This window comes from Gordonia malaquae (assembly GCF_037148075.1).
Classification (GTDB): Bacteria; Actinomycetota; Actinomycetes; order Mycobacteriales; family Mycobacteriaceae; genus Gordonia; species Gordonia malaquae.
Map to the genome: position 1 here is coordinate 458,199 of NZ_JBBCUB010000003.1, position 56,714 is coordinate 514,912.

Here is a 56,714-nt window from a genome sequence, read left to right on the forward strand (position 1 = left end):
TCCCACCCGGTGAAGCAAGGTCTCGTGCAGACTCTCGGCGTCTACTTCGACACCCTGATCGTCTGCTCGGCCACGGCGTTCATCATTCTGCTGTCCAACCCGGACTACGGAAGCGACCTCGAAGGTGTGCAGCTGACGCAGACGGCGCTCGCGCAGCACATCGGATCCTGGGCGGGCCCGCTCCTGGCGGTGATCCTGTTCTTCCTCGCATTCAGCTCCGTGATCGGCAATTACTACTACGGCGAGACGAACATCGCGTTCTTCACGCGGCGCCGGTGGGTGCTCAACGTGTTCCGACTGATCGTGGTCGGGTTCGTCTTCTTCGGTGCGATCGCCAAGGTGTCCCTGGTCTGGAACCTCGCGGACCTGTTCTCGTCGGTGATGGCGACGGTGAACATCGTCGGCCTCTTCGCGATCGGCGGCGTCGCGGTGCTGCTGCTGCGCAATTACTCGGAACAGCGGTCGCGCGGCCTGGACCCGGTGTTCCACCGCGACGACATCCCCGGACTCACCGGAGTCGAATGCTGGGACGGCACAGATCCGGAGACGATCAGGGAACCGGCTTCCGCCGCAAAAGTCACATAAGGGCGGTGTACGAATCGCGCCCCGGTGTTACTTTCGTGCCAGGTCGTGAGTTTCGTGATCCCCGGGAGTCCAAGGCGGGGTGCGTCTCCTCCAGGTGCCCGGAGTCACTGGGCGGGCGGCGGTGCTATCCAGGGGAGGGCTTCGGCGAGTTGACGTTCGAGTTCGGGGATCAGTGTCCGCACGTACGTCTGCGTCAGATGATGTGGATCGCGGTACACCATGATGTTGCCGACGATCGCCGGGCAGAAGTCCGCGGTGCAGACGCCGTCGGACAAGTCGAGGGCGTGGAACAGCGGATCGCGCGCGGCGAGCGCGCGGGCCGGATCGACTGGGCTCAGTGCGCTCGCCCGATCGGTTCCGCACGAGGTGGCGGTGCCGCCGCCGGACAGGCAGTTGGGCGTGTCGATTGGCCCTTGATCATTGTGCGGCCATGGTGTGTCGCGGATGCCGATCACCGGGATGCCCGCGGACGTCAGCTCCTGGAACGCTGTGATGTAGCCCTGAGGGAGAAAATCGCCCGGGCCGGACTCTGCGGGGCGGGTCGAGTTCGTGATGACGGCGTCCGGCTTGGTCCTGAGGAGATCGTCCATCACCGCGAGGTTCCACTCGTAACACTCGGGGTACGGCACACGTTCGAGGTAGGCGGGGTTCTCGTCGACGGTGATCGGGCAGCCGCGTTTGACGTACGTGACGATCTTGACGCCGTTGGCCTTGGCGATGGGATTGACAGCACCCAGCCACATCTCGGTGTGCGAGCCGCCCACCAGGGCGATCGTCTTCGAACCGTTCACGTCGCCGTAGACGCCGACACCGGGAGCGGTCACGTCCATCTCGACCATCACGCCGTCGAAGAACGTCTGCGGCAGGTCGGCCGCGGCGGCCAGTGGTGTCGGCTGCGGGTCGACGGCGGGTACCGGAACGCCGTCGAGGAGTGCTCGCGCTCCCGGGTAGAGGGCCGGATCGAGGTTGGCGGTGTCGACGTGGACACCTGCGATGTGGCGGTCCCACGCGGTGATCGCGCCCGCGGTGCCAGCAGAGGCCGCGACCAGGATCGCCGTGAGGATCGCCGGGTAGGTGACGCGCGGATGCGACGGCCACCGCACATGTGTGATGGACGATCGTCCGCCGCCCCGCATGGGATCTTCCACGTAGCGCTTCATCAGCCAAGCGAGACCGAGGGAGACGGCGAGGATGGCGGTGCCCTCGACGAACGTCGCGTGGTCCGTTCCATGCCACGTCAAGTAGAAGATCAGCAGCGGCCAGTGGATCAGATACAGCGAGTACGACAGTCCACCCAGCCAGACGGCGCGGTGACTCGCGAGCAGGCCGTTCCCCGCGGGTCGGTCTTGACCGGGGGAGACCTGGCCCGACCAGATGATGAGCAGCGTCGCACCGACCGGGACCCAAGCCAGCGCGGCGGGATACTCGGCGACGCCGTCGATCCACCACCCGCAGGTGGCGATGACGATCAGGGCGGCGACGGTCACGGCGCTGCGGATCCGGGTGGACACCCGCCAGGTCGGCATCCATATCGCGAGGAGGCCGCCGACCAGCGGTTCCCACAGTCGCGACAGGGTGTCGTAGTAGTTGTACGGCTGATCGATGTGCAGCCGGTGCTGCGCCCAGGCGAACGATGCGGCCGCCACCGCACCGACGAACACGGCGAAGATCGCCCGGACCACCGCTGCGCGGGTGAACACCTCAAAACGTGAACCGAGGATCTTGATGATGCCCGCAACGGTCAGCAGGATCAGTAAGGCGCCGACGAAGAACTGCCCCTGCATCGACATCGACCACAGGTGCTGCAGCGGGCTGTTGGCTGAACTCGCGGCCAGGTAGTCCTGCGAGTTCTTCGCCAGGTGATAGTTCTGGAAGTACAGCGCGCTTGCGATCACTTCGCGCCCGACGTTCAGCCAGCGGGTCTGCGCGATGACGGCGATCGTCAGCAGCGCGACCACGATGAGGACTGTGTAGAGCGCCGGCAGCAGTCGCCGCAGCAGCCGCTTGAGTCGCGGCCATGGGCTGATCGTCTCGCCGAAACCGATCAAACTCGATTGGCTGTGGATGGTGTGCCGGACGAGCGATCCGATGAAGAAGTACCCGGACAGGGTGAGGAACACGTCGACGCCGCCGGACACCCGACCGAACCACACGTGGAAGCAGGCGACGAGTGCGATGGCGATACCGCGGAGTCCGTCGAGGTCGGTGCGATAGGCGGGGGCTGCGGCTTTTCCGGACGACTCCGACTTCCCGGCCCCGCTCACCGCCGGATTCGCCATCGTCGTCTCCCGTTCCTGCTCCGACCCCGCAGTCGAGGTGGACGCCGCGTTTCCCCTGGCAGGTGCCGGGTTCGCAGCTTGTGATTCTAGCAGCCGCGACGAACCGGACTCGTCCACGGCCGCTCCCGAGCACCCTCACTGTGACGTGCATCGAACGGATGACGAACACCTGTCGTCCGATCGGTTGTGGTCGATCTGCTCCGTTATGCTGGGCCGCGTGCTCTGCGTTGACGCCGTCGACAAACAGGCGCGGCAGGAGTGCATCCGATGACGGGAACGATCACGGAGCGCCCACGCGTCCACACTGTCGCCATCCGTAAACCGCGGCTCGTCGAAGAGACCGTGGACGTCGCGCTGCCTGAAGCAGATGACGTCGTCAACGTTGTCGAAGAGTCTCTGCCAGACGCCCCGCCTGCACCGGAGCCCGTCATCGAGCCCGCCGAGCCGGTTGTCGAGGAGGCCGTCGACCTCACTGTCTCGGTTGTGGAACCGGTCGTGGAGCCGGAAGCCGCCGCGTCGGAACCAGAGACCAAGGCGGAGCAAGAGGCTGATCCGGAGCCCGCGCCGCAGCCGCAGCCCAAGCCCGGTGGAATCCGTCGGGCACCGGCGCTGGACGGTCTGCGCGGCATCGCGGTGCTCTCCGTCGTCGTTTATCACCTGTTCGGCGATGCGATGCGCGGCGGATACCTCGGCGTCGACATCTTCTTCGTCCTCTCCGGCTTCCTGATCACGTCCCTCCTCGTCCGCGAGTTCGGTGCAGGCGGACGGGTGTCGCTCGACGGGTTCTGGACGCGTCGAGCGCGCCGGATTCTGCCCGCATCCGTCGCCGTACTGGTGGTCTCGAGTGCGGTCGCCGGACTCATCGGCGGCGACGTCGCGGTGAAACTGAAGGAGCAGTTCTTCAGCTCACTGCTGTTCGTGAACAACTGGGTGCAGATCGCGCAGTCGCAGAGCTACTTCGCCGAGACCACACCGCGCATCTTCATGCACTACTGGTCGTTGGCGATCGAAGAGCAGTTCTACGTGATCTGGCCGCTGATGTTCCTCGGCGTCATGGCGCTCACACGCAAGCTGGACGTCCGGCGTCGGCTGCTCGTCGCGGCGGTGATCGCCACCGTCCTCGGCCTCGCCTCAGCGGCCGCGATGGCCCTGCTGCACGATCCGGCCGCCGACCCGAGTCGGGTGTACTTCGGGACCGACACACACCTGTTCGGGCTGCTCGCCGGTGCCGCGCTCGCCCTGGTCATCACCGCCCCCGCGTCCGACGCCGTCGACTCCTGGCCGCTTCGGCGCAGCCCAGTCGTCGCGAAGTGGCTCGGACTGATCGCTGCGCCGGTCGCCTTCGTCGGTCTCATCGTGATGCTGTTCGTCCTCCCAGACACGGCATCTGCCACGTACCGAGGCGGGCTGTTGGTGGCCTGTCTGCTGACGACGATCCTCGTGCACAACGCGGTCCGCGAGGAGGGGCCGATCCCCACGATATTGAGCAACCGCGCACTGCGGTGGTTCGGCGCACGTTCCTTCAGCCTCTACCTGTGGCACTGGCCGGCGTTCATCTTCACGCGTGAACTGATCAACGGCAGTGGAATCGACGCGACCCACACGGCGCCCGGGTGGATGATCGGGGTGATCGCGGCCGCGGTCAGCGTCGGGCTGTCCGAACTCTCGTACCGCTGGATCGAGACGCCGTTCCGCCGCCTCGGCTTCCGAGGTGTGCTGACCGCCGTCGGCGCCAGTGCTCGACGAGTCGCGCCGCTCGCGGGTGTCGCAGCGGTCCTGGCCGTCGTGATGCTCGCCGGATCGGCACTCGGATCGAGCCCGTCGAAGTCGGCTCTGGAACAGCAACTCGACGATTTGGCCGAGATCCAGCGGCAGGCCAACGAGGCGCCCGCCGTCGTGCTACCGCCGAAACCGTCGCGTGAGCTCCCGACCGGGCCCGAGGTCACCGCGGTCGGCGACTCGGTGATGCTCGCGTCGTCGCAAGCGCTGCGGCGGCGTCTACCGGGCATCTACATCGACGCCGAGGTGTCGCGGCACTATTCCGGCGGCGAAGGTGTGCTCGCCGATCTGCTGGCCAATGACAAGATGCGCGAGTTCGTCGTCCTCGGTTTCGGAACGAACGGTCAGGCGTTCCCCGGCCAGCTCAACCGCATCATGCGCATGCTCGGCCCGGACCGAAAAGTGGTGCTTGTCGTCCCCTTCGGACCCGTCGACGGCATTCCGCAGGCGGCGAACCAGGTGCTCCGGTACGTCAAACGCAAGCCGAACGTGTTCCTTGCGCCGTGGTGCTCGATCGCTGCGGCCAACCCCGGCGACCTCGGCGCTGACGGTGTCCACCCGGTGGGCCCCGGCCTGCGGCTGTACGCGGACGCAGTGGAGCAAGGTCTCCGTCAGGCCGTGCGTGGGGAGCGGGACCCGAACATCACCTGTCCGCTCTAGTGTCGCGTGTTGAAAGTTCCTTAATGGTTGGCGGCGCCCCGCTGCGCACCTGGCGGCGTTGTCGTCGGTCGCGATACCTGCCGGTATCCCTCCCTCCTCCGCCTTGCCAGCTGCACAGCGGAGCACCACCAACCGTCTAGGAACTTTCAACACACGACACTTAGGTGTCTCAGCCGGCGATCCAGGGCCTGGTCGGCGTCGCGCCGCCGCCCGTCGGATAGGCGACCGCCAGCGCATCGGCGAACCGGCGATTGCGGTCCGCGTAGGCAGCCGGCGTGTAGTGGATGCCGTCGGTGAACATCTCCGGGCGAGCCGTGGCGGCCCAGTCGTAGACGGCCAGGTTGGGGTAGCGGGTGGTCGCACGGCGGAGGGCGTCGTTGAACGCCGTCATCGACGACGCGCCGAACGCTGGGTTCGACGGGTTGGACGACGCGATAGTCGGCCACAGCACGGCCCGCCCGGTCAACTGCTTCATGACGCGGTCGATGCGCTCGTCTGCACCGACAGAACTTCCGCCGTTGATCGCGCCTGCGTCGTTGACGCCCATCGCGATCACCCAGCACGCGTCGCCCGCGGCGGCAGAACGCGAGGTCACAGCATGTTCGGCGTCTACTCCGGGGCCGCCGACGATCGCCCGGCCCGACAGCGCGTCGACCGTCACCGAACCGACGCCGACCCTGCCGTACTGCGCGGTGGCGGTGTCGTCCGCGCTGGGGAGCGCGGTCGCGGAGTCCGCGGAGACGGAAGTCGAGTCGCCGATCTGCACGACCTTCGTGCAGTGGGTGCGCCCGTCCGGCTTCGGGATAGGGGCCCGGTCGAGGAGTCCCGGAAGCATCTCGAGGATGGACGGGAGGCCTGCCGACGAGTTCGACAGCGACGACAGGTCGGGCAGCGTCGGCAGCGCCGAAGCGGGCGCGGGAGCACTCAACGCCATGGCGGCGCCTATGCCGACCGCGCCGAGAGTGGCCGTGCGAAAGTGGGTACGCAGAAGTTTCGTCACAATAATCCCACTGAACTACATTTGTCACTTCAGTAACAAGCGCGGTCTGGTCACGACTTGGGAACGGGTCGTCCGTCACACCTTGACCTCGCGATTCGACTACCGTCGCGCAACCAGAATATTTTCATTGGGTGCACTCCGACGACGACTCCGCCACCACCGCATTTCGCGAGCCCGGTGAACTGCCCATTCCGTTCACCGAGGCGCTCGCCGAGTGGGCTCCCGTCGCGAGGGACCTCCTGATCGAGACGGCGAAGGTCTTCGGCTCCCTCATCACGCAGGCGGAGGTCGCGTCGAAGGTGCAGAGCGAGACCGGCATCCGTGCCGGTCGTCCCGTCCGTCTGTGGATCAACGATCTCCTTGCTGCGGTGACCCGCCTGCGGGGCGAGGGCGAACCGCTCCTGGCGTCGCTCTGCGTCCGCCTGGACGAGAGTGTCGGCGACGCCTACCTGCACGTCGTCGAGGTGGCGGGCCGGGAGAAGCCGGAAGATCCGGATCGCGACGCCGCCGTCGCACGGTTCGACTGCTACGTGTTCGCGGGAGCCGCGATGCCGCCCGGCGCACGTCCGATCCTCGCGCCGCGCGTCGCCGAGCGCCGGGCCGTCGCCGCTCGAGCGCAGGCGCCGCGCAAGACGGCCAAGGCCAAGGCCGCTCCCAAGGCGAAGGCCGAACCCCGAGCGAAGGCGGAACCGAAACCGCGCGCTGCCGCCAAACCCAAGGCCGCCAAGGCTGCGGACAAGGAAGTGCCCAAGCCTCGCCTGTGTCCGACCTGCTTCACCGCATTGCCAGCCACCGGGCACTGCGGATACTGCGACTGACGGCGTTCGGGCCCGAGTCGGCGGGTTGCGCCTGTCGGCCGAACAGTTGACGTTATTGTCAACGGAATGAATCGCAGGCGAATCATCATCGCGTCGATGGTCGGCACCACCATCGAGTTCTTCGACTTCTACATCTACGCGACCGCGGCAGTCCTGGTCTTCCCGACGTTGTTCTTCCCCAAGGGCGACGACACTGCGGCACTCCTCGCGTCGTTCGCGACTTTTGGTCTTGCGTTCGCTGCCCGTCCGATCGGTTCGATCCTGTTCGGGCACTTCGGGGACCGGGTGGGACGCAAGGCGACGCTTGTCGGGTCGCTTGTCACGATGGGCGTCGCGACGTTCCTCATCGGCGTGCTGCCTACCTTCGATCAGGCGGGCTACCTGGCGCCCGCGTTGCTGGCACTGATGCGGTTCGCGCAGGGTCTCGGACTCGGCGGTGAGTGGTCGGGTGCGGCGCTTCTCGCGACGGAGACCGCGGAGAAGGGGAAACGCGCATGGGCGGCGATGTGGCCCCAGCTCGGTGCGCCGTTCGGGTTCTTTCTGGCCAACGGCACCTTCCTGGTGATCATGTCGGTGATGGACTACGACTCCAAGACCTCCGGGGCGGACCACCCGTTCATGACGTGGGGTTGGCGCATCCCCTTCCTGCTGTCGGCGTTCATGGTGATCCTCGGCCTCTACGTCCGACTGAAGCTGACGGAGACGCCGGTGTTCGCGAAGGCCGTCGAAGAGGGTAAGAAGGTCAAGGCCCCGCTGGGCGAAGTGGTCCGCACCGCGTGGCGTCCGTTGATCATCGGCACGTTCGTCATGGTCGCCACGTACACGCTGTTCTACCTGGTCACCACCTGGGTCGTGTCGTACGGAACCGGCAAGGTGGTCGACAAGTCGGGCGTGAAACTCGGCATCTCCTACATCGACTTCCTGCAGATGCAGCTGATCGCCGTTGTGTTCTTCGCTGTGTTCGTCGCGGTCTCCGGGCAGCTCGCGGACCGTTTCGGCCGCCGACTCGTCCTGATCATCGCGACGGTGCTGATCATCGTCTACGGTCTGTCATTCCAATGGATCCTCGATCCCGCGCACGTCACGCAGGGGTCGATGCTCGCGGTCCTCATCGTCGGCCTCACGCTGATGGGGTTCACGTTCGGCCCGATGAGCGCTGTCCTGCCAGAGTTGTTCGCGACCAACGTGCGCTATACGGGCAGCGGCATCTCGTACAACTTTGCGTCGATCATCGGCGCCGCGATCGCACCGTTCATCGCTACGTGGCTCGTCGCCGACTTCGGGGTCGGGTGGGTGGGCGTCTACCTCGCGATCGCGGGCGTCGCGACACTCATCGCGTTGATCGTCATGAAGGAGACACGAGACGTCGACCTCGACCGCGTCTGATCGATGGGCGCGATCGACGGACCGGCTGCTGCAGCATCACGAGCCCGATGACGGCGACCGCACCGCCGGCGATCGCCAGGGGCGGCACGGTGGCGCCGGTCAGGAGGTAGTCGAGACCCGCGGCGCACGACGGAACCACGAGGAACAGGCCGCTGACCACTACGGCGCCGCGCTCGCGTGTGATCCGGTAGAGGAGTGCCGTGGCGATCACGCTGACCACAATCGTCACCCACGCGGCGGCCACCACCGACGACGCAGTCAGGTGGACCTCGCCCGGACCGACGGCCGCGACGACGCTGCCGAACACCGTTGCGCTGACTGTCGATTGAACGGCAACGCACGACCAGCCCGTCGTCGACGTGACCTTGGCCTGCACGAGTGTGCCGGCGGTGATCGCGAGCAGTGCAACCGCTGCGAAGGCGAACGCCACGACGGAGGCGCCGGTGCTCGAGGTGTCGGCGATCACGGCGACCCCGACGCCGACCACTCCCAGAGCCGCGCCGGTGGCCGTCCGGCGCGATAAGGCACCCGCGGCCACGACGGTGAGCAGTGGCTGCGCGGACATGATCAGCGAGATCATCCCGGCGCTGATGTGATGGGCGATCGCGAGGAAGTAGGCGCCCTGGTAGGTCACCTGCAGGAGGAGTCCTGCGCCGACGACGATCGCCAGGTCTCGGCCGGTCGGAAGCGCAGACCGGGCAGCGAGCACGATGGCCCAGGCGCAGGCGGCGGCGCCGATGGCTCGGACGGTCAGGAACAACTGGGGTGACATGCCGTCGAGTCCGATGCCGATCGCGACGGCACCGCTCGACCAGAGAAGTACGAGGAGTGTGGGTTCGCCGCCGAGCCGCAGAGATGTGGTCACCGGTGAGACGGTAGGCCCGTGGTGTGGGATGTCGGGAGTGCCACGATCGCAATACCCATACAGTTGACGTATGGCTGAAATCGAGAGGCTGCGGTACGTCGTGACCGTGGCCCGCGCGGGTGGAATCTCGGCGGCCGCACGAGCCCTCGGGGTGTCGCAGCCGACGGTCAGCCGTGCCGTGGCCGACGTGGAACGGGCCCTCGGGGCGCCGCTGTTCGACCGCCGGTCGACGGGTGCTCGACTCGTGCCGGGCGCAGCCGAACTCTTGGTCGGGATAGGGCGGATCGTCGACGGGTACGACGAATTGTTCGGGACCGGCGGTTCGGACGGCCCTCTGACCATCGGATACGCGTGGGGTGGTCTGACGCCGAAACTCGAACGGGCGCTCGACGCGGGGCCGTCGTACGAACTGCGGCATGCGGTGGATCCGGTCGGTGAACTGGTCCACGGCAGAGTCGACCGTGCCCTGATCCGGATTCCGTCGCCCGACGTGCCGGTGCCGGCGCACACGACGCTGCTCGTGGAGGAGTCGGAGCGTCGGGTTGTCCTGGTGAACGCCCGTCATCGTCTAGCCGACCGGGAGTCGGTGGCATTGGCCGAGCTGTGCGCGGACTCGACACCGGTTCTGAGCGAAGGGTCGGGGACCGTCCCGCATGATCTGTGGGGTGCGTTCGATGGTGAGCCCGTTGTGGTGCCCGATCCGCTGACCTGGCTGAATGCGATCGCGGCGGCATCGGACAGGTTCGGCGTCACGTCGGTCAGCACCGCCGAGTTCCACATTCATCCGCGAACCGTCTATCTGCAGTGTCCGGATCTTCCGCCAGTCACAGTTCGACTGTTGGGGCCGGCGCCCCGGCTCCGATGACCCATCACTCGTGGATGCGGGCGCCGGGTCCCGGTTCGGCGTGAATGTCACGCCGGTTCTCGATCTGATGACCTGCTGCGCACCGCAGTTCAAGCGTGACGGGCGCACCACAGTCGTCGTGGACCATGGTCAGCGCTGGTCCTGTCGGATCGGCGCGATGCGCGTCGCCCCAACTCAGCAGCGAGAGCAGGACCGGTTGAAGGTCGAATCCGGCCGGCGTCAGTCGGTACTCCTTGCGTCGCCGCGCACCTGTCTCCTGGTACTCGACTGCGTGGAGAACGTCGTTGTCGACGAGACGTCGGAGGCGGTCGGAGAGCACGGAGTCGGAGATGCCGGTGTGTGACTTGATCTGATCGAAGCGTCGCACACCGTTGAACACCTCGCGGAGGACGAGGACGCTCCACCGGTCACCGATCACGTCGAGGGTCCGCTGCACTGAGCAGTTCCCCGGGTCGATGTCGAGCCACTTCATCTGTCCAGCCTAGCTGACTTCGCTATTGACAGTCAGAGTTCTCTCGATCTAGCTTCGTAATCAGAAGTCAGATGTGAAGGAGAACCCAATGACTGACAATGCGATGCCAGACGTCGGCCTCGACGGTGCGAGCGAGTTCCTCCGTACCGCGGGTCTGATACCGACGCTGGTGACGGGAACTCGTGTGGAGGGATACGTCGATCTCGACGAACGTCACCACACGCCGTGGGGAGTGGTGCATGGCGGCGTGTACGCCACCTTCGTCGAAAGCGCGGGCAGTATCGGTGCGAGCGCCGCCGTCGCCGACCGTGGTCAGTTCGCCGTAGGCGTCCACAACGCCACCGACTTCCTCCGCCCGTCGACGGGAGGTCGCGCGACGGTGACCGCCGAGCCGATCCAACAGGGCCGGACCCAGCAACTGTGGCTCGTCGAAGTGGCGGATGAGGCGACGGGCAAGACTCTCGCCCGCGGGCAACTGCGGCTGCAGAACGTTCCTCTGCCCTCCTGACATGAGCCATGATCGGGGTATGTATCTCGATCCCGATTGGGCGACCTCCGCCCTGCTGATCATCGATGTCCAGAACGACTTCGCAAGCGGGCCGAGTGCGGTCGCAGGGACGGCTGATCGAATTCCAGGACTCGCTCGCCTCGCGACTTCGTTCCGAGAAGTGGGCAGGCCGATCGTGCACGTGGTCCGGTCATACCGGGCGGGGGAATCGGATGTCGACCTCGTGCGACGAGCGGCGATAGAGTCGGGCGACGCGGTCGTCCAGCCCGGGACGACGGGCGCGGACATCCCTGCCGCGCTGCTGCCTCACGATCTGACGCTCGATTGGAATCTGCTGCGGAGCGGCGAAATCCAGCAGATCGCCCCCGACGAGTCGGTGATGTACAAACCGCGCTGGTCGGCGTTTCACCGGACGCCGCTGGACCGCAGGCTTCGCGACCTGGGGATCGACACCGTCGTCGTGGCCGGGTGCAATCTCCCGAACTGTCCGCGCGCGACGCTGTTCGACGCTTCGGAACGTGACTACCGGACCGTTCTAGTCGTTGACGCGACGTCGCAGACTACGCCGGAACGACTCGCCGATCTGGAGTTGATCGGTGTTCGTCTTTGGACGGTCGACGACGCCGTCGCCGAGTTGAGCGTGATCCCACCTGCTCCGGGCGCTCATCGATGTGAAGAGGAGTGATACAGATGAACGCATGAGCTCATTGCGCGTCGCCGTCGAACCGGAACACGACCCTCACCTAGTGGGAGCGGTCCGCGACGCGGGAGCGGAACTCGTCCCGCTGGACCACGCTCAGATCCTGGTGTGGCTGGGAGGGCCAGACGGCTTTCCCGAACTGCCGGACTCCGTCGAGTGGGTCGCACTCAGTACCGCCGGCATCGAACGGTTCGTCGACGCAGGCGTGCTCGACGATCGTCGCGTGTGGACCAATGCGTCCGGTTTCTACGCACAGGGATGCGCCGAACACGCGCTTGCGCTCCTGCTTGCGGGAACGCGCCAGGTAGTCGCATCTGCGCGGAGCCGCTGGGCGAAGGACACCGTCGATCCCGCCGTGCGCACGCTGCGCGGTGCGACGGTCGTGATCCTCGGTGCGGGCGGGATCGGCCGCGCGCTCACTCCGATGCTGGCTGCGTGCGGGGCCTCGGTGATCGCCGTCAACAGATCGGGCCGACAAGTCGACGGGGCCGACCTCACGCTGCCTGCATCGAAGACCGATGAGGCGTTGACGCTCGCCGACCACGTGGTGTTGGCGGCACCCGACACCGCGGAGACGCGACACGTGATCAACGACCGGACTCTTGCCCTCCTCAAGCCCCATTCGTGGGTGGTGAACGTCGCCCGCGGGCCGTTGATCGACCAGGAAGCGCTGCACCGGGCGCTGGTCGGCGGCGTGATCGCAGGCGCGGGCCTCGACGTCACAGACCCGGAACCGCCGTCGCTCGACGATCCGCTGTTCAGCTTGGACAACGTGGTGATCACGCCGCACGTCGCGAACCCGGCCGGGCGTCTGACAACCGAGATGGCGCCGTTTCTGGCCGAGAACCTCCGACGCTTCGCCGCGGGGGACGGCCTGATCTCACAAATCGAGGTCGGACGCGGCTACTGAGCGGTCATGCGGGTGAGAGTGTCGTTGCCGATGGCCACTCCGTCGCTGTATCCCTCAAACGGGTCGAGACGTGTCTCCCAGCGAACCACACCGCGTCGGACGTCGAATGCACGCAGGGTGTCCTGCTTCTCTGAGGATGCGCGCAGCAGAATGGTGCTGTCTCCGTCGTTGGCGACTTCACCTGTCGGAAACTTGCCCTTGGCCGTCCACAACACCTGTCCGGATCGCACGTCCATGGCACCGTAGTAGTTGTACGTGAGTCCGGTTCGCTCGTGCCCCGAGGTGTTGACGAACACGAGAACGCCTCCGACCGCGGTTCCGGGCTGCGACGGCGAGGTGCTCGGGTAGGCACTCATCGTCATCGGGACGGCGGGCAGGCGATCGCCTGTTTCCAGGTCGAACGCTTCGTCATGGGTGCCGTCACGACCGGTGACGCCTCGGTAGACGAATGTGGGCGGTGCGGCGGACACCGTGGAACGCATGGAGCTTCTGGGCAGTCCGCTGACCATTGTCCGGGGCAGCTCTCGAATCTTCCGACCGTCGGAGTCGTGGACCGCGGTCGTGTTCGCGTCGTACACGGCCACCTGCCGGTGGGGAAGGGCCGTGGCGGCGAGGTAGGGGCCGGTATTGGATGCGTCGACCACACGTCGTCCGGTCTCGGCGTCGAGAACTGCGCCCACCATGTCGGAGTCGCCCCACGCCGACAAGAATCCCCTAGCTCCTGCGACAGGGAGAAGGTGGATGCCGTCCGCCGCCACCTCGCGCTTCTGAGGCCGCCGCGCCACCGTCGATTCCCATCCGTGCGAGTACGGTGTGGCGCGGCGCTGCACGACGATGGTGTTCTTGTCGACCGAGGACGCGGTGACGAGCGTGTTCCGATCGACGGTTGCGGCGTCGACTCCCTGCGGTTCCTCCGTTCGCGTATGCCCGCTGTCGAGCCGCACGTACTGGATTGAGACACCAGTCCGCCCGCCGACTCCAGGAGCCACTCCCTCGTCGCAGGGGCTGAGCGGACGGTCTTCCTCGAGTCCGACGTAGGCGCAGTACGTGTCGTTGGTGGAGCGGCGGTCGACTATGCAGACAGCCTCGCCGCGGACGGGTTCTCGGGCGCACACGGCGCCGCGCAACAGCGGCCGAGTCCACTTGACCTCACCAGATGTCGCATCGACCCCGACGAGAGTCGCCTCGCCGTCGACGAAACGGCGATGGGTGGTGTCGTTCTTCGGGACTCCACGAATCGCCATCGCGACGACAGTTCCGCACATGTGAGCCGGCATGAACTGCTCCGGGTCCCACCGCGCGCCCGGGACGGCGTCGTCCACCGACAGGGTCCACCGTGCTTTGAGCTCGGTGTCGAAGGCCGACGGCGGATTGGAATCTGGACGACCGTCGGCGCACACGCTGTTCGGAAGCGGTGACGTGGACTCCGTGTCGGATTCCTCCGGTGAACTGCAGCCGGCGATGAGCACAGCGATCAACCCCAACAGAAAGACCCGCTCGGTCCACGTACGCATCCCGATCCCCCCGATCGTCTCTACCGTTTCGATCGTCCCGAAGCGCGCGAGACGTTACCGGTCACCGACCGTCCGAACGCTCGGCGGTACATCGCCGGCGGCATCCCGGTGTCACGACGCAGGTGGACGCGGAGGCTCGACGAGCTGCCGAGCCCCGATCGTTCGGCGACTGCGTCGATCGAGAGGTCGCTGCGTTCGAGCAACTCGCGCGCGTGGTCGAGTCGCAGTCGTTGCACCCAGACTCCCGGCGTCTGGCCGGTCTCTTCGCGGAACCGCCGATTGAACGTGCGAACGCTCATCTCCGATTGCCGCGCCAGACGGTCGACAGACAAGTTCTCCGCCGGATTCTCGGTCGCCCACCGTCTCGCCGCGGCGGTGCTTCCTTCGCCCCGTGCGGGCACGGGGCGGTCGACGAACTGCGGATGAGTCCCTTCGCGGGCGGGCGGCAGAACGCAGTACCTGGCGACGCGGGCCGCGGCGGCGGTGCCGTGGTCACCACGGATGATGTGCAGGCACAGGTCGATACCCGATGCGACTCCGGCCGAGGTGAGGATGTCGCCGTCGTCGACGTACAGGACGTGATCTATCAGTGTGACCGTCGGATGCAGCCGATGTAGATCGGCGCCTGCCTGCCAATGTGTGGTGACGGGACGGCCGTCGAGCAGTCCTGCGGCCGCGAGGATGAAGGCACCGGTGCAGATCGACACCAGTCGGGTGCCCGGCCGTATCAGGGTGAGGGCCTCGCGCAGATCGTCTGGCAGTTCACCTGACGCACGTGCGGGTGGGCACTTCGTCCCGGGGATCACCACTGTGTCGGCGCGGGCGAGAACCGACGCGTCCGACTCCGGTGCGATCGCGTAGCCGTTCGTCGACTGGACCGGATCTCCGCTGACACTGCAGGTGACAACCTCGTACAGGGGATTCCCGTCCTCGTCGTCGGCCTTGCCGAAACAGGTGGGTGCGATGGTCGCGTCGAATCCGATGACGGGTTCGACGAGCAGAACGGCGACGGTGTGCATGGCATTATTCTGACATTCATTGGCATTCATGCCACTGGTTCTGCGCCTGGACGCCGGGCATTCTGATTCACGTGAAACTTCGCATCCACTACGCCTGGGTGATCGCGGGCGTGGCTTTCCTGACGATTCTCGGGGCGGCAGGCTTCCGGTCGGTCCCCGGTGTCCTGATGGATCCGCTGCACCACGAGTTCGGGTGGTCGCACGGCACCATCGGTGCTGCGATGAGCGTCAACATGGCGCTCTACGGGCTCACCGCACCGTTCGCCGCGGCGCTCATGGACAAGTTCGGAATCCGACCGGTGGTGACGGCGGCGCTGGCTCTGATCGCTGCGGGCACGGGACTCGCGGTTGTCATGACGGCCAGTTGGCAGCTCGTGCTGCTGTGGGGTGTGCTCGTCGGGCTGGGCACCGGCGCGCTCTCGACTGCGTTCGTCGCGACGATCGCCACCCGCTGGTTCGTCCAGCGGCGAGGGCTCGTGACCGGAGTGTTGACCGCGGCCTCGGCCACCGGACAGCTGATCTTCCTGCCGATCGTTGCGGCGCTGGCCGACGCGCACGGCTGGCGCACGTCGGTTCTGGTTGTCACCGCCGTCGCTCTCGCGGTGGTGCCGGTCGCCGGTCTGCTGCTGCGGTCGTGGCCGTCGGACATGGGGATGGCTGCGTTCGGGTCGACGGAGGTCACGGCACCGGTTCGGGAAGACCGCGGGATGGCGCGTGCGGCACTCGGCGGACTCGCGCTCGGCGCACGACGACCCGTGTTCTGGCTGCTCGCGGCCAGCTTCGCGATCTGCGGAGCGACGACCAACGGACTCCTGCAGACGCACTTCATCCCGGCGGCAGGCGACCACGGCATGCCCGCGACGACGGCGGCGTCGCTGCTGGCGCTCGTCGGAGTCTTCGACGTGGTCGGAACCATCGCGTCGGGATGGCTCACCGATCGTGTCGACCCACGGATCCTGCTGGTGATCTACTACCTCGGACGGGGTGTCGCGCTGGCCGGACTTCCATCGATCCTCGGGGCGACGGCCACTCCGAGCGTCTGGGTGTTCATTCTGTTCTACGGGCTGGACTGGGTGGCGACCGTGCCGCCGACGATGGCGTTGGCTCGCGAGCAGTTCGGCGACGCGACCCCTGTCGTCTTCGGGTGGATCTTCGCTGCTCATCAGCTCGGAGCGGCCGTCGCGGCGTTCGGCGCCGGAGCGATCCGTGATGCGTCCGGCGGCTACGATCCGGCGTTCTACACCGCGGCGGTCCTGTGTGTCGTCGCCGGATTCTTGTGCTGGGCGGTGCCGCGTCAGCGCGTGATGCGGGAAGAGAGCTCGGCCCGGACTCCGTCGCCGATCGGCTGACCCAGCGGCGTCCGCCAACACGCGCCCAACACGTCGTAGCCGGCGGCTGCGATCCGCGTGTGCTCGGGCCATTGCTCACGAGCCCACGCGGGCTCGTCACATGCGCTGTCGGTGGCGGCGAGTTCAGCCTCGACGAGCTGCCACTGCAGGTCGCGGCGGTTCTGTCGCATGCCGTCTGCGTCGACGGGCGACGTCGCGCCGTCGGTGAGCACCCGGGTGCCCGCGCGTAGAACGGCTGAGTCGGCACTGTGCAGTGTCCGCCGGTGGATGCGGGGCAACAGCAGCCAGACGGCGGCGATCGCCACGGCCACGCCGAGAACGGTCTCGCCGATCCGCTCGCCTATCTGGACGGGCAGGGGCGTGCTCGGACCGCCCATGAGCAGCGCCAACGGGGTGATGAACAGGACGGCGACAGCGTAATTCGTAGCGACAGTCAACTCGATCAGCACGTTGAGGATCGCGAGGACGACGATCAGCGGACCGACGTGCAGGTCGAGTACGTGGAGGATCGCGTACAGGCCGACGCCCGCCACTGTGCCGAGCACACGCTGAGCGCCGCGGATGGAACCGTGCACGCGATCGGGGCCGAGTTGCAGAACGAGCACGGCGCCGAGGATCGCCCAATCGGGACGGCCGAGTCCGGAGAGCACGGCGATCGACCCCGCGAGTGCTGCGGCTACTGCCGCACGGAACGCCGACACCGCGGCGTGGCTGTCGAGTCGCGCGGCGAACGCCAGGCGGCGGGCGACGCTCGGCCGGGGGAGCGGGGCGACAAAGCTGCTGACCTGCGCGTCGTGGACCTTCTGATGCGCCGCCCACAAGCGCTGCGCGAGCTCGCTGTCGGTGGCGGCCGCATCGTGCAGGACCGTCCACGCGTTCAAAGTCGAGAGTGCAACGCCGTGTCGCGCCGCGGGATCAGCGCCCGAGTTAGACGCGAGGTACCTTTCGGCCGCCTCCAGCGCCGCAGTCGTCGCGGCCGTCTCCGGTCCACGCGGGTGCCACAGCACGGGTGCCATTCCCACGACCAGCGAGGCCAGGGCCCCCGCCGCACTGAACATCACCAGATGACCGACGTCGACGCCGTGACGAGTGACGAGTTGGGAGACCCCCGCGACGAGGACGAAGAAGAACGGTCCGGGAGGACCGAGGCGCAGCGCGTTTCCTGCGAACACACTGATGCCCGCGCACGCGGCGAGGGCGCCGACAACACCCAGGTCCACCACGGTCGAGGCGTCCGGGCCTGCGAGCGAACCGAGAGCGCCGAAGAGCGCGGCCATCGCCGTCAGCAGCACCCCGGCGGTCAGGATCACTCGCCATCGGATCAGATACGCGCGCCGCTCCCCATACAGGACGGCGAACGCGCCCATGGCGGCGAGGAGCGAGCCTGTGCCGAAACCGCAGAGGGCGAGGATCGTTGCGGGCAGCGCGAGCGACAGGCCGGCCCGAGCGGCGGGCGCCCATCGTCCGCGTGCAGACGGGCGGCGCAGGAGCACACCTCGAATCTCGGGCCGCTGTGGCGGGAGCGGATCCGAAGTCTGCCCGGTGGTCACTCGGCCGAATCTGCCTCGACGTCGGATTCGGCGGCTGCCTCCGCCTCGGCCTGCTCCCGAGCTCGACGGCGATCGCCGTGCAGCGACCGCACACGGCGCTCCTCGCGCAATACCTCGACGTGCAGGGCGCGTTCTGCGGCCAGCCACTCCGGCATCTCTTCGAGCAAGGCGTTGATCTGCTCAGTCGTGAGTGCTTCGGTGATCTCGCCGCGGACGAGTGCCGAATTCGAGATGCCGAGCTTGCCCGCCACCAGGTTCTTCGGATGCGGTCCATTGGCCCGCAGGTCACGGAGCCACTGCGGCGGATCGGCCTGCAGGGCTTCGAGTGCGGTGCGGGTGATCAGGCCTTCGCGGAACTCTGCGGGGGTCGCCGGCAGGTAGACGTCCAACTTCTTGGCGGCGGTGGCCGGTTTCATCGACTGCGAGCTCATGAGTCCAGGGTATCGGGCGGTAGCCTCGAACCGTGACCTCGCCCGACACGCCGCGCCGCTTCGCTCTCGGGTACGTGCCCGGCGTCACCCCGGCCAAGTGGGTGAGGATCTGGAAAGAGCGGCTTCCGCATATGCCTCTCGACCTCGTCGCCCTCGACGTCGCCGACACCGCTGGAGCGGTCGCCACCGACACCGCGGACGTCACGATCACACGCTTGCCCGATGCTCTCGCACACGGCGATCCCGGCCCCCACCACACGATCTCGCTGTACGAGGAGACGACTGTCGTGGTGCTGCCGAGGGACCACGGCCTCACCGCGGGTGACGAGTTGACGTTCGCGGACGTCGCGGACGAGCCGTTCCTGTGGCCGCTCGATGAGCCGCTTGCGGTGCCCGACCGTCCGGGTACGGCTGTCGAACATCGACCGGACACCGTTGCCGACGCGATCGAGCTCGTCGCCGCCGGGATCGGGCTCCTGTTGGTTCCGCAGTCGTTGGCGCGACTGCATCACCGCAAAGACCTCGTCTACCGGCCGGTGACGGATGCGCCGACGAGCACTGTCGGTCTCCTCTGGTCGGCACCGACGTCTGAGCTGTGTGACGAGTTCATCGGCATCGTCCGGGGCCGCAAGGCCACGTCGTCGCGTGGGGGCTCCGAACCCGCTCCGAAACGGTCGGCCAAGGAGAAGGCCGCAGCCAAGCGCGCAAACCGTGAAGCCGCGGGGAAGATCCCGGGCAAGGGGAAGAGCGCAGGCCGCCGTCGGCGGCCGTCACGCTGATCACCGGAGTCTCCTCGCACACAGATGGAACTCGGGGAAACGGTGGAATCCTTCCGCCGGTCGGCTCACCGTCCGCCACAGTTCAGTGAAACCGGCATCTGTGACGGCTTCGGCGATCGAGTCGGGATGCCATCGCCAGGCGGGGGCGACTGCGTGGTCGAACTCGGCGACGCCGGGTTCATCGCTCGACTGTCCGGCCAGGAGGACGCAGGCCCCGGACGGCAGACGGGACGCCCAGTCGGCCAGAGCTTCGCGCACACCGATCGGCGGTACGTGGATGAGGCTGAACCGGGCGACGACCCCGGCCACCGCCGACAGGTCGACGGTGCTCAGCGATGCGTCGTCGGCGGAGAACTCCAGGTCGGGATGCGCGAGTTCGGCCTGTTCACGCATGCCGGTGCTCGGGTCGACCGCCAGCACGGTGAAGCCGGTGTCGGTGAGATACGCCGCGACATGTCCGATGCCGCAGCCGACGTCGACGATCGTCGAGCCGAGGTCCGAGCCGCGTGCCTCCGAAGCGAACGCGTCCACCGCGGCCTGTTCGAGCGACGATCCGAACGTGTCGGGAATCAGGTCGGCATACGTCTGCGCCATCTTGTCGTAGCCGAGTTGTTCGGCGGTCATGTGTTGCTCCCTCGGGCGATGCGGACGAGTTCGGCTGCGGGGCCCCGCAGTTCACGTGGAGGTCGCCACACGGCGCGGAGCGCACGGGACAGGTCGAGGACGTCCACCTCGACCGGCCGGACCGCACCGGAGCGTGCGTCGTCGGCGATCGCGAGGCTGCTCAGCACGGCGGGCCCGACTCCGGCGGCGACCGACGTTCGGATCGCGGCGCTGCTCCCCAGTTCGAGGATCGGCTCGGCGCGCGGGAACGCTGACAGCGCGTCGTCGAGTGTGGTGCGGGTGCCCGACCCGGGCTCTCTGACCAGGAGTGGAGTCGCAGCAAGCTCTACTGCGCTGACCTTCCGTCGGCGCCGCGTCCACGGATGATCGGGTGGAACCACGAGCACGAGCCGGTCGCGGGCGACGACGGTGCTGCACAGCTTCGACGGCACAGACGGAGACTCGACAAAACCGAGGTCGCAGGCGTCGTTCGCCAACGACACGAATACGGTCGACGAGTTCTGCACACGTAGATGGACGGTCACCTCGGGAAACTTGGCGCGGAATGTGCCGAGCCAGCGGGGCAGCAGGTGCTCGGCGACGGTCATCGACGCACCGACGGTCAGTTCCGCCGTGTGATCGGACTTGAGGCCCTCTGCGACGTCCAGGAGTTCGGTGGCGCCGTCGACGATCTGGCGGGCCCAGTGGACCAAGACGGTTCCCTGGGGAGTGAGCGTGGAGCCTGCGGTCGCCCGTTTGATCAAGGGCACACCCAGCTGACGTTCCAGGCGTGAGATCGACCGGCTCGCGTTCGGCTGGGCGACGCCCGTCATCCGGGCCGCTGCGCTCAGGCTGCCGTGGCCGTCGACGCCGACGAGCAGCTCCAGCGCACCCAGGTCGAGTGATCGCACATCCATGCCATGACCATAACCTGCGGAGATGTCGTTCAGATATGGATCACCCATATCAAGTAGATATGAATCCATGCTCGGGATCGGGGTACCGGGTGCACCGATCCGCGGCCACAGTGGACGTATGACGATCCTCAAGCCGCAGACCGCCGGAGTCCTCCCCGGCCTCGCACTCGCAGGTCTCGGGGCGGCCGTGGCGGTCAGTCTGGCGGCCGTGCTCCCAGCGATGAGCCCGTTGCTCATCGCGATCCTGCTCGGCGCCGTGTGCGCGAACATGATCACCCTGCCGGCCACACTTCGTCCGGGTCTGACGTTCGCGTCCAAGACGCTGCTGCGCATCGGCGTTGCGCTCCTCGGCCTGCAACTCGTCGTCGGCGACATCCTCGGCCTCGGCGTCGGTGTCATCGCGGTGGTCGTGGCGATAGTGGGCGGCGGCATCCTCGGCACCCTCTACATCGGCAAACTGCTCGGTGTGCCCTTCGCCCAGCGGCTCCTGATCGCGTGTGGCATGTCGATCTGCGGTGCAGCGGCGGTCGCCGCCGTCGACGGAGTGATCGACGCCAAAGAAGAGGACGTCGCGGCCGCGGTCGGATGTGTTGTCGTCTTCGGCACTCTCATGATTCCGGCAGTGCCGTTCCTGTCGAGCGTGATGGGTCTGTCGGATTCGACCGCGGGCATGTGGGCCGGCGGCTCGATCCACGAGGTCGCACAGGTCGTCGCGGCCGGTGGAATGATCAGCGGCAGCGCGTTGGCCGTGGCGGTGGTCGTCAAACTCGCACGCGTCGTGATGCTCGCGCCGGTGCTCGCCGTGATCAGCGTGCGGCAGCGCAAGGAGATCGGTGACGGCGGAAAGCGTCCTCCGCTGGTCCCGCTGTTCGTGCTCGGGTTCCTCGGCTTCGTCGCGTTGCGGTCGTCCGGTGTGCTGCCGGACGTGGCGCTCTCGATCGGTGGTGACCTTCAGAAGATCGCCCTCACCACGGCGATGTTCGCTCTCGGCGCCGGAATCCGGATCGACGTCATGCGTCGTGTTGGACTTCGCCCCCTCGTCCTCGCCGCGTCGGGCACGGTCCTCGTGGCCGCGATCGCGCTGGTCGGTGTACTGCTCGCCGCCTGACAACCATTGCCGTGACCGCCAGTAACGCTTACTCTGAGGTCGAAACGGCTCAGGGAGGCACACATGAGTTGGTCTGCGGATCACATCGGGAATCAGGCCGGGCGACGTTTCATCATCACGGGAGCCAACGGCGGCCTCGGCTCGGTGACGGCGAAGCGGCTGGCCGACAAGGGCGGCGCCGTTGTCCTGGCGTGCCGGGACGTCGCCAAAGCGGAGAGGGTCGCAGGTGAGATCGGCGGTGATGTGACCGTCGCTCGGCTCGACCTCGCCGACCTGTCGTCGGTGCGATCCTTCGCCGCAGGGCAGGGGGAGTTCGACGTCCTCATCAACAACGCCGGGTTGATGAACATCCCGTTCCGCCGCACCGTGGACGGGTTCGAGATGCAGTTCGGTGTGAACCATCTCGGGCACTTCGCGCTGACCGGGCTGCTGCTCGACAGGATCACCGACCGAGTGGTCACCCTGTCGAGCATCGCCCACAGTCAGACGCCCAAGCTGTGGATCGACGACCTCGACTATCGACACCGCAGGTACCAGCGGAACCTCGCATACGCGCAGTCGAAGCTCGCGAACTTGATGTTCGCTCGCGAGTTGGAACGACGGCTCCGCGACGCCGGGAGCTCGGTCCGCTCGTACGGAGTCCATCCGGGCGTGTCGGGGACCGATCTGTTCGCTCGGACGGAGACCGTCTTCGATCGCGTTGGCGTGCTGGGCGCGAGCCTGGTGGGACATCCGCCGGAGAAGGCGGCCGAGTCGACTCTGTTCGCGGCGACCGAAACGGCCGATCCCGGCGTGTTCTGGGGGCCGACGGGGCTGCTCATCGGGTCCCGCGGGCCGGTGCGGCCATCACGCTCGACGCGCCTCTCGCGGAACTCCCGCCTCGCTGCACGGCTGTGGACGGAGTCGGAGAAGATGACCGGCGTCGAATTCGCCTTCGACGGCGCGGTGCGCGACGGAGTCCAGTCATGAGCGCGGGACCGTTGGACAGGCTGTGGGGAGCGCGGCGCGGGATCGAGCGCTATGTCGTCAAGAACGCTGCGTCGGCCATGCGTTTGGGCGCTCTCGACCTGGTCGGGCGTGTGGTGGTCGTGACCGGTGGAAGCTCTGGGATCGGCCTCGCGACGGCACGTCGGTGCCTCGGCGAGGGCGCTCGCGTGGTCATCGTCGCCCGGCGACTGGACGAACTCGAGCAGGCGCGCGCCGAGCTCTCCCGATCGGGTGAGATCCACGTGCGCCAGTGCGATGTGACCGACGAGCACGCGGTCAGGTCGATGATGGCCGACATCGAAGAGTCTGTCGGTCCGATCGATGTGCTCGTCAACAACGCGGGTCGATCGATTCGTCGGTCGACGGTGAATGCGGCCGATCGCATGCACGACTACCGGCGGACCATGGACGTGAACTATTTCGGCGCCGTCGCCTGCACGCTGGCAGTGCTGCCGGGCATGATCGAGCGCCGCCGCGGACGGATCGTGAACGTGTCGAGCATCGCGACTCAGGCCCTCGGTCCGCGCTTCGGCGCGTATGCCGCGAGCAAAGCCGCGCTCGACGCGTTCGGCGAGGTGTTGGCCGGCGAAGTCGCGGGTCGTGGCGTGACCGTCACGTCGGTCAAGATGCCGCTGACGCGGACTCCGATGATCGAACCGACGGGCGCGTACCGGAAGGCGTCGAGCATCAGCGCCGGTCAGGCTGCCACGTTGGTCATGCGAGGGATCAAGTACGGCCGTCCGCGGGTGTCGACGCTCGTCGGTGAAGCCGCAACGGTCGGGACGACTGTCGTGCCGGGGTCGATGGCGCTCTGGCGGCAGGTCGACTACTTGGCGGTCCCGGAGTCGGCTGCGGCACGCGGCGGACGGGGACCGTCTGAGCGGTCGTGATCAGACCGCAGGCGTATAGGTCGACGAATCGCTCGTGAACTCGGGCTTGCCGTACGTGACGAGGCGTCGGTCGAGCAGGCGGACGAGATAGTGATCCACCGGGTCACGGAGAACGGGTACCCGGACCGCGGTGCGGACCGCGGCGATGCGACCCACGATGAACGGCGCGGTCGCGGCGATGCGGGCGTAGTCGGCGACGCCGATGTCGACTCCCATGCGCGCCGCCGCTCGACTGTCGCCCCCGCAGAACGCGATCATGAAACCCACTGCGCTGTAACTGCGCTCGACGGCGTCGGCGATCCGGTCGAACCACGACTCGGTGGGTCGTAGATAGGCGCTCATGGTGGAATTCACCAGGCGTCGGCATGTCTCGTCGAACCCGTGACGCAGCACCGCGGCCCGGCCGTGGAACTGACGAATGATGTCGTCGGGCTCCGACGGCACCAACTCCTCGGGCAGGCCGAGGAGGAAACATCGGTATCGAGAGAACTCGACGAGCGCACGTTCGCCCGGCGTGAACGACGACCGGCCGGCCCGGATCACCCGCTGGGACAGCAGGTACATCCCGATGAGCCCGGCGGGCATCTGGTCGACCTGCGGAACTGGCAGTCCGTACACCGAGGTGTCCCACACCTCCGACTTCGTGAGGGCGTGGAAACGGACCATCGAGTGCATCAGACGCACCATCGCCGCCGCCTCGAAACCCGGGCCGGAGCGGTCGAGGGCACCCGGCATCGTGGTGACCGCGAAGAAGCTCGTCGTCTCGTTGACGCGGTGCGCCGCTCGCTTGCCCGACAACGCGCCGGTCAGAGCCATCGGGAGGGCGGCGTACGTGTTGGTGAACGTTGCGATGAACGCACCGCGGGTGATGAAGGGCGCCAACAGTGCTGCGTCCACTCGGGCGCGGCGTGCACCCTCGGCTACCAGCGACATGTCGATCCAGTCGGGCGTGTCCTCGAGGGCACGGATGAACGACGAGAGCTCTGGCGGAGCGTCGGGCACCGCGTCCAATCCCTGCTGGCACGCGGTACGCAGCATCGCGATCAGGTGCGACACGCTGTGCGACGCCGACAGCGCCGCGTAGCTGTCGGCCGGGATGTCGCCGAGAAATGTGGCGATGCTCATCAGCTCGACGGTCTCCGGGTCGTCGAGCAGCGATTGCCGGTCGCCGACGCGGGCCGGAAGGGCCGAGGCGTCAGACGGATCAGTCGTGAGCCGGTACGGGACTGCGTCGAAGTCGAAGTCGCCGTACAGACTGGGGAGTCGGTGTTGCTGGCTGTGGACCGTCTCCGCGAGTCGGGGGAAATGCGTGGTCACGACATCCTCATTTCTCACAATGTGTGAGTTGATGCTCACAGACTGTGAGTTATGATGTCAAGGGTGACCACGGGACGACGACGAATGAGCGCGGCGCAACGCCGTGAACAGATTCTCGACGTCACCAGGTCGATCGTGCTGGACGAGGGATTTCACGAAGTGACGCCCGGCCGGATCGCGGCAGGGGCAGGCGTCGACCGGTCGCTCGTCTACCAGCAGTTCGGTGATCTCGCAGGCCTCTTCGTCGCGCTCATCGACCGTGAGATCACCATCGCGGGCGAGGGGTTCGCTGCAGCGGTCGCCGCGGCCGCAGACCAGCCGGAGCGCCCGACGTTCGACACGGTCTTCGACGGTGTTCTCGCCGCGATCGACGAGAATCCGTCTGCGTGGCGACTGTTCTTGTCTCCGCCGCAAGGCGCTCCGCCGGAACTGCACGCGCGTCTCGCGGAGTCGACGAAGCTGGTCCGGGGCTTTCTGCAGGACGAACTCGAGCGTTTGAATCCCGACTTGGAAGACCCAGAGCTGACGGCGCTCGCACTGCACGCGGCAGGCAGTGAACTACTCCACCAGCACGTCGTGAATCCAACGGCCGTCACCGCCGATCGGCTCCGTGCGTTCATTCCCGCTGCGATCGCTCGCCGCTCCGGACGGTGAGGCTCGCTCGTCGACGTGTCAGTCGAAGTCCGCTCCGACCTTCGGCGGTGACGCCTCCAGCAGGTTGTTCTCGTCGTCGGTGAAAGCGCGGGCGCGGGACAGGAAACGCACACCTTCGGGCGCTTCGAGGGAGAAGCCCGCACCGCGACCGGGGACGACGTCGATGATCAACTGCGTGTGTTTCCACGCCTCGAACTGGTCACCCCCTATCCAGACCCGCACCGCGGGGAGCGGATCGGGCAGGTCGATCTCGCCGACCAGCACGTCGCGCTGGCCTATGCGGAACTCTCCGACCGGGTAACACATCGGTGCCGACCCGTCACAGCAGCCGCCGGACTGGTGGATCATCAGTACGCCGTGCAGCTCCGACAGTTTGGTGAGAAGGTCGACGCCCGCTTGGGTCGCGACCACACGGTCGGGTGCGGTGGTGGTCATGGGTTGATCCTTTCACCTGGGGCCGGTGGAGAGATGAGACTCGCCCGGACCGGGAACGCCGGTCCGGGCGAGGGTCTATCGGCGGTACTCGGTGGAACTTCTCAGAAGAAGCCCTTGGCGTTCTGCGAGTAGCCGACGAGGAGGTTCTTCGTCTGCTGGTAGTGGCCGAGCATCATCAGGTGGTTCTCGCGTCCGATGCCGGACTGCTTGTAGCCGCCGAACGCCGCGTGTGCCGGGTAGTCGTGGTAGGTGTTCGTCCACACGCGGCCGGCCTGGATGTCACGTCCGGCGCGGTAGGCGACGGCGCCGTTGCGGCTCCACACGCCCGCACCGAGGCCGTACAGGGTGTCGTTTGCGATGGAGATTGCGTCGTCGTAGTCGGTGAACGACGCGACGGCCAGAACCGGGCCGAAGATCTCCTCCTGGAAGATGCGCATCTTGTTGTCGCCTGCGAACACGGTCGGCTGGATGTAGTAGCCGCCGGACAGGTCGCCGCCGAGGTCGGCGGGTTCGCCGCCGGTGAGCACCTTGGCGCCCTCGTCCCGGCCGATGGCCAGGTACGACTTGATCTTCTCCCACTGGTCGCTGCTGGCCTGTGCGCCCATCATGGTGTCGGTGTCGAGCGGGTTGCCCTGCTTGATGGCCTTGACGCGGGCGACGGCCTTCTCCAGGAAGTCGTCGTAGATGCCGCCCTGGACGAGGGCGCGGCTCGGGCAGGTGCAGACCTCACCCTGGTTGAGCGCAAACATCGAGAAGCCCTCGAGAGCGCGGTCGAGGTAGCCGTCGTCGGCCGACATGACGTCGTCGAAGAACAGGTTGGGGCTCTTGCCGCCGAGTTCCAGGGTCACGGGGATTAGGTTCTCGGTCGCGTACTGCATGATCAGGCGGCCGGTGGTCGTCTCGCCGGTGAATGCGATCTTGCGGATGCGGTTGCTCGACGCCAGCGGCTTGCCCGCTTCGACGCCGAAGCCGTTCACGATGTTCACGACGCCGTCGGGCAGCAGGTCGCCGATGATGCTCATCAGGTACAGGATCGACGACGGAGTCTGTTCGGCGGGCTTGAGGACCACGGCGTTGCCCGCCGCGAGTGCCGGCGCGAGCTTCCAAGTGGCCATCAGGATGGGGAAGTTCCACGGGATGATCTGACCGACGACGCCGAGTGGCTCGTGGAAGTGGTAGGCGACCGTGTCCTGGTCGATCTCCGAGATGCCGCCCTCCTGGGCGCGGATGGCGCCTGCGAAGTAGCGGAAGTGGTCGATGGCGAGCGGGATGTCGGCGGCGAGCGTCTCGCGGACGGCCTTGCCGTTCTCCCAGCACTCGGCGACGGCGATCTTCTCCAGGTTCGCCTCCATACGGTCGGCGATCTGATTGAGGATCACCGCGCGTTCGGCCACCGAGGTCTTGCCCCAAGCAGGTGCGGCGGCGTGTGCGGCGTCGAGTGCGAGGTCGATGTCCTCGGCAGTCGAACGCGCGACCTCGCAGAAGGTCTTGCCGTCGACGGGAGACGGATTCTCGAAGTACTGGCCCTTGACCGGGGGAACCCACTTGCCGCCGATCCAGTTGTCGTAACGCGACTCGAAGCTCATGACGGAACCCTCGGTTCCGGGCTTGGCGTAAACGGCCATTGTGGTGACTCCTTCGCACAGCTCAAACGGTGATCATTGGTGATGTGAGACACACCGTAGGCCGGTGATGGTTGCAACAACGTTGCAGAACGATCGCCGCTGCTGCGAGGTCTCGTCTGCCTCGTTTCGATCCGACTGTCGGTCTCGATTGGGGCACTGTCGGCGCGTTCGCCGGTGCCCTTCAGGTTTTACTTAGCGCGACGGCTTAGCATCACCTCGATGTCTACTCGGCCTGCAGCACCCTCACGGACGTACGCGATCATCGCGGCCGTCGCCGGATCGATCGCGATCGCGGCGGCGGTGTTGACGCCTTTCCTCCCTGTTCAGGAGCGGTCTGCGACCATCGACTGGCCCAGTGGGCAGGCGCTGAACTCGGCGGACGGATCGGTCGTCGCGCCGCTCGTGACCCAGACACCTGCGTCACTCGACGTGAGCATTCCGTGCACAGTGCTGCGCCAGGTCGACGCCGACACGCCGAAGACGATCGTGGCGTCCATGCCGACGAAGGCCGAAGGGTTTCGTGAGAACGCACTGTTGGTCTCGGGATCCCAAGCGGGTGTGACGGTCGCCGTTCGCGGTGTGGAGTTGGTCTCGGCGTCTCGTGCCGACCTCGCGAAGTGCCGCAGCGTCCACGTCTGGTCGGACGGACCGACGATGTTCGCGCAAGTTGTGGGCGTCGGACCGGCCGTGACCGATCCGGACGCCGAGAAGCCTCAGGTCACCGGAGTGTTCACCGATCTCGACGGCGCGCAGGTCAAGGCCGCGCAGGCGGCGGGCCTCGCCGTGACGATCGACGTCGACAACCGGTTCGACGTGACCCCGACGATCCTCAAGTGGCTGGTCATCATCGTCGGCGTGATCGCCGTGGTCCTCGCCCTGTTCGCCGCGTGGAAGCTCGACTCCGCGAACGGCCACCGCCACCGCTTCTCGCCGGTCGGACGCTGGAAGATCCTGATCCCGAGCGTTGTGGATCTGCTGGTCACCGCGTCGCTCGTGGTCTGGCACTTCCTCGGCGCCGGATCCTCGGACGACGGTTACATCCTCACGATGGGACGCAACGCGTCCGACGCGGGCTACCTCGGCGACTACTACCGCTGGTTCAACGTCCCCGAGGCGCCGTTCGACTGGTACTACTCCTTCCTCGGACACTGGGCCGAGATCTCCACCGCCGCGATCTGGATGCGGCTGCCCGCTCTGCTCGCGGGACTGGCGTCGTGGTTCATCCTCAGCCGTGTGCTGCTGCCACGCCTCGGCGTGGCGATCCGCGGATCGCAGTGGGCGGCGCTGACCGCCGCCGCCGTGTTCGTGGCCTACTGGATGCCGTTCGCATCGGGCATGCGCAGTGAGGCGATCATCGTCCTCGGCTCGCTGCTGACCTGGTGGATGACCGAGCGCGCCGTCGCCACCCGCCGCATCCTGCCCGCGGCGCTCGCCGCACTCTTCGCAGGCATGACCCTGGCGACCGCCCCGCACGGCATCATCGCCGTCGCAGTACTGATCGCCGGTTCTCGACCGATGCTGCGCGTGATCCGCGCCCGCCATCGTGAAGCCGGACTGCTCCCGCTCATCGCGCCGATCGGCGCGGCCTTCGCATTCGTCGTGCTGGTGGTGTTCCGCCAGCAGACCATCGCCACGATCGGCGAAGCGATCCGCGTGCGCTACGAAGTGGGTCCGACCGCGGCCTGGTACCAGGAACTCCTGCGCTTCTACTTCCTGACCCTCTCGCACGACGACGGCGCCCTCGCCCGTCGTCTGCCGGTCCTCGTCCTGGTCCTCTCATTGCTGGCGACGCTCGCGGTCCTGTTGCGCCGCAAGCACATTCCCGGCATCGCCCGGGGCCCGGTGTGGCGTCTGGTCGCTGCGACCCTCCTGACGATCCTGCTGCTGTCGTTCACGCCCACCAAGTGGACGGTGCAGTTCGGCGTGTACGCGGGTCTCGGAGCGGCACTGGCCGCTGTCGTCACCGTCGTGATGGCACAGCAGGCCCGCCGCTCTGCCCGCGACCTCTGGATCTATCTCGCAGCGCTGATGCTCGCGTGTGCAGGCGCCACAGCGGGCTCCAACGCGTGGGGCTGGAGCTACGACTTCGGCATCTCGTGGTCGGACAAGATCCCCGGCCTCAAGGGCATACCGGCCCCGACGCTGTTCCTCGGCCTCACCGGCGTCGCGTTCCTCGCTGCCATCTGGTGCCACGTCCGGCCGCCGACGTCGAAGGTGATCGATCACGACACCCGGTGGCGGACGGTCGCCCGGTCGGCGCCCATGCTGGTGCTGGTGGTCGCGGTGCTGCTCGCCGAAGGCGCGCTCTTCGCCCGCGCGGCCGTCCAACGATCCGACAGTTACACCAACCTGAGCGCAGGTCTGCGCGCCGTCACGGGCGACACCTGCGGCATGGCCGACGACGTGCTCGTCGAATCGGACTCCAACGCCGGGATGCTCACGCCGATCGGGACGTCCGACGTGTCGAAAGCCCTCTCCGGTGACTCCGTCGGTTTCACACCCGACGGTGTGGCCGCCGATCTGACGCCGGAGAACATCGTCATCGGGGCAGGCACCATCCACACCGGCCGCAAGGTGTCCGCGCCGTTCGTCGTCACCCCCGGAACTCCGGGAACCCTCGGCGGACGCGGAGCGACCACGGTCAACGGATCGGTCGCTGCCCTCCCGTTCGGTCTTGATCCCGCCCGGACGCCGGTCCTGGGCAGTTACGGCTACGACGACGGCACGGCCCACCTCACGTCGTCTTGGTACTCGCTGCCGTCACACGACGCGTCGCCACTGCTGGTGATCTCCGCCGCCGGTTCGATCTTCTCGATCGACCAGGACGCGGCGGCACGGCCCGGGCGCTCGCTTGTCGTCGAATTCGGGCGCGGTCAGAGAACCGAGTTCACGTCGATCGGCACCTACGTGCCGATCGACCCCGACTGGGGCTCCAACCGGCCGTGGCGCAACCTGCGCATCCCGATGGCCGCAGTGCCCCGCGACGCGACAGCCATGCGGATCGTCGCCGAAGACTCCAACGTGAACCCGGACGAGTGGCTGGCGTTCACCCCGCCGCGCGCCCCCGTCCTCAAGACTCTGAACGACGTCATCGGGCACGACACCCCGGTGATGTTCGACCTGTCTGTCGGCGCGCAGTTCCCGTGCCAGCGGCCGATGACGGCCCGCGACGGCGTGTTCGAGCAGCCGAAGTGGCGCATCATGCCCGATCAGGTGACCGCGGGGTCGAAGTCGACGTCCTGGCAGGACCGGTCCGGTGGCGGCATCCTCGGTGTTACCGACGGCATCGCATCCGAGTCGACGGTGTCGACGTACCTGAAGAACGACTGGTACCGGGACTGGGGAGCACTGCTGAAACTGACGCCGCTCGCTCCCGACGCGGCGACGGCGCAGGTCTCGACATCGACGGAGACGGCGTGGGGATGGAAGCGATCGGGTCCGATCCGGGCGGTGTCGCCCAATGAGTAGGGGTCGCCCAGTGAGTGAAGAGAAGAACGTGGAATCCACAGCCGTCGAACCGTCACGCGGACCGAGTGAACGCACAGTTCGGATCGCGAAGATCGTCGCCGTGGTCGCCGGTCTGCTCGGTGTGCTGCTGGCTGTCGTCTCGCCGGTGCTGCCCGTCTCGTACACGAAGACCGAGCTCAACTGGCCGCAGGCCGCTGCGCAGGACGCGACGCCGGTGGTGCAGAACGTCGCGGCGCCGAACGTGTCGTACGTCCCCGTTTCGATGGACATCGCCGTGCCGTGTCGGCTCGCCGCCGACCTTCCGGCGAGCGGCGGAGTCCTCGTGTCGACGGTGCCCGCCGCAGGCGCCGAGGCCGGCAAGGTCGGACTCTTCGTCCGTGCCACCGCGGATCGCATCCTGGTGACGCAGCGGAGTTCGGTCGTCCTCAACGTTCCGCGCGCGCAGGCGCAGCGCGCGTCCGACTGCCGGATCGTCGTGCACGCCGACTCCGAGGGAACCAGAGGTGCGGTCGAAGGATTCACCGGCGAAGGCCAGACCACCTTCGACGTCCCCGACCCGAACTCGCGCCCGCAGATCCTCGGCGTCTACACCGATCTGCCGAAGACGACGCCGCCGGATGGCCTGACCTTCCGCTCGACGGTCGACACCCGTTTCATCTCCAGTCCGACGTCGCTCAAGGGCGCGCTGCTGATCATCGGCGTCCTCGCGACATTGTTGTCGATCGCGGCGCTCGCCGTGCTCGACGCACGCGACGGCAAGAAACTGCGTCGTCTGTTGCCGAAGCGCTGGTGGCGGCCCACCGTTCCCGACGTCCTCGTGACCGCTGTGCTCGGGGTGTGGCTGTTCATCGGCGGCAACACCGCCGACGACGGCTACCAGGTGACCGTCGGGCGAGTCGCGCCCGGAGCCGGCTATCTGGACAACTACTACCGGTACTTCGGTGTCCCCCAAGATCCGTTCGGCTGGCACTACCAGTACCTGTCGCTGTGGATGCAGGTCAGCACATCCGTGCCGTGGCTGCGCCTGCTGCCGCTGCTGTTCGGCCTCGCCGGATGGTTCCTGATCAGTCGGTTCGCACTGCCCCGCCTGGGCCGCGCGGTCCGGACGTCGAAGTCGGCGTACTGGGCCGCGGCCCTCGGGTTCCTCGCCGTGTGGCTGCCGTTCAACAACGGACTCCGTGTGGAACCGGCCATCACCGTCGGTGTCCTCGCGACGTGGGTTCTGGTTGAACGTGCCATCGCGTCCGGTCGCCTGGTCCCGTGGGCGCTGGCGATCATCACCGCCGCGTTCACGTTGACGATTCACCCGGTCGGCGCGATCGCAGCCGTCGCCCTTCTGGCCGGGTTGCGCCCACTGCTGGCTCGGCTCCGCGCCCGACGTGCCCGGGACGGTTGGCTCCCGATGTTGATGCCGCTCCTCGCCTCCGGCGTCGCCGTGCTGTACGAGATCTTCTCCGATCAGACCATCGCGTCGATCATGGAAGGCGTCCGAGTCCAGGGCGTCGTCGGCCCCACCAACAAGTGGTGGAACGAAGGCATGCGCTACTACGTGCTGCTGAACCCGACTCCCGACGGTTCCATTGCGCGCCGCATCGGCATCTTCGTGACGATCTTGTCAGTCCTGCTTGTCGTTCTGCTACTGCTCAGTCGACGCCGGATCACCGGCATGCCGACCGGACCGTTGTGGCGTCTCGTGTCGGTGACGGCGGGCGCGGTTGTGGTGTTGGCGTTCGTCCCGACGAAGGCGACCCACCAGATGGGCGCCATCGCCTGTCTGACCGGTGTCCTCGCCGCAGCCGCGACCACGATGATCCGCCCCGAAGTACTGCATCGGCGGTGCAACCGGACGTTCTTCGCCGCAGCCGCGACCTACGCGCTCGCGGTGGCGTTCGCCGGCCGCAACCAGTGGTGGTACGTCGGCAGCTACGGCATTCCGTGGGCCGACGACACGCCGCACTTCGGTCCGTTCGCCCTGTACATGCCGATCTTCGCGGCCGCCGTCGCCCTCACCGGGCTCGGCATCTGGCAGTACTACCGCGACGACGCGTTGAGCGATGGACCTTCCCTGCCCGCCGAGCGCAGTCGAGGCGATCTCGGACTCATCGGCAGGCTTCCCCGCTACGCACTGTCCATCGTGTGCGCGATCGTCCTGCTGTTCACGTTCGCTTCGGTCGGCAAGGCCGCGATGGGCGACTCGTGGACGTGGGCGCGGTCGAACGTCGACTCGCTGCGCGGACAGTCGTGCGCGTTGGCCGAAGACGTCCTCGTCGAGGCCGACCCCAACAAGGGCTTGCTCGCTCCCGCGGACGTCGCCGGTCAGAAGGGCATGAGCGTCGCCGATGCACTGGCAGGCGGCAAGGGCAAGGCCGACGGCTTCACGCCGAACGGCGTCCCGACTCATCTCGAGAGTGAAGACGACTCCGACAGCGACTCCAGCGGAGCCGTTCAGCAGACGTCTGACGCAACGGACTCGTCGTCGACTTCCGGCGGGTCGGCGGACACCGATGGCGGCACGGTCGGCACCGAAGGCGTCAACGGGTCGTCGGTGAAACTGCCGTTCGGTCTGGACCAGAAGCGGGTTCCGATCCTCGGCACCTACGGATCGCCGAACGGGCGCGGGAAGCTCACTTCGTCGTGGTACGGCATGCCGGCGCGCAGTGCTGACGCGCCGCTGGTCACCATGTCGGTCGCCGGTTCGGTCGAGTACCTCGACGATCTCGCAGTGCTCAACAGCGGGCAGTCGCTGCGGCTGGAGTTCGGCCGTGTCGAGAAGGACGGCCGAGTCACAACGGTCGCCTCGATGGTCCCGTTGGACGCAGGTGGAACGCCGCAATGGCGCAACCTGCGGTTCCCGCTGGCATCGGCGCCGCCCCGTGCGACGGTCGTCCGGATCGTGGCGTCCGACGTCTCCGCGGCACCCGCGCAGTGGCTCGCCGTCACACCGCCTCGCGTCACGAAGCTCGTGACGCTGAACGAACTCGTCGGTTCGCAGGCGCCGGTCCTGCTCGACTGGGAGGTCGCCCTGGCGTTCCCGTGTCAGCGTCCCGCGGCCGCGATCAACGGTGTGCTCGAGGTTCCCGAATGGCGGATCACGCCCGACGCCGAAGGTGAGCGCGTGAACTCGCAGCGCTGGATGGCCGGCGACTACGGCGGCCCGCTCGGCATCACCGAGAACATGCTGCGGTCGGTCACCAAACCCGGCTACCTGCGGAACTCGTGGGCCAAGGACTGGGGCACGCTCCGCCGACTCGAACCCCTCGCCCCGCAAGTCACCGCACGCCTCGACGTCTCGACGATGCAGCACAACGGTCTCTGGACCCCGGGCCCGATGCGGCCATACAAGAACTGACGACGCGGCTGGATCTCAGGCACCGAAGCGGCGGTTGAGGAGTCGGACGCGGCTGAACAGGAGCGCGCCGCGGAGGAACACCTGGCTCATCTTGGCGACGCTGGACGCGTCGGCGACGAGGCGGCAATTGGCGGGGCACAACATGTTCCATCGGTTGTCGCGAATCTTCTATCGGGTATAATAATCTTCTGGTTTTGGAATGGATCTTGTCACGCGCTGAGCGCTCTCAGCTACTCCTGCGAATTCACGAGGCATCCTAGATGCTGACTCCTCGCCGCTATTGAGATGTCCTAAATTGAAGTTCCAACAACGCCGAAGGCCGCCCAGTCGTAGAAGCGAAAGGCGTTCTCTGACGGCGCACCATTGATTCGATCGACTTGGTGCTCGGCGAGTAGACAATTCAGCTCCTCGCAAGTTACGGAGCGCATCCAACGGATGACATCAGCGAAAGAATTCAAGACCGAACGGGCTTTCCATTCAGAGGTTAGAACCCGGCGGGATATCATGGACGAGTACAGTTTAACGCTGAAAGCAAAAGCAACGTAGTCGCGGACTGGCCAGGCAGTGCCGATACAAAGTTCTCCACCCGCATAGAATATGGCTGACTGGATGCTTAGATGCTCATCTTGTCGCATGTAGTTCATAGCGAGTCCCGACTGGCATGATCCAAGAATTGTAAGGCGATTGCGAATTCTCATGCCAAGCAGGTCGCGGACGGTCGTGGGGTCGCCGTACGTGACTAGCGCTGAATCGTACGGGTCTGGCTTCGCGTGTGAATGTCCGGTGAAATGGGTAATCGAGTCGTTGGAAAGTGACTCTGCGAGAGACTCCCTGGTTGCGGAAGTAGTCGTCACGGGCGTGCCTGATCCAACGATTGACGATATCGATCGCGGTTCGTGGAAGGACCAGGGAAGTGTATCGTAACCAGCGACGGAGCTTGCTTCTTCGATTTGAATAGAGGGCGAGGATGGGTTGTCTTGATCTCTCTCACGGGCGTTCTTGTACGCGAGCATCCTTGAAGGACAAACGTAGACGGTTCTCTCGCCGCTGGGCACCGCGGAGCCTAGCATTCCGGCGGTCCACACCGGGAATGACTGATAGTATCCGCCCGGCATAATTACTATGTCTCGGCCGGACACGCTATAAATCCAGTCTCCTATGGGTGCGATCGCTTTGGCGATCTCTTCGGCTGAACTTGCTGCTGTGCTCGAAGCGCCCGAAATCTGTGAGGGCAGTAGGCCGTTGATCATTCCTGAAAACATTGCAGCGAGAGTTGATCCGCTCAGCGAATCGAACTCGCGCCCGCCGAATACGCCGTCTCGAAGATATACAGCGAAACTGCCCGTAGGGCTGTTTGTGACGTGTACCCAGGTTGTTGAATCTCGAATGCTGGTGAACTCGCAGGCATCGTCGTTTAGGGTGCGGGATGACGTGAGGCCTCGGGATGACTCCAGTAGAATAAAAGCGTCCCGCCATTCGGTCATCCTTGCGAGTTCACAAGCAAGGAACCGGAAGCTAAGCGGATTTCTCTGGAGAAGGCGCTCGATGTCGTTTGTAGACCACGTGCTCTTTAGGTGTAGAACGCACTCCGTCGACCGTCTTATGAGAGCGCGGTAGCGGGAGTCTGATTGAGGGTCACTTGTATCCTGCCAGTTCATGCACTTGATCGCCCAGACTAGGTACTTCTCCATTTGGCGTGTGGACCAGAGTGCGTCCATTGAGTCGTAGGGAAACTCGGAGTCGAGGTTAGCTGTTCTGCGAAGGCTGTACAGTTTGAGGTGAAGTTGCGGATGTGGTGACTCAGAGGCCGCGAGGTACCTTTCGGCGCGCTCGATGCAGTCCTTCAACATCGGAACTCGCGATATCGCGGTGGTGACGATCTCCTCATTGCTCGGAATCCATTCTGGCAAAGAACGAAGGCCCACCGCCGCAAAATTGGACACCGCCGCGGAGACGAACTGACTCTTCGAAAGGCCAAGAAGATCAATATCTTGGTCGTCTGGAACAGCCTTTGAGTAGAGATCCTCTTTCGTCAAGGATATCTCGTGGGATAGCCATGACTCTAGGTTTCCTAGAACCGTATCGTGGAATGCGGACCTGGGTGCCTTTTCGTTGTTCTTCGTAAATATTCGTCGAGCCATATTCAGCTTCTTTAGGGTACTCTTGTAGGCGGACGACCGCTCTGAAATGGGGAGTCCTCCTGCGATTTGGGATTCCATGACGGCAAGGTTTGTTAGTCCATACGCAAAGTCTGCCGAGCCTCTAGGCCTCAATCTAAGCGCGTGCTGTAGCGTCTCTAACGCGAGCTTCTGTTGCTCCGGAGTGGGATTGTTCATCTCCGATATCGCTAGCGCACCGTTTGTGAGCTGCATCGCGCCTAGATTCTGCTCACCCATGCTGAGGAATTTCTCGCCGAGCCGGTACATTAGTTCCGATGCGCGAAGACGTGCTTCATCTCGATTTGGAACGACTACCCATGCAAGCAGCATTGCGAGACGCGCTTCGCAGTCATCCTCTTCCCCCAGGTTGTTTGCTTTCGATACTCCAGCTGCTTCGCCGTACAGTCTCGAGGCAGTGACGGCGTCTGAAAACGAGCATTCTCGGTAGGTTAGGCCAACAGCAGCGTCATACCTTGCCTTTCCTAATTGGTGTGCGGTCTGCGGTACGGCGTAAACTGCTCTGTTTGCGTTGAAGCCAGCGGCGAAAGCATCTTCAATTTCGGCAATCAGCACTGCGGATGTCGTAGGCATGGGGGAAAGAGTATTTCACCTGCGCGCTACACGAGTGGCATTGACCGAATTGCGCAGTCTGCGCGTAGTTCCTAAGCTCTTGTGAATAGCGGCGGATATGCTCCCTGCTGCCATCGATTCTTGGGCGTGACCATCGGAGTCGAGTCGGGTCTGGATGCGGCCCGCAAAACGGCTGAAGTCGCTTGCGTACGTTCGCTGCGGAGTACGAAGCCCGTTGCTGCAGACGATGGGTCGTGTGTCCGGGAGGGAGAGTTTCCCTTAGCGTCCAATCTCGATGCTGGATAGTATCCGAGGTTTCCCAAGCGTGCGGGCACGCGCTGGTCGGCATGTACGTTGCCAGACTTGGGAATGAGCCTCACTCGAATGTTCGAAGTGTTTTAACTGCAGGGTGCCCGCCTAGGCGCCGAAGCGGCGGTTGAGGAGTCGGACGCGGCTGGCGGCGATCGCGGCGTCTGGGTGACCCGACGGGAGGTTGTTCCTGAGGATCGTCCACGCCTGGAAGTCGTCGCGGCCGTGCGGCGACGACGCCCACGCCTGCAGCGCCGTCACATCGCCGCTGGCGAAGACAGCTGACCGCAGGTCTTCGCGTAGTTCGTCGAACAGGTCGACGATGCCGGGGGCCGCGGAGTCGGCGATCAAGCCGCCGCGGCCGAACAGGGCGAGGGCGCCGCGGAGGTCGCCGGTGAGGATCGCCTGGCGCATCTCGGCGACGTCGGAGGTGACGTCGCCGGACAGACGGTAGGGGCGCGACGCGACGACGTCTCCGATGTCCCGGCGGAGTCGGGAGATCTCGGCGCGGACCGTGACAGACCCGAGTTCGCCGTCGGACAGCAGTCCGGCGAGCTGATCGGTGCTCAGACCGTCCGGATGCAGATGGAGGAGCAGCAGGATCTCGGCGTGACGGGGTGACAGCAGTTTGGCGGGCCGACCCGGTGCGCGCCAGCCGGGTTCGTTCGTCAGCACCGACAACCGAGACTGCAGGCTCGCGGTCAACACCCGCTCGGCAGACAGGTCGACGGCCGTCGACTGCAGTTCACGTTCCACTGCTGCGACCACGGATCGGACCGCGGCCAGCGCGAACGGTGCGGCGGCAGCTGCTCCGCCGGTCACGTCGATCGCGCCGATCACCTCACCCGTCACCGGGTCGTGGACGGGCGCGGCCGTGCAGTTCCACTTCTGGACCGGGCTCGCGTAGTGCTCGGGGCCGATGATCTGGATGCTGCGGTCCAGACTCAGAGCCAGCCCCGGGGCGTTGGTCCCGACCGAGTCCTCACTCCACACGGTGCCCTCGACGAAATTGATCTTCGCCGCCGCACCACGCGTCGAGCGGTCGCCGTCCACCCAGAGCAGGCGCCCGTTCCTGTCGGTCAGGGCCACCACGACCCCGGCGTCGGCGATGTCGTCGAGCATCAACGACTTGATCAGCGGCCGAACCGACGCGAGCCGGTGAGCTGCACGGTAGGCGGAGAAGTCGGTGTCGGACATGCCGTCCGGCGACGCTTCCGGGGTCGCCGTGACACCCTGCCGGAGTGACCGCGCCCACGAGTCCCGAACCAGCGAACGCACCGCGCCGTCGGGTGGAGTGACCCCGGACAGGAACTGTTCGTACGCACGCCGAACTCGCGTGGTCGCAGACTTCCCGTTCGACATGGCTTCCTCCGGTGGCACTCGTACCTTGATTGTGCCAAATCAGGGTGACGCCGGTCACGGTCGGTGCGTTTGTCCGGTGCGGCGCTTCGACTCGCTTCGCTCGCTCAACGAGCAGTTAGGTGCGGCCGCGCGGTAGACGGTGGCCTGTCCCCCCGCTCGTTGAGCGAGCGAAGCGAGTCGAAGCGCCGTGACAAGAACGCCTAGCTCGCTCAACGGGCAGGGGCATGACACCTGTCATGGGAAGGACGTGACATCTGCGCTGGGTGCAGGCTCGGCAGAAGCGGGAACGTAGATGGCATGAACAGCGCACTCGCCATCTCAGCAACACAGTTGACCAAGAGCTTCGCGGGGCCCAAAGGCGCCGTCGTCGAAGCGGTGAAAGGCGTCGAGCTCGCCGTACAGCCGGGGGAGGTCGTCGCCTTCCTCGGACCGAACGGTGCAGGTAAGACGACAACCCTCGACATGATCCTCGGCCTGTCCTCGCCGGACGCGGGAGAGGTCCGCGTCTTCGGTCAGGAACCGCGGAAGGCGGCTCGTGACGGGCGGATCGCCGCCGTGATGCAGACCGGCGGGCTGATGGACGACTTCACCGTCGTCGAGACGGTCGGCATCGTCGCGTCCCTGCACAACCGGAACTCCGACGTCGAGGCGGTCATGGCCCGCGCCGACATCGCCGAGATCGCCGACCGCAAGGTGTCCCGCTGCTCGGGCGGCGAACAGCAGCGCCTCAAGTTCGCGCTGGCGCTGTTGCCCGACCCCGATCTCATCGTCCTCGATGAGCCGACCGCCGGGATGGACGTCGAATCGCGCCGCACCTTCTGGGCTGCGATGCGAGCGGACGCACGTCACGGTCGCACGGTCTTGTTCGCCACGCACTACCTGGAGGAAGCCGACGCGTTTGCCGACCGGATCGTGATGATCGCAGGCGGACGTGTCGTAGCCGACGGATCCACCGCCGCAATCCGCAGCCAGGCGAGTCGGCGTGTGGTCTCCGCGCAACTCGACGAGGCCGCCGTTCCTGCCCTGCATCGAGTGTTCCCCGACCTGGAAGTCGTCGAACGGCGTGGCGGTCGGATCTACCTGTCGCTGCCCGATTCGGACGCCCTCGCGCGACACCTCCTCACCAGCACACGGGCTCGAGACGTCGAGATCGCTGCCCACAATCTCGAAGACGCTTTCGTCGCACTCACTTCAGCCACCCTCACCGCAGGAGAGTAGAGACAAGCCATGACTGCACTGTCCGGCGCGGGAATCGCGCCCACCTACCTCAAGTACGACGTTCGGCGAGTGCTGCGGAACCGCCGCGCGATGATCTTCACCATTGCCATGCCAGCGCTGCTGTACCTGGTGTTCGGCGCCACCCAGAAGCATTCGGAGATGGTCGGCAGCGGAAACGTCGCGTTCTACGTCCTGATCGGAATGGCCGTCTACGGCGCGATCCTGGCCGCGTCGTCGAACGCCGCCTCGGTCTCCATCGAGCAGCAGGCCGGGTGGACCCGGACGCTGATGATGACACCGCTCAAGCCGAGCGGCTACGTCTCCACCAAAGTCGCGCTGGCGTTGACGATGAGTGCGCTGCCCGTCCTGGTGCTCACCGTGGTCGGTGCGATCAGCGGCGCGAAGGCTCCGATCGGCGTCTGGATCGCCTGCCTGCTGATCGGCTGGCTCGGATCGTCCGTCTTCGCGGCCCTCGGCCTGGCGCTCGGCAGTGTCCTCAAGGCAGACGGTGCGATGCAGGCCCTCGGCGGAGTGCTTGCGCTCCTCGCCTTCGCGAGCAACGTGTTCGTCCCGCTCTCGGGGACCATGCTGCGCATCGCCGAGTTCACACCGATGTTCGGTGTCGTCTCGCTGGCGCGGTATCCCCTCGACAACGGTGTCACGATCGACGGTACCGAGATCAGCGTGTGGGTGATGGTCGCGAACGCGGTGTTCTGGGCGGCGACCTTCGCCACCGCGGCCGCCTTCTTCTACTCTCGCAGTAGCAACCGCCAGTAAGGACTCTCATGGGCGCCCTCCGGGACCGGATCGACCGGATCGCCGCAGACGACCGGATGCCCTGGCGCCAATGGCGCTGGGCGTTCGGCGCCGTGTGGCTGATCTTCCTCGTGTACCCGATCTCCTCGCTGATCGCCTCCGACCACTCAGTCGGCGTCAAATCCCTCGGGTTGGGCTTCATCGGTGCATTCGGGCTGGTCTACGTCGCTGCCTGCATCCTCTTCATGAACAACGGACCGGGCGTCGACGTCGACACGGAACGCTCACGGTGGGTGTTCGCGGGGACGCTCGTCGCACTCGTCCTCGCGTTGTTCCCGATTCTGCACGAGGCGACATTCGGTCTCGCCGGGTTTCTGATGGCGATCATCTCGTTCATCGCGCCGCGTCGTCTGCAGGTGGCCGTCATCATCGCGCTCATCGTCGCGGCCTGGGTGGTCCCGAAGGTGCTGGGATGGTCCGTCGACTTCGGCGTGGTGGCGATCATGGCGGCCATCGGCATGACGATGATCGCCATGCGAGCGGTCAGCGAACGCGAATCGGCACGCGCCGAGATGCATGAGCGGCAACGGGAGCTCGACGCCGAACTCGCCGTCGTCGCAGAACGGGAGAGCGTCGCGCGCGACGTCCACGACATCCTCGGGCACTCCCTGACCGTCATCTCCGTCAAGACCGAGCTGGCGGGCAGGCTCGTCGATCGTGATCCCGAACGCGCGAAAGCCGAGATCGCCGAGGTGAACGCACTCACCAGGGCAGCGCTCGCCGAAGTCCGGACGACCGTCGGACGGCTGCGGACTCCGGACCTGCCGAGTGTTCTCGCATCGGCGGGAAGCGCGCTCCGCGCGGCGGGGATCACCGCGGACCTGCCGGACCCGGCCACCGTGTCGACGCCGAACGCCACGTTGTTCGCGTGGGTTCTGCGGGAGTCGGTCACCAACGTCGTCCGGCATTCGGGGGCGTCGTCGTGCGAGGTGACGGTGACCCCCGAGACACTGGTGGTCCGCGACGACGGTCAGGGATCACCGTTGCTCACGTTCGGCAACGGCCTGCGTGGTCTCGCGGAACGGGTCGACGCAGCGGGCGGCCGGCTCGTCGTCTCCTCGGACAGCTGTGGAACCGTGGTGACCGCGACCATGACCGAGGAGAACTGATGATCCGACTGCTGCTGGCGGATGACCAGGCGCTGGTCCGCGGTGCGCTCGCCGCACTTCTGGACCTCGAGCCCGACCTGACGGTCGTCGCGCAGGTCGGACGCGGCGACGAAGTGGTGGCCGCGGCGCGAGAGTCTCAGGCGCAAGTGTGCCTGCTCGACATCGAGATGCCCGGTATCGACGGCATCGACGCCGCCGCTCAGGTGACCGCCGAACTCCCAGGCGTTCGCTCGTTGATCGTGACCACCTTCGGACGGCCCGGATACCTGCGTCGTGCGATCGATGCGGGAGCGTCCGGGTTCGTCGTCAAAGACACTCCCGCCGCCCAACTCGCCGACGCCGTCCGTCGGGTGCACGCCGGACTGCGCGTGATCGACCCGACCCTCGCGACGGAGAGTCTGACGAGCGGCGAGAATCCGTTGACGCCTCGTGAGTCGGACGTGCTCGCCGCCGCATTGTCGGGTGGAACCGTCGCAGCCATCGCCGCCCAGGTGCATCTGTCGCAGGGCACCGTCCGGAACCACCTGTCGTCGGCCATCGGCAAGACCGGGACGTCGACGCGTGCTGAGGCCGCTCGGGTGGCGCACGAACGTGGCTGGATCTGAATCGCCGCACCCGAGACGTGCGGGCCGCCTCGTGAGCCATCCGATGTGGCGAGGTTCGCAGGGGCGGACTGTCGGCGCCCGCCGGTAGCATGTGGTCATGTCCGAGAATGCTCGCTCAACCACGGTCGCCGATCTGCGGCAGTGGACGAACGACGCCCGCGTCCCCGGCCAGCCCCCGGAACTGTCCGACCTGTCGTGTCTGCTCATCGCGTCCGCGTATCTGACGCCGACGGCGCGAGCGACCGTCGTCCGTCGGGCCTCGAGCAACCTCCCGCTTCCGTCGCCTGCCAACGGGTACAGCGAACTCCGGCGGGTGCAGCGCAGCATCCTGCACGCGGAGGGATACCTGGGCACCACGGTGCTCCCCGGACTCGTCCTGCCCATCGTCCGTTCGCGGTTGGCCGGTCTCAACCGTCGTCGAGAAGACGCCCACCGCGCGGTCGTCACCGCGAAGGGAGTCCTTCCGAGCGGCACCCGTGCGATCCGCCGAGAGCGCCGCGAGAACACATATCTGGAGATCGACGAGCGCGAGCAACTGTTCTCAGGTCTGCTGTGCACGCCGGTCCCGAATCGGCCGGTCGGTGCGCGTAAAGCCGGTTCGGACATGTTCGACAAAATCGTCGGCGCCGTCGGGCAGGTCGGTGGCCGCGGTCCTCGTCGTCAGATGGAGGAGATGGCGGCGAAGGTCTTCGGGCCGGATGCGGTCGCATCCGGGACACTTGCACGCGGTGCGGCCTTCGCCGACGGCTACGAGACGTTGCTGTTCGTCGCGGGTCACTATTACGACCGCATCCGGACGAACCCGGCCTGGCTCTCGGATCACTTCGAGATGCAGCGTGTGCAGGTGAATCTCCACGCCGAGCTCGCCGAGATCGCCGCCGACATCGTCGCCCTGCGCGCGCTTCGTGTCGACCTCGATCAGGCGAAACGAAACGGCGGCTTCGACGCGGGCTTCGCCGAGCACATCGCTGCACGGGAGAACGCACTCCGCCCGGTCTGGTCGGAACTGATCGACCGGGTGCATGCGCTCAGCGAGATCGCCGCGACGGTCGAGTCGGCTGCCGTGGAACTTCGACTGCTTGACGAGTTCGACCGCGCCTCCACCATCGACGCCCGCATCGATCATCTCCTCGCGAGGTCGGGCGACCGTGAGATCGGCGCCGACCACACGCGGCGGCTGTCGCAGCAAGTGCGCAGTGGCGAAGAGCAGCTCCGGGTGTATCGCGACGTGTTGCAGGGCAACATCTCACAGCTCGGGCCGGGCCTGATGCGGGAGCTTCCGGAGCGATACGAACCCTGACGCGGGTGCCCGTTTCATCGTCGTGTGAATGCCACGCGAGTTCGCATCTGTGCCGTCTCTCTCGACATGTGACCAGTGGGACAATCCCGATGGGGTGTGATGGTCGCCTCGCCGCTACGGTTGGCGTCCATGTTCTCCTCGCGGTTCGTCCGCCTCGCATCCGTGCTCGCGGTTGCCGCAGTGTCTCTCGTCGGCGTCCCCGCCTCGGCAGGTCTCGCGGCAGCTGCCCCGGCCGTTCCCGCCGACTCTGGCGTCGCGTCGACGATCGCCGCGGAGAAGCAGATCACGCCGTATCGCGTCGACCTGACCGTCACGTCGGCCTCGATGGGCGGCGACGTCAAGGTCACCGTGCTCTCGCCGACCGGTGACGCACCGCGCCCGACCATCTACATGCTCGACGGTGCGGGTGCGGGTGAAGACGTCAGCGATTGGATCACCAAGGGTGGGGCGGAAGAGTTCTTCGCCGGCCGCAACGTCAATGCAGTGTTCCCGGCGGGCGGTGCTGCGTCGTTCTACACGAATTGGTTGAAGGAAGATCCGAAGATCGGCCGCCCACAATGGGAGACATTCCTTACTCGCGAACTGCCTCCGCTGATCGACGCGAGGTTCCACGGCAACGGCAGCAACGGCGTCGCCGGCCTGTCGATGGGCGGCCAGTCGGCGTTCACGCTCAGCAGTCGCAATCCGGGACTGTACCGCGCGATCGGATCGCTCAGTGGTTGCCCGGTCATCACGGGCGCCAAGAATGAAGCGTTTGTGAAGGCGACCGCCGCGATGTACGGCGGCAACGCAGAGAAGATGTGGGGCCCGGCGGGCGGAGAGTACTGGCGGTCGCACGATCCGCAGTTCCGCCTCGACGCGCTGCGGGGAACCACGATCTACATGGAGTCTGCGCAGGGAAAGCCCGGTGAGCCCGATCGCCGCGGTGATCCGGAGTCGGACCTGCCGCCGCAGATCGTGTACGGGATCGCTTCGGGTGTCGAGATCGGCGCGGACAGCTGCACGCGGGAGTTCGCCGTCAAATTGACGAAGGCGAAGGTGCCGTTCACTCTGGACTTGCGGCGGGTCGGAACGCATCGCTGGGACTATTGGAAGCTCGGCCTCGGGCGCATGTGGAAAGTGCTCGAGCCCGCCCTGTGACATCTGCGTTGCGATCAGGCCACACCTGCGAATGTATGACCTGCGACACATCTACCCGCTCGTAAACTTAGGTACTCTTAGCGACCATGTGGTCTAACCGGTTTACGCGCATCGCCTCTGCTGTCACAGCAGTCGCAGTAGTCACAGCATTGGTGCCCGCTGTGGCAGATGCGGCACCGTCTCGCCACCGTGCCGCACGGATCGTCGCGGCGAAGAACGTGTCCCTCGAACGGGTGGACATCACTGTCGACTCGCCTTCGATGGGCCGCAAGATGAAGGTGACCGTGCTGACGCCCGGCGGAACCGATCTGCGCCCGAGTCTCTACATGCTCGACGGGGCGGACGCGGGCGAGGACGTCAGTGACTGGATCACCAAGGGCGGCGCCGGACAGTACTTCGCCGGCCGCAACGTGAACGTCGTCCTTCCCGCCGGGGGTGCAGCGTCGTTCTACACGAACTGGCGCAACACCGACGCGAAGCTGGGGAAGCCGCAGTGGGAGACGTTCCTGACGAAGGAACTGCCGCCGCTGATCAATGAGCGGTTCCACGGATCCGGAAACAACGCGGTGATGGGCCTGTCGATGGGCGGCCAGTCGGCATTCGCGCTCGCCGCCCGTCACCCCGAGTTGTACCGCGGTGTCGCGTCGTTGAGCGGCTGCCCGCCGATCACCGGGCCCGCCAACGAGGCCTACGTGCGGTCGACGCTCGCCAAGAGCGGCGCAGACGCCGTGAAGATGTGGGGAACTCCCGGTGGCGCGTACTGGCGAGATCACGACCCGGCACGAAAGCTGGACGCGCTGCGCGGCAAGCGGATCTTCATCTCGGCGGGATCCGGCGCCATCGGCCCCTTCGACCTCACGGCCGACTACGACCCGTCCGAAGGCCCGCGCGACGCGCAGATGGCCGCCGGTTCGGCGCTCGAGGTGGGCGCATACCGCTGCTCCCTCGAATTCGCGGCAGATCTTCAGCGTGAGGGGATCGCCTTCACTCCGGGCTTCCGCCTCATCGGCACTCACCGCTGGGACTACTGGAAGCAGGACCTCCCCAAGGCCTGGGAGACCCTCGCTCCGGCCCTCTGAGACGCCTGACGCGGCCTTCGTCGACACACGCTGCACTCCTCGATGCGGCCGACCCTTCAACGACAAACGCGGCCTTCACGAAGGCCGCGTTTGTCGTTGAAGGTCGCGGTGTGAACTACCGGCTGACGTATGCCGACGCGAAGGCCAGGAATGCGTCGTCCTCGTCGCGGTCGGTCACTGTGACGCGGACTCCGTCGCCGGCGAAGGGGCGAACGATCACGCCCGCTGCTGTGCTCGCCTCGGCGAACGCCGTCGACTCGTCGCCGAGATCGAGCCAGACGAAGTTGGCCTGCGAGTCGGGCACGCGGTACCCGAGGTCACGCAACGCTGCCGTCACACGGTCACGCTCGGCCACGACGGCTTCGGTACGCGCCAGGAGCTCGTCCTGGACGCGCAGAGACGCCACTGCGGCCACCTGGGTCAGTGTGCCGACGCTGAACGGCACATGGATCTTTCCGAGCGCTGTGATGACAGTCGGGTGCGCGACGGCGTATCCGACGCGTAGGCCTGCGAGACCGTATGCCTTCGAGAACGTACGCAGCACAACGAGGTTCTCGAACTCGCGGCGCAGTTCCAGGGCGTCGTACGCGTGAGGGCCGTCGAGTCTCGTGTACTCGAAGTAGGCCTCGTCGAGTGCGACGACGACGTCGCTCGGGACCGCCTCCAGGAACGCGCGGAGTGCAGCAGCCTCCACGACGGTGCCGGTCGGGTTGTTCGGGTTGCAGACGAAAATGAGACGGGTGCGGTCGGTGATCGCCGCGGCCATCGCCCCGAGGTCGTGGACGCCGTCGCCGGTCAGTGGGACCTGCACCGGAGTCGCACCTGCGACGCGCGTGGCCAGCGGGTACGTCTCGAACGACCGCCACCCGAACAGGACCTCATCGCCCGGGCCGGAGGTGGCGGTGATCAGGTTCTGGCACAGGATCACCGATCCGCACCCCACCTGGATCTCGTCCGGTGTGACGCCGAGCGACTTCGCGAGTTCGTCGGTCAGTTCCACCATCCCGTTGTCGGGGTACCGGTTGAGTGTGGCGACGGCGTCGGCGATCGCAGTCTGCACGCTCGGCAGCGGGGGATGGGTGGTCTCGTTGCTCGCGAGCTTGATGGCGCCCGGGAACGTCTTGCCGGGGACGTAGACGGGCAGGGAGTCCAGGTCTGATCTCATGCGTGGGGCCACCCCCCGAATGTATGCCCCGGGCGCGTCCGGCACGTCGGCGACCTGCCGATTTGCTACTGCTCGAAAGGTCTGTGTAATGTTCTGCCTCGGAAGTTCGCGATACGAACTCCGCTGGAGGCGTGCCAGAGCGGCCGAATGGGACTCACTGCTAATGAGTTGTTCCGCGTAAAACGGAACCGGAGGTTCAAATCCTCTCGCCTCCGCCGACCGAGGTTCGCCCTGGGTAAAATTGAAGAATGACGATCGGGTACACTCGATCAGGCACGCGCCCGTAGCTCAACGGATAGAGCACTTGACTACGGATCAAGAGGTTAGGGGTTCGAATCCCTTCGGGCGCACCATGTTTCAAGATCCCCATCCGGTATCCGGATGGGGATCTTTTGCTCTCTGCCCGGGGTTCCTCGTCAGACTGTGACCAAACGCACCTGTGGTTAACTGTTGAATAGCTGGATTCTCGGTGAGATTCGTGTAACGCTCAGTTCGTCGGGCGCAGATGTCCGACATGACTCGAATAACGGGGGGAAATATGAAGAATCGTCTATTCGCAATCGTGCTTGCTGCGTTTGCTGCACTCGGACTCGTCGCCACGGGGGCTGTGGCGACGACGGGCCAGGCGTCGGCGGCGACGGTCCGCGACACCGGTTCGCAGGTGTTCGTCGGCTTCACCAAGGCCGAGACCAAGCAGCTTGCACGCACAGGTGTCGCGGGGGTCATCGACCATCCAGCGATCAGCCCGAACTTCTCGGTCTCGGTCGATTCCGAGTCGCGCTTCAAGCGCGTGTACGTGCCCGGGCGCGGGTACGTCCGTTACGCGACCGCGAACGGCCTGGTCCGTGAGGCGGCCGCGCACAATGGCAACGTCTGGATCAGCTACAACAAGGGCCGCCGCTACCCGTTCACACTGTGGACCCGTTGGTAACGATCCCCTGAGGCGTCGGGTGACGTCCCTTGCTGACGACGCGGGCCGGATTCCTTTCCGGCCCGCGTCGATCCGTACGCGTCGCTCACCCGCCCTGCTCGCCGCCGCGTAGGGTGTGCGACGTGGACGCGGGACAGTGGAACGGACGGCCTGGCTACCGGCCGCCGATGGCCGCGGGGCAGCAGTACCCGCCGCTCGGATACGCCCCGGACGGTGGTGCCCGCTACGGTTACATCCCCGAACCGGGTGCCGAGTTCCCGCGAGAACAGTCCGAGACCGTCGTCGAAGCTGCGCACATCGGGCCGTCGAGCGCCCCGCCGTCGAACAGTCCCCAGCGGCTCGCATGGGGTGTGGTGTCCGTGGTGGTCCTGGTGCTGGTCGTCGTCGGTGGTCTGAAGCTGATGTCGGGCGGTGGTTCGGACGATCCGCCGACACGCGCTGATCCGCCTGCCTCGCAGAACACCGATGACCCGTATCTGCCGAAATCGATCACTCCCACCGAGACCGTGCCAGGCGAGAGTCGGACTCCCGCACCGAGGAACAGTCTCGAGGCGATCCTGTCGGTCGAGGCGGCACCGGGCTCGACGGTGATCTATTTCAACAACGGACGTGTCCAGGTGGACTTCATGGACTCGAGCCGCTGGGAGCAGAAAGTGATCGCGACGCCGGGACTGCTCCGTATCAACGTCGTGGCACGCGCAGGGGCTGCCGCGTCGTGCACGATCACTGTCGACGGCGCGCCCGTCGCGCACGAGGAACTGCCCGAAGGCGACCCGTCCGGCGTTGTGGTCTGCCGTGCGGCCGGGTGAAAGCTAACGTAGAGGCGTGACTTCCCCCGAATCGGCTGCCGAGACCGGCGCAAAGACGATGTTCACCTGGCGCAGTCCCGACGGGGGCAGGCTCGAACAGGTGCGGCTCAAGAGCGGCGGCGGACGACTCCGTGCGTACGGCCGCATCATCTGCGCAGCGAGCGCCGATGTCGAGGCCTACTCGGCGTCGTACGAGCTGGTGACGAACGACATCGGTGTGTCGCGGCGGCTCTCGGTTCGCGTGCTCCGAGCCGGCGGTGAAGGCCAGCTCGAACTGAGCCGCGACATGGACGGGAAGTGGATGGTGCAGACCGCCGACACGACCGTGCAGAGCGAATTCGGCGGCGCCGAAGCGGTCGACGTCGTCGGATCGCCGTTCTTCAAGATGCTGCCGATCAATCGACACAAGATCGTCAGCGGCGGCAGCGCGACCGGAGTGCATCTGGTCAGTCTGAAGCTGCCGACGTTCAACATCGAACCGGCTCAGGCCGACTACACGGTGGCCGACGGTCGGCTCACGGTCGTCACGAACGGGCTGACAAGCGAGCTGACGGTCGACGGCCAGGGCGTCGTACTCGACTACGTCGGAAACGCCACCCGGATCGTTTAGTGTTGCGTGTCGAAAGTTCCGTCTAGGAACTTTCAACACGCGACACTAGCCCAGCCAGACTCGCGCGAGGTGCGCCTGACGCCGCAGTTCCTGCTGCCAGCCGTCGTCGCCGACGGTCACATCGATGATCGGCTGCAGTTCGCCACCGGCGATGGCGTCGTACCGCTGCCGCGCTCGGTGCCCCGCCTCGACGAGTGCCGCGACGTCGCCGTGGTCCCGGAGACGGTCACGCGCCGCGACGAGCAGGTCGATCGTCTCGCTGAGGGTGTTGAGCAGGGCCACCGAGTTGGCCTCGAGCATCGCGCGCTGGAGGTCGGGCGCCGTTCCGGCCACTCGCGTTCCGTCGCGGAAACTGCCCGCCGCGAGCCGCAACGACAGTGAGCTCTCGCCTGCACCGACGGCGGCTGTGACCGCCGCAGTCAGGTGTGGATTGTGCGAGATCGCGGCTGCCGCACGGTCGTGCGCGTCGTTCGCTGCGGGGACGACGTTCGATCCGACAGCGCGGGCCATCGCCGCAACGGCGAGCCAGTCGTCCGCGGGAGTGTCGTCGTGTGTCGTGACCATCCACATCGCGCCCTCGAACAGCGACGGGTCGGTGGCGTCCCACCCGGAGTACGCGGTGCCCGCCATCGGGTGCCCGCCGACGTAGCGTCCTCCGGGGTGGTGGCGCGCGACGATCCTGGCGACTTCTTCCTTCACACTCACCACGTCCGTCACCAGGCATGCAGGCGCGTGATCGGCGATGGCGTCGACGATGGGGCCGAGCGTCGTCACCGGCGTCGCCAGGACGATCACCGCATCGAGTTCCGCCGCCCTGGCGAGCGTCGCCACCAGATCGGACGAGGCGTCGTAGCCGTCAGCGGTCGCGGCGTCGACCGTCGCCTGGGACCGGTTGTAGCCGAACACGGGGGCCTGGTCTGCGGCGAGCCTGCGAAGCAGGGAACCGCCGATCAGTCCGAGGCCGAGAATGCAGACGGGGCGCGACGATGCGGTAGACACGCCTCCAAGCGTGGCATACCCAGGCCGAATCCGACTTGGGAGAGTGTCGAAAAGCGGCTACCGTGGCGGACATGGCGAAGCCTGTCGCGAAGAGCGATTACTCCGATGTCGACGGCTTCGCGGTGGCCGTTGCACTCAGTGAGTCCGGTTGGAAGGTCACGGCGCTCAAACCGTCGGCGCTCGACAGCCTCGATGACGCCGAACTCCAACTCCGGGAGCTCCGAGCGACGGGTGCTGTCTTCGGCCTCCTGGACGTCGACGATGAGTTCTTCATCATCGTCCGACCCTCCCCATCTGGCGCCCGCCTGCTCATCTCCGATGCGACGGCGTCCGTCGACTACGACATCGCCGTCGATGTACTCGACGCCCTCAACATCGACGTTCCCGATCTGGACCCGGATGAGATCGACGACGTCGACCCGTGGGAGGAGGGGGACCTCGCCATCCTCGCCGACCTCGGCCTGCCCGACGCGGTGATGAGCGTCATCGTCGGCGACACCGACCTGTACGCCGACGAGCAGATCGGCATGATCGCCGCGCGACTCGGGTGTGCCGACCAGCTCTCCACCGTTCTCGACGATCTCGGTCACTGACTCCGGCGATGACGCCTGATCGCGGCGCGGTGCAGCGCGACGCCGAGCGGTTGATGCGGCTCGCGCTCGACGCCGCGCATCATGCGGGCCCGGACGACGTCCCGATCGGCGCCGTGGTCGTCGGGCCGGACGGCTCCGTTCTCGCATCCGCAGCGAATCGGCGGGAGGCAGACGGTGATCCGACCGCGCACGCGGAAGTCCTCGCCCTACGCGAAGCGACGAGGCGGCACGGAGACGGCTGGCGACTCGAGGACTGCACATTGGCCGTCACCGTCGAACCGTGCACCATGTGCGCCGGGGCGATCGGTCTCGCCCGAGTCTCTCGTGTGGTGTTCGGAGCGTGGGAGCCGAAGACCGGCGCCGTCGGATCGCTGTGGGATGTGCTGCGCGATCCCCGGCTAGTTCACCGCCCGGAGGTACTCGGCGGAGTACTCGAAGCGGAGTGCGCGGTGCTCGTCACCGACTTCTTCGCGGCCCGACGCTGAATCTGCGGCACACTGGTGGTGCGGGCGCACAGCCCACCAGGACTCCGAAAGGAAACGTCATGTCTGATCCGATGGACAAGGTCAATGAGGTCGTCGAGGCGGTCCGCGGCAAGGTCAATGAGATCGCCGAGAGCGAGCAGGTGAAGGCCGCGGTCGAGACGGCGCGCACGAAGATCGACGAGATCGCCGCCAACGAACACGTTCAAGGCGCCGTCAACACCGCCATGGGCAAGGTCAGCGAGATCGCGGCGAACGAGCATGTTCAGAACGCCGTGAACACTGCCGTGGACAAGGTCAACGAGGTCGCGGCGAACGAGCAGGTGCAGAGTGCGGTCAACACTGCCGTGACCAAGGTGAGCGAATTCGCCGACAAGCTGACCGGTGGCGGTTCCGGGGGTCCCGGCAGCGCTCCGGGAACGCCGACCGACAAGTAGTCGAATATCGCGGAAACTGGCTCTGACCAGCTGATTTCGTGCGACGGGACCTCTGCCGTATAGTTCTTCCCGGTGGCGTGTCCGAGCGGCCGAAGGTGCGACACTCGAAATGTCGTGTGTAGTAACCCTGCACCGGGGGTTCAAATCCCTCCGCCACCGCTCGAGGCCCCCGATCTGCAATGCAGGTCGGGGGCCTTTCCATGCTAGGGAGACATCTGGATGACTGAGCAGTATGAACGACTACGGCTCGCGCCCGATCTGAACGTCACCTGGGACCGAGACTTCTTGATCGTGTCGACGCCCCGCTGGGAGCCGGGCACATTCGTCTACGACCTCGACTTCCTCGTGGTGAAAAGCAAGCCGGACTCGGATCGTGTCCGAGTGATCCTGTCCGCACGCGGTGCACATGTCGATTTCCAGGTTCTTCGTTTCGATCTGGACGCTCCGACTTTCGCCGAGTTCGAGAGTCTGCTCGCGCGGGCAGCTGCGCGCTGAGCGGATAGACGCCCTAGCGTGAGAGGCATGACCGCCATCGCCGTGACGATCGACTCCGCACGATTCGCATCAGTGCTGTTTCGCCCTGTGGCCAGCGCGGTCGTCGACGTCGATGGTGTTGAGCACATCGTGCCGTGGCGGGCGACGGCGACATTCGAGGTCGATCCCGGTGCTCATCGCGTAGCGGTCTTGTGCAGGTGGTTCGGCCGCTGGGAGACGCGACGGGCGTCCAGCGTCATCGATGTGGCCGCAGGCACGACAAAACCGCTGTGGATGAGGGTGGGAAATCTCAGCGGCGAACGGTTCACCATTCACGAGAATCCCCGCGGCGCCTACGTGTACGGGCGGTGACTGCACACTTTGGCGACGTTTTCTCCCTGTGGGGCCGGGAAAAGTCGCCGAAGTTGTACGGCGCCGTCAGTGCTCGGTCGAGAACGAGCTGCGACGGCGGTGCACTTCGAGGGCGAGCGTGACCAGCCGGTCGATGAGGTCGGGGTAGGCGATGCCCGACGCCTCCCACATCTTCGGGTACATCGACGCGGGGGTGAAGCCGGGGATTGTGTTGATCTCGTTGAGAAGCCAGCCTCGGCCGTCCTCCTCATAGAAGAAGTCCACCCGGGCCATGCCGGCGCAGCGCAGCGCGACGTACGCGTCGGCGGCCAGTTCGCGGACCTCGGCGATCGCGGCGTCGGACAACGGCGCCGGGATCATCAGCTCGGCGGCACCGGTGACGTATTTGTCCTCGTAGTCGTAGAAGTCGCTGCCCGGCTTGATCTCGCCGGGAAGGGTGGTGTCGGGTGCGGTGTTGCCGAGCACCCCGACCTCGATCTCACGACCGGTGACGGCCTCCTCGATGACGACGACCTCGTCGTAGTGGAGAGCGAGATTGATGGCTTTGTCGAGCTCGTCTGGGGTGGTCGCGCGTGAGACGCCGACCGACGAGCCCATGTTGGCGGGCTTTACGAACACCGGGAGACCGAGTTCTTCAACAGCCTGGTCGACGACGGTGCGGGCATCGTCCACGCCGTCGCGGAACGTGATCCACGCGCACTGCGGAATCCCCGCGCGTGCCGCGACCTCCTTGGCCATCGCCTTGTCCATGCAGAGGGCGGACGACAGGACGCCGCATCCGACATACGGCGTCTTGAGGAGCTCGAGCATGCCCTGGACAGTGCCGTCTTCACCGTGCGGACCGTGCAACAACGGCAGGACGACGGTGATCTCCCTCGACTGCCCTCGGGAAGCGGGGGAAGCGGAGTCGGTACCGCGGATCACGGACAGCGGGTCCACTTCCGGGCCTTCGACGTCGAGACGGTTCGGCAGCGTCTCGCCTGCCGCGAGGGCTGCGGCAGCGGCTTCGTTGCGATGCCACACTCCGCTCTTGTCGATCCCGACGGGGACGAGGACGTACTTGTCGGAGTCGGCGGCGGCCAGCACGTGGGCGGCGGTGACCCGCGACACGTCGTGCTCGGCGGACGCTCCGCCGTAGAGGACGACCAACCGCAGCAGGGGGGTGCTCATGGGTGCCAGGATACGTGTTCGCCTGTAGCGTTTCTCTTCGTGCACCTCCTCGCCAGTCAGATCGCAGCAGCCACCGGTGGAACTCTTCACGGGCCGGACGTCCAGGTCGTTTCGGCGAGTATCGACTCGCGGACGATCGCGCCCGGTCAGCTGTTCGTGCCGATCGTCGCAGCGCGTGACGGTCACGATTTCATTCCGGTCGCCGTCGACGCAGGCGCCACCGTCTACCTGACCGACCGCGCACCGGACCCTGCGGTGACCGCGACAGCCGTGCAGGTCGCCGACACCGCGGTGGCCCTCGCCGACATCGGACGAGCCGTCCGAGCATCGCTCCCTCCGCGCGTCGTCGGTGTGACCGGGTCCGTCGGCAAGACGTCGACGAAGGACCTGCTCGCTGGCGTCCTTGCGACCACGTACCGCACTGCGGCCAGTGAGAAGTCGTTCAACAACGAACTGGGTCTGCCCCTCACACTGCTCGGCGCACCCGACGACACCGAGGCCGTCGTCCTCGAGATGGGCGCACGAGGAGTCGGGCACATCGCGCTCCTGTGCGACATCGCGTCACCGACAGTCGGCGTCATCACGCGTGTCGAAGCCGTCCATCTGGAGATGTTCGGAACTCTCGACGACGTCGCTCAAGCCAAGGGTGAACTCGTCGAATCACTGCCCACCGACGGAATCGCAGTCCTCAACGCCGACCATGCCGTGGTCAAGGCCATGCGGTCGCGCACACAGGCGCGGGTCCTCACCTACGGAGTCGCCGACGACGCGGACGTCCGCGCCACCGACGTGGTTCTCGACGCGCAGCTTCGAGCGTCGTTCACGCTGCACAGCCCGTGGGGTTCGACAGCGGTGGCGCTGCAGGCACGTGGCGAGCACCAGGTCCCGAACGCGCTCGCTGCGGCTGCCGCAGCGTGTGGACTGGGTGTCCCGCTCGACGCCCTGCCGTCCGGGCTGAACGACGCGGCCCTGTCCGGACTCCGCATGGAGATGAGCACAACGGCAGCGGGCGTCACCGTGATCAACGACGCCTACAACGCGAACCCGACGTCGATGATCGCCGGTCTCTCATCGTTGCACCGCCTCGACGCACGCCGACGCTTCGCCGTTGTCGGGACGATGGCCGAACTGGGGTCAGACGGCCCGGCCGCACACCGGGACGTCGCCCGCCAGGCGACCGACCTCGGGATCACGGTCATCGCCGTCGACGAGCCTGCCTACGGAGACGCCGGAGTGATTCACGTGGCCGACGTGGCAGGGGCGGTCGCGGCACTCGGCGACCTGGCCGAGGGCGACGCGGTCCTGGTGAAGGGCAGCCGCGTCGCCCAGCTCGAACGCGTCGCGCAGGCGCTCGCGTAGGCGGCTACGGGACCAGGGCGAAGGCCTTGGAGTCGTAGGTGCAGCGGGCGAGTTCACCGACGACGGTCGATGGGCCGCATTCCCAGTCGCGGACCTTCTGCGTCTGGCCGGTCGCGATCAGCGGGCTGTACTCCTTCGCGATGGCCTTCGCGGTCGCGCATGTCACGTCACCTTCGACGAGATGGATCTGCAGCGCTCCGTCCGGGCCCTTCGCCGGCCCGCACGACTTCGCGTCGTCCGGGGTGCTCGACTCCGGAGCGGTGGCGGTCTCCGACGTGGGCTTGCGACCTGGCACGACGGGGACGCTGCGGTCCGTCGGGGGAGTGACCGCGGCGGTGGCCGATGTCGACTCGGCGTTCGGAGCGGCGGTCTCGTCCCCACAGGCGGCGACGGTTCCGGCGAGCGCGAGGCCCAGGACTGCGGTTGCGGCCAGCTTCATCGTGCGAGTCATCATGGTCCCCACGGTAGCGAACCTGGAACAATGGTTCCTCGTGACCAGCAGTGAGTTCATCCGGCGTGCCACCCTCGACGGGACGGCCGGTCGTACCGGCACCATCGTCACCCCGCACGGAGAGATCCAGACGCCGGCCTTCGTGCCCGTCGGAACCAAGGCGACAGTGAAGACGGTGGTGCCCGAACAGGTGGCGGCGCTAGGGGCTCAGGCGGTGCTCTCGAACGCGTACCACCTGTACCTTCAGCCCGGCGCAGACATCGTCGACGAAGCCGGCGGCCTCGGGCGGTTCATGAACTGGCCCGGACCGACGTACACCGACAGCGGCGGCTTCCAGGTGATGTCGCTCGGAGTCGGGTTCAAGAAGGTCATC

53 protein-coding genes and 3 tRNA genes (2 of these 56 cut by a window edge) are annotated in these 56,714 nt (G+C 66.5%); 36 read left to right on the forward strand and 20 right to left on the reverse strand.

All coding sequences use genetic code 11. The annotated features are described in order from the left end of the window. Positions 1-585 carry the final stretch of an alanine/glycine:cation symporter family protein gene (locus tag WFK36_RS14180; protein WP_336792440.1) on the forward strand. Its footprint begins 885 nt before the window's first position, so the window shows 585 of its 1,470 coding nt (coding positions 886-1,470); its start codon lies beyond the left edge, outside the window; it ends in the stop codon at positions 583-585. A 104-nt stretch (positions 586-689) separates the two neighbouring features. On the opposite strand, the gene WFK36_RS14185 is transcribed toward WFK36_RS14180, so the two are convergent. Beyond that, positions 690-2,864: an acyltransferase family protein gene (locus tag WFK36_RS14185; protein ID WP_336792442.1), complete on the reverse strand. Its 2,175-nt coding sequence runs from the start codon at positions 2,862-2,864 to the stop codon at positions 690-692. 267 nt (positions 2,865-3,131) lie between these two features. On the opposite strand from WFK36_RS14185, the gene WFK36_RS14190 reads away from it, so the two are divergent. After that, positions 3,132-5,303: an acyltransferase family protein gene (locus tag WFK36_RS14190; protein ID WP_336792444.1), complete on the forward strand. Its 2,172-nt coding sequence runs from the start codon at positions 3,132-3,134 to the stop codon at positions 5,301-5,303. Positions 5,304-5,472: 169 nt separating this feature from the next. On the opposite strand, the gene WFK36_RS14195 is transcribed toward WFK36_RS14190, so the two are convergent. Continuing rightward, complete coding sequence (locus WFK36_RS14195; RefSeq protein WP_336792446.1) at positions 5,473-6,303, reverse strand: SGNH/GDSL hydrolase family protein; 831 nt, start codon at positions 6,301-6,303, stop codon at positions 5,473-5,475. A 131-nt stretch (positions 6,304-6,434) separates the two neighbouring features. Between WFK36_RS14195 and WFK36_RS14200 the strand changes: the two genes are divergently transcribed. Both WFK36_RS14200 and WFK36_RS14205 read left to right on the forward strand, forming a co-directional pair. Further along, positions 6,435-7,121, forward strand: a complete 687-nt coding sequence (locus WFK36_RS14200) for a hypothetical protein (protein WP_336792447.1) — start codon at positions 6,435-6,437, stop codon at positions 7,119-7,121. A 66-nt stretch (positions 7,122-7,187) separates the two neighbouring features. Next, complete coding sequence (locus tag WFK36_RS14205) at positions 7,188-8,507, forward strand: MFS transporter (protein ID WP_336792448.1); 1,320 nt, start codon at positions 7,188-7,190, stop codon at positions 8,505-8,507. On the opposite strand, the gene WFK36_RS14210 is transcribed toward WFK36_RS14205, so the two are convergent. Continuing rightward, complete coding sequence (locus WFK36_RS14210; RefSeq protein WP_336792450.1) at positions 8,467-9,372, reverse strand: DMT family transporter; 906 nt, start codon at positions 9,370-9,372, stop codon at positions 8,467-8,469. The genes WFK36_RS14205 and WFK36_RS14210 overlap by 41 nt on opposite strands. 70 nt (positions 9,373-9,442) lie before the next feature. Here WFK36_RS14210 and WFK36_RS14215 point away from each other — a divergent pair, with 70 nt between their 5' ends. Next, positions 9,443-10,237, forward strand: coding sequence for a LysR family transcriptional regulator (locus WFK36_RS14215; RefSeq protein ID WP_336792452.1), 795 nt, complete (start codon positions 9,443-9,445; stop codon positions 10,235-10,237). Between the two features lie 4 nt (positions 10,238-10,241). Here WFK36_RS14215 and WFK36_RS14220 read toward each other — a convergent pair whose 3' ends face one another. Then, positions 10,242-10,709 (reverse strand): winged helix-turn-helix transcriptional regulator, encoded by a 468-nt coding sequence (locus tag WFK36_RS14220; RefSeq protein WP_336792454.1) that lies wholly within the window; start codon positions 10,707-10,709, stop codon positions 10,242-10,244. 88 nt (positions 10,710-10,797) lie between these two features. Between WFK36_RS14220 and WFK36_RS14225 the strand changes: the two genes are divergently transcribed. Genes WFK36_RS14225 through WFK36_RS14235 form a run of 3 tightly spaced genes read left to right on the forward strand, consistent with a single transcriptional unit; the run spans position 10,798 to position 12,827 of the window. Next, entirely contained in the window at positions 10,798-11,217 is a 420-nt protein-coding gene (locus tag WFK36_RS14225; RefSeq protein ID WP_336792456.1) for a PaaI family thioesterase, read from the forward strand. A gap of 19 nt (positions 11,218-11,236) precedes the next feature. After that, positions 11,237-11,902, forward strand: a complete 666-nt coding sequence (locus tag WFK36_RS14230; RefSeq protein ID WP_336792458.1) for a cysteine hydrolase family protein — start codon at positions 11,237-11,239, stop codon at positions 11,900-11,902. A 13-nt stretch (positions 11,903-11,915) separates the two neighbouring features. Continuing rightward, positions 11,916-12,827: a D-isomer specific 2-hydroxyacid dehydrogenase family protein gene (locus tag WFK36_RS14235; protein WP_336792460.1), complete on the forward strand. Its 912-nt coding sequence runs from the start codon at positions 11,916-11,918 to the stop codon at positions 12,825-12,827. Here WFK36_RS14235 and WFK36_RS14240 read toward each other — a convergent pair. Both WFK36_RS14240 and WFK36_RS14245 read right to left on the reverse strand, forming a co-directional pair. Beyond that, positions 12,821-14,341: a hypothetical protein gene (locus tag WFK36_RS14240; RefSeq protein ID WP_336792462.1), complete on the reverse strand. Its 1,521-nt coding sequence runs from the start codon at positions 14,339-14,341 to the stop codon at positions 12,821-12,823. The genes WFK36_RS14235 and WFK36_RS14240 overlap by 7 nt on opposite strands. A 20-nt stretch (positions 14,342-14,361) precedes the next feature. Beyond that, positions 14,362-15,360, reverse strand: a complete 999-nt coding sequence (locus tag WFK36_RS14245; RefSeq protein ID WP_336792464.1) for a GlxA family transcriptional regulator — start codon at positions 15,358-15,360, stop codon at positions 14,362-14,364. 71 nt (positions 15,361-15,431) lie between these two features. On the opposite strand from WFK36_RS14245, the gene WFK36_RS14250 reads away from it, so the two are divergent. Next, complete coding sequence (locus WFK36_RS14250) at positions 15,432-16,709, forward strand: MFS transporter (protein ID WP_336792466.1); 1,278 nt, start codon at positions 15,432-15,434, stop codon at positions 16,707-16,709. Here the strand turns inward: WFK36_RS14250 and WFK36_RS14255 are convergent. Beyond that, positions 16,655-18,259, reverse strand: coding sequence for an FUSC family protein (locus WFK36_RS14255; RefSeq protein WP_336792467.1), 1,605 nt, complete (start codon positions 18,257-18,259; stop codon positions 16,655-16,657). The genes WFK36_RS14250 and WFK36_RS14255 overlap by 55 nt on opposite strands. Next, on the reverse strand, positions 18,256-18,675 hold the full coding sequence (locus WFK36_RS14260) for a DUF5997 family protein (protein WP_336792546.1): 420 nt from the start codon (positions 18,673-18,675) through the stop codon (positions 18,256-18,258). Before WFK36_RS14260 ends, WFK36_RS14255 begins: the two co-directional genes overlap by 4 nt. A 47-nt stretch (positions 18,676-18,722) precedes the next feature. Between WFK36_RS14260 and WFK36_RS14265 the strand changes: the two genes are divergently transcribed. Further along, positions 18,723-19,469 carry a LysR substrate-binding domain-containing protein gene (locus WFK36_RS14265; RefSeq protein ID WP_336792468.1) on the forward strand — a complete coding sequence of 249 codons (747 nt, stop codon included), beginning with the start codon at positions 18,723-18,725 and terminating at the stop codon, positions 19,467-19,469. Here WFK36_RS14265 and WFK36_RS14270 read toward each other — a convergent pair whose 3' ends face one another. Together WFK36_RS14270 and WFK36_RS14275 are read right to left on the reverse strand one after the other, a co-directional pair. Beyond that, positions 19,470-20,093, reverse strand: coding sequence for a class I SAM-dependent methyltransferase (locus tag WFK36_RS14270; protein WP_336792469.1), 624 nt, complete (start codon positions 20,091-20,093; stop codon positions 19,470-19,472). It lies immediately after the preceding gene. Beyond that, positions 20,090-20,989: a LysR family transcriptional regulator gene (locus WFK36_RS14275; RefSeq protein ID WP_336792471.1), complete on the reverse strand. Its 900-nt coding sequence runs from the start codon at positions 20,987-20,989 to the stop codon at positions 20,090-20,092. The genes WFK36_RS14270 and WFK36_RS14275 overlap by 4 nt, the downstream gene beginning before the upstream one ends. A gap of 118 nt (positions 20,990-21,107) precedes the next feature. Between WFK36_RS14275 and WFK36_RS14280 the strand changes: the two genes are divergently transcribed. The 3 genes from WFK36_RS14280 (at position 21,108) to WFK36_RS14290 (ending at position 23,974) form a co-directional block, all read left to right on the forward strand. Beyond that, positions 21,108-22,097, forward strand: coding sequence for a YeiH family protein (locus tag WFK36_RS14280; RefSeq protein WP_336792473.1), 990 nt, complete (start codon positions 21,108-21,110; stop codon positions 22,095-22,097). A gap of 63 nt (positions 22,098-22,160) precedes the next feature. Next, complete coding sequence (locus WFK36_RS14285; protein ID WP_336792475.1) at positions 22,161-23,066, forward strand: oxidoreductase; 906 nt, start codon at positions 22,161-22,163, stop codon at positions 23,064-23,066. Beyond that, on the forward strand, positions 23,063-23,974 hold the full coding sequence (locus WFK36_RS14290) for an SDR family NAD(P)-dependent oxidoreductase (protein ID WP_336792477.1): 912 nt from the start codon (positions 23,063-23,065) through the stop codon (positions 23,972-23,974). Before WFK36_RS14285 ends, WFK36_RS14290 begins: the two co-directional genes overlap by 4 nt. On the opposite strand, the gene WFK36_RS14295 is transcribed toward WFK36_RS14290, so the two are convergent. Further along, entirely contained in the window at positions 23,975-25,291 is a 1,317-nt protein-coding gene (locus tag WFK36_RS14295; RefSeq protein ID WP_336792479.1) for an oxygenase MpaB family protein, read from the reverse strand. It lies immediately after the preceding gene. Positions 25,292-25,345: 54 nt separating this feature from the next. Here WFK36_RS14295 and WFK36_RS14300 point away from each other — a divergent pair, with 54 nt between their 5' ends. Next, a complete protein-coding gene (locus tag WFK36_RS14300; protein WP_223291461.1) occupies positions 25,346-25,945 on the forward strand; it encodes a TetR/AcrR family transcriptional regulator in 600 nt (199 codons plus the stop codon). Positions 25,946-25,963: 18 nt separating this feature from the next. On the opposite strand, the gene WFK36_RS14305 is transcribed toward WFK36_RS14300, so the two are convergent. Together WFK36_RS14305 and exaC are read right to left on the reverse strand one after the other, a co-directional pair. Next, a complete protein-coding gene (locus tag WFK36_RS14305) occupies positions 25,964-26,380 on the reverse strand; it encodes a DUF779 domain-containing protein (RefSeq protein ID WP_336792480.1) in 417 nt (138 codons plus the stop codon). Between the two features lie 101 nt (positions 26,381-26,481). Further along, the gene (gene exaC, locus WFK36_RS14310; protein WP_336792481.1) at positions 26,482-28,005 is read right to left on the reverse strand and encodes an acetaldehyde dehydrogenase ExaC; all 1,524 of its coding nucleotides are present in this window, start codon (positions 28,003-28,005) and stop codon (positions 26,482-26,484) included. A gap of 219 nt (positions 28,006-28,224) precedes the next feature. Here exaC and WFK36_RS14315 point away from each other — a divergent pair, with 219 nt between their 5' ends. After that, entirely contained in the window at positions 28,225-31,473 is a 3,249-nt protein-coding gene (locus tag WFK36_RS14315; protein WP_336792483.1) for an arabinosyltransferase domain-containing protein, read from the forward strand. After that, positions 31,466-34,822, forward strand: a complete 3,357-nt coding sequence (locus WFK36_RS14320) for an arabinosyltransferase domain-containing protein (protein WP_419717492.1) — start codon at positions 31,466-31,468, stop codon at positions 34,820-34,822. The genes WFK36_RS14315 and WFK36_RS14320 overlap by 8 nt, the downstream gene beginning before the upstream one ends. A gap of 15 nt (positions 34,823-34,837) precedes the next feature. Here WFK36_RS14320 and WFK36_RS14325 read toward each other — a convergent pair whose 3' ends face one another. The 3 genes from WFK36_RS14325 to WFK36_RS14335 form a co-directional block, all read right to left on the reverse strand. Beyond that, entirely contained in the window at positions 34,838-34,966 is a 129-nt protein-coding gene (locus WFK36_RS14325) for a hypothetical protein (RefSeq protein WP_336792486.1), read from the reverse strand. Positions 34,967-35,112: 146 nt separating this feature from the next. After that, positions 35,113-37,572, reverse strand: coding sequence for a CHAT domain-containing protein (locus WFK36_RS14330; RefSeq protein WP_336792488.1), 2,460 nt, complete (start codon positions 37,570-37,572; stop codon positions 35,113-35,115). A 396-nt stretch (positions 37,573-37,968) separates the two neighbouring features. Continuing rightward, positions 37,969-39,222, reverse strand: coding sequence for a transcriptional regulator (locus WFK36_RS14335; protein ID WP_336792490.1), 1,254 nt, complete (start codon positions 39,220-39,222; stop codon positions 37,969-37,971). Between the two features lie 297 nt (positions 39,223-39,519). Between WFK36_RS14335 and WFK36_RS14340 the strand changes: the two genes are divergently transcribed. From WFK36_RS14340 to WFK36_RS14370, 7 genes are all read left to right on the forward strand, one after another. Beyond that, a complete protein-coding gene (locus WFK36_RS14340) occupies positions 39,520-40,440 on the forward strand; it encodes an ABC transporter ATP-binding protein (protein ID WP_336792492.1) in 921 nt (306 codons plus the stop codon). Positions 40,441-40,449: 9 nt separating this feature from the next. After that, the gene (locus WFK36_RS14345) at positions 40,450-41,217 is read left to right on the forward strand and encodes an ABC transporter permease (RefSeq protein ID WP_336792494.1); all 768 of its coding nucleotides are present in this window, start codon (positions 40,450-40,452) and stop codon (positions 41,215-41,217) included. Positions 41,218-41,225: 8 nt separating this feature from the next. Next, complete coding sequence (locus tag WFK36_RS14350; RefSeq protein ID WP_336792496.1) at positions 41,226-42,365, forward strand: sensor histidine kinase; 1,140 nt, start codon at positions 41,226-41,228, stop codon at positions 42,363-42,365. After that, positions 42,365-42,970 carry a response regulator transcription factor gene (locus WFK36_RS14355; protein ID WP_008377740.1) on the forward strand — a complete coding sequence of 202 codons (606 nt, stop codon included), beginning with the start codon at positions 42,365-42,367 and terminating at the stop codon, positions 42,968-42,970. Before WFK36_RS14350 ends, WFK36_RS14355 begins: the two co-directional genes overlap by 1 nt. Positions 42,971-43,067: 97 nt before the next feature. Continuing rightward, complete coding sequence (locus WFK36_RS14360) at positions 43,068-44,270, forward strand: hypothetical protein (RefSeq protein WP_008377742.1); 1,203 nt, start codon at positions 43,068-43,070, stop codon at positions 44,268-44,270. A gap of 129 nt (positions 44,271-44,399) precedes the next feature. Beyond that, the gene (locus WFK36_RS14365) at positions 44,400-45,410 is read left to right on the forward strand and encodes an alpha/beta hydrolase (protein WP_336792499.1); all 1,011 of its coding nucleotides are present in this window, start codon (positions 44,400-44,402) and stop codon (positions 45,408-45,410) included. Between the two features lie 86 nt (positions 45,411-45,496). Beyond that, positions 45,497-46,489 carry an alpha/beta hydrolase gene (locus WFK36_RS14370; protein ID WP_336792501.1) on the forward strand — a complete coding sequence of 331 codons (993 nt, stop codon included), beginning with the start codon at positions 45,497-45,499 and terminating at the stop codon, positions 46,487-46,489. Between the two features lie 115 nt (positions 46,490-46,604). Here the strand turns inward: WFK36_RS14370 and hisC are convergent, their stop codons facing one another. Further along, complete coding sequence (hisC, locus tag WFK36_RS14375) at positions 46,605-47,654, reverse strand: histidinol-phosphate transaminase (RefSeq protein WP_419717493.1); 1,050 nt, start codon at positions 47,652-47,654, stop codon at positions 46,605-46,607. Positions 47,655-47,779: 125 nt separating this feature from the next. On the opposite strand from hisC, the gene WFK36_RS14380 reads away from it, so the two are divergent. From WFK36_RS14380 to WFK36_RS14400, 5 genes are all read left to right on the forward strand, one after another. Next, positions 47,780-47,869: transfer RNA gene (locus WFK36_RS14380), tRNA-Ser, on the forward strand. Positions 47,870-47,931: 62 nt separating this feature from the next. Beyond that, positions 47,932-48,007 (forward strand) — tRNA-Arg (locus WFK36_RS14385). A 185-nt stretch (positions 48,008-48,192) separates the two neighbouring features. Beyond that, the gene (locus WFK36_RS14390) at positions 48,193-48,585 is read left to right on the forward strand and encodes a hypothetical protein (RefSeq protein WP_008377749.1); all 393 of its coding nucleotides are present in this window, start codon (positions 48,193-48,195) and stop codon (positions 48,583-48,585) included. Between the two features lie 122 nt (positions 48,586-48,707). Beyond that, positions 48,708-49,394, forward strand: a complete 687-nt coding sequence (locus tag WFK36_RS14395) for a hypothetical protein (RefSeq protein WP_336792506.1) — start codon at positions 48,708-48,710, stop codon at positions 49,392-49,394. A 16-nt stretch (positions 49,395-49,410) separates the two neighbouring features. Then, on the forward strand, positions 49,411-50,004 hold the full coding sequence (locus tag WFK36_RS14400) for a putative glycolipid-binding domain-containing protein (protein WP_008377753.1): 594 nt from the start codon (positions 49,411-49,413) through the stop codon (positions 50,002-50,004). 45 nt (positions 50,005-50,049) lie between these two features. On the opposite strand, the gene WFK36_RS14405 is transcribed toward WFK36_RS14400, so the two are convergent. Then, positions 50,050-51,003, reverse strand: coding sequence for a prephenate dehydrogenase (locus tag WFK36_RS14405; RefSeq protein ID WP_336792507.1), 954 nt, complete (start codon positions 51,001-51,003; stop codon positions 50,050-50,052). A 71-nt stretch (positions 51,004-51,074) separates the two neighbouring features. Here WFK36_RS14405 and WFK36_RS14410 point away from each other — a divergent pair, with 71 nt between their 5' ends. From WFK36_RS14410 to WFK36_RS14435, 6 genes are all read left to right on the forward strand, one after another. Next, positions 51,075-51,596 carry a tRNA adenosine deaminase-associated protein gene (locus WFK36_RS14410; RefSeq protein WP_040519668.1) on the forward strand — a complete coding sequence of 174 codons (522 nt, stop codon included), beginning with the start codon at positions 51,075-51,077 and terminating at the stop codon, positions 51,594-51,596. An 8-nt stretch (positions 51,597-51,604) separates the two neighbouring features. Then, a complete protein-coding gene (locus WFK36_RS14415) occupies positions 51,605-52,081 on the forward strand; it encodes a nucleoside deaminase (RefSeq protein WP_336792508.1) in 477 nt (158 codons plus the stop codon). A 59-nt stretch (positions 52,082-52,140) separates the two neighbouring features. Next, positions 52,141-52,515, forward strand: coding sequence for a hypothetical protein (locus tag WFK36_RS14420; RefSeq protein ID WP_008377757.1), 375 nt, complete (start codon positions 52,141-52,143; stop codon positions 52,513-52,515). Between the two features lie 71 nt (positions 52,516-52,586). Beyond that, positions 52,587-52,674: transfer RNA gene (locus tag WFK36_RS14425), tRNA-Ser, on the forward strand. Positions 52,675-52,734: 60 nt separating this feature from the next. Then, complete coding sequence (locus tag WFK36_RS14430) at positions 52,735-53,010, forward strand: hypothetical protein (protein ID WP_336792509.1); 276 nt, start codon at positions 52,735-52,737, stop codon at positions 53,008-53,010. Positions 53,011-53,037: 27 nt separating this feature from the next. Further along, complete coding sequence (locus WFK36_RS14435) at positions 53,038-53,361, forward strand: hypothetical protein (protein WP_336792511.1); 324 nt, start codon at positions 53,038-53,040, stop codon at positions 53,359-53,361. Between the two features lie 66 nt (positions 53,362-53,427). Here WFK36_RS14435 and WFK36_RS14440 read toward each other — a convergent pair whose 3' ends face one another. Beyond that, positions 53,428-54,531 (reverse strand): D-alanine--D-alanine ligase family protein, encoded by a 1,104-nt coding sequence (locus tag WFK36_RS14440; RefSeq protein WP_336792513.1) that lies wholly within the window; start codon positions 54,529-54,531, stop codon positions 53,428-53,430. 39 nt (positions 54,532-54,570) lie between these two features. Here WFK36_RS14440 and WFK36_RS14445 point away from each other — a divergent pair, with 39 nt between their 5' ends. Further along, on the forward strand, positions 54,571-55,890 hold the full coding sequence (locus WFK36_RS14445; protein ID WP_336792514.1) for a UDP-N-acetylmuramoyl-tripeptide--D-alanyl-D-alanine ligase: 1,320 nt from the start codon (positions 54,571-54,573) through the stop codon (positions 55,888-55,890). A 4-nt stretch (positions 55,891-55,894) separates the two neighbouring features. Here WFK36_RS14445 and WFK36_RS14450 read toward each other — a convergent pair whose 3' ends face one another. Beyond that, positions 55,895-56,344 (reverse strand): hypothetical protein, encoded by a 450-nt coding sequence (locus WFK36_RS14450; RefSeq protein WP_336792516.1) that lies wholly within the window; start codon positions 56,342-56,344, stop codon positions 55,895-55,897. Between WFK36_RS14450 and tgt the strand changes: the two genes are divergently transcribed. After that, positions 56,343-56,714: the start of a tRNA guanosine(34) transglycosylase Tgt gene (gene tgt / locus WFK36_RS14455; RefSeq protein ID WP_336792517.1), read on the forward strand. The gene runs 915 nt beyond the window's last position; the window shows 372 of its 1,287 coding nt (coding positions 1-372); its start codon is at positions 56,343-56,345; its stop codon lies beyond the right edge, outside the window. The two genes, WFK36_RS14450 and tgt, sit on opposite strands and share 2 nt — an antisense overlap.

Coding starts and splice junctions, on each gene's coding strand:
- WFK36_RS14290 (WP_336792477.1), top strand. CDS start 23,063: ATGAGCGCGGGACCGTTGGACAGGCTGTGGGGAGCGCGGCGCGGGATC.
- WFK36_RS14430 (WP_336792509.1), top strand. CDS start 52,735: ATGACTGAGCAGTATGAACGACTACGGCTCGCGCCCGATCTGAACGTC.
- WFK36_RS14240 (WP_336792462.1), bottom strand. CDS start 14,341: ATGCGTACGTGGACCGAGCGGGTCTTTCTGTTGGGGTTGATCGCTGTG.
- WFK36_RS14325 (WP_336792486.1), bottom strand. CDS start 34,966: ATGTTGTGCCCCGCCAATTGCCGCCTCGTCGCCGACGCGTCCAGCGTC.
- WFK36_RS14280 (WP_336792473.1), top strand. CDS start 21,108: ATGACGATCCTCAAGCCGCAGACCGCCGGAGTCCTCCCCGGCCTCGCA.
- WFK36_RS14450 (WP_336792516.1), bottom strand. CDS start 56,344: ATGATGACTCGCACGATGAAGCTGGCCGCAACCGCAGTCCTGGGCCTC.
- WFK36_RS14285 (WP_336792475.1), top strand. CDS start 22,161: ATGAGTTGGTCTGCGGATCACATCGGGAATCAGGCCGGGCGACGTTTC.
- WFK36_RS14300 (WP_223291461.1), top strand. CDS start 25,346: ATGTCAAGGGTGACCACGGGACGACGACGAATGAGCGCGGCGCAACGC.
- WFK36_RS14350 (WP_336792496.1), top strand. CDS start 41,226: ATGGGCGCCCTCCGGGACCGGATCGACCGGATCGCCGCAGACGACCGG.
- WFK36_RS14220 (WP_336792454.1), bottom strand. CDS start 10,709: ATGAAGTGGCTCGACATCGACCCGGGGAACTGCTCAGTGCAGCGGACC.
- WFK36_RS14365 (WP_336792499.1), top strand. CDS start 44,400: ATGTTCTCCTCGCGGTTCGTCCGCCTCGCATCCGTGCTCGCGGTTGCC.
- WFK36_RS14245 (WP_336792464.1), bottom strand. CDS start 15,360: ATGCACACCGTCGCCGTTCTGCTCGTCGAACCCGTCATCGGATTCGAC.
- WFK36_RS14370 (WP_336792501.1), top strand. CDS start 45,497: ATGTGGTCTAACCGGTTTACGCGCATCGCCTCTGCTGTCACAGCAGTC.
- WFK36_RS14230 (WP_336792458.1), top strand. CDS start 11,237: ATGTATCTCGATCCCGATTGGGCGACCTCCGCCCTGCTGATCATCGAT.
- hisC (WP_419717493.1), bottom strand. CDS start 47,654: ATGAGATCAGACCTGGACTCCCTGCCCGTCTACGTCCCCGGCAAGACG.
- WFK36_RS14435 (WP_336792511.1), top strand. CDS start 53,038: ATGACCGCCATCGCCGTGACGATCGACTCCGCACGATTCGCATCAGTG.
- WFK36_RS14415 (WP_336792508.1), top strand. CDS start 51,605: ATGACGCCTGATCGCGGCGCGGTGCAGCGCGACGCCGAGCGGTTGATG.
- WFK36_RS14420 (WP_008377757.1), top strand. CDS start 52,141: ATGTCTGATCCGATGGACAAGGTCAATGAGGTCGTCGAGGCGGTCCGC.
- WFK36_RS14330 (WP_336792488.1), bottom strand. CDS start 37,572: ATGCCTACGACATCCGCAGTGCTGATTGCCGAAATTGAAGATGCTTTC.
- WFK36_RS14320 (WP_419717492.1), top strand. CDS start 31,466: ATGAGTAGGGGTCGCCCAGTGAGTGAAGAGAAGAACGTGGAATCCACA.
- WFK36_RS14235 (WP_336792460.1), top strand. CDS start 11,916: ATGAGCTCATTGCGCGTCGCCGTCGAACCGGAACACGACCCTCACCTA.
- WFK36_RS14315 (WP_336792483.1), top strand. CDS start 28,225: ATGTCTACTCGGCCTGCAGCACCCTCACGGACGTACGCGATCATCGCG.
- WFK36_RS14340 (WP_336792492.1), top strand. CDS start 39,520: ATGAACAGCGCACTCGCCATCTCAGCAACACAGTTGACCAAGAGCTTC.
- WFK36_RS14275 (WP_336792471.1), bottom strand. CDS start 20,989: ATGGATGTGCGATCACTCGACCTGGGTGCGCTGGAGCTGCTCGTCGGC.
- WFK36_RS14360 (WP_008377742.1), top strand. CDS start 43,068: ATGTCCGAGAATGCTCGCTCAACCACGGTCGCCGATCTGCGGCAGTGG.
- WFK36_RS14185 (WP_336792442.1), bottom strand. CDS start 2,864: ATGGCGAATCCGGCGGTGAGCGGGGCCGGGAAGTCGGAGTCGTCCGGA.
- WFK36_RS14190 (WP_336792444.1), top strand. CDS start 3,132: ATGACGGGAACGATCACGGAGCGCCCACGCGTCCACACTGTCGCCATC.
- WFK36_RS14305 (WP_336792480.1), bottom strand. CDS start 26,380: ATGACCACCACCGCACCCGACCGTGTGGTCGCGACCCAAGCGGGCGTC.
- exaC (WP_336792481.1), bottom strand. CDS start 28,005: ATGGCCGTTTACGCCAAGCCCGGAACCGAGGGTTCCGTCATGAGCTTC.
- WFK36_RS14260 (WP_336792546.1), bottom strand. CDS start 18,675: ATGAAACCGGCCACCGCCGCCAAGAAGTTGGACGTCTACCTGCCGGCG.
- WFK36_RS14410 (WP_040519668.1), top strand. CDS start 51,075: ATGGCGAAGCCTGTCGCGAAGAGCGATTACTCCGATGTCGACGGCTTC.
- WFK36_RS14355 (WP_008377740.1), top strand. CDS start 42,365: ATGATCCGACTGCTGCTGGCGGATGACCAGGCGCTGGTCCGCGGTGCG.
- WFK36_RS14440 (WP_336792513.1), bottom strand. CDS start 54,531: ATGAGCACCCCCCTGCTGCGGTTGGTCGTCCTCTACGGCGGAGCGTCC.
- WFK36_RS14390 (WP_008377749.1), top strand. CDS start 48,193: ATGAAGAATCGTCTATTCGCAATCGTGCTTGCTGCGTTTGCTGCACTC.
- WFK36_RS14205 (WP_336792448.1), top strand. CDS start 7,188: ATGAATCGCAGGCGAATCATCATCGCGTCGATGGTCGGCACCACCATC.
- WFK36_RS14270 (WP_336792469.1), bottom strand. CDS start 20,093: ATGACCGCCGAACAACTCGGCTACGACAAGATGGCGCAGACGTATGCC.
- WFK36_RS14345 (WP_336792494.1), top strand. CDS start 40,450: ATGACTGCACTGTCCGGCGCGGGAATCGCGCCCACCTACCTCAAGTAC.
- WFK36_RS14335 (WP_336792490.1), bottom strand. CDS start 39,222: ATGTCGAACGGGAAGTCTGCGACCACGCGAGTTCGGCGTGCGTACGAA.
- WFK36_RS14225 (WP_336792456.1), top strand. CDS start 10,798: ATGACTGACAATGCGATGCCAGACGTCGGCCTCGACGGTGCGAGCGAG.
- WFK36_RS14215 (WP_336792452.1), top strand. CDS start 9,443: ATGGCTGAAATCGAGAGGCTGCGGTACGTCGTGACCGTGGCCCGCGCG.